Origin of the sequence: Pseudomyxococcus flavus, assembly GCF_050038885.1 — a bacterium.
GTDB classification, from domain to species: domain Bacteria; phylum Myxococcota; class Myxococcia; order Myxococcales; family Myxococcaceae; genus Myxococcus; species Myxococcus flavus.
In genome coordinates, this window is sequence record NZ_CP143624.1 from 5,761,411 (window position 1) to 5,817,973 (window position 56,563).

A 56,563-nucleotide genomic window follows, 5' to 3' on the forward strand; every position below is an offset into this window, starting at 1 on the left:
TGGCGGGGATCGGGAAGGGGGCTCCGCCCTCACTGGATCCGGCGTCACCCCCCACGCTCGCGCTCCGAGCCTCCCTGCCGGACTGGCTCGCCGAGCACTTCGGCCGGGAGCTCGGCTCCGAGGCCGATGACTTCTGCGCTCACCTCAACGTCCCGGGCCCCATCACCCTCCGGGCCAACACCCTGCGCATCTCCCGGGAGGCCCTCGCCGAGCGGCTCCGCTCCGAGGGCGTCGAGACGCGCCCCGGCCCCTGGAGCCCGCTGGCGCTCCATATCGAGGGGCCTCGGCCGAACCTCTATGGCCTCCGTTCCCTCCAGGAGGGCCTGTTCGAGGTCCAGGACGAGGGCAGCCAGCTCCTGGGGCTCCTCGTGGGGGCCCAGCCTGGGGAGACGGTGCTGGACCTCTGTGCCGGGGCGGGCGGGAAGACGCTCCAACTGGGCGCGGACATGAAGGACTCGGGGCGGCTCCTGGCCTATGACCCGGACGCCGAGCGGCTCGACCGGCTCCTCCAGCGCTCCGCCCGGGCGCACCTCACCCGGGTCCAGGTGCTCCGGAGCCTCCCCGAGGGACCCGACGCGGACCGGGTGCTCGTGGATGCGCCGTGCTCGGAGCTGGGCTCCCTGCGGCGGGGCCCCGACCAGCGCTTCCGCATCCACCCGGAGGTGCTCGCCCGGTTCCCGGCGCTCCAGCAGGACATCCTCCAGCGCGGGGCCCGCCTGGTGCGTCCTGGCGGGCGGCTCGTCTACGCCACCTGCACCGTCAACCGCGCGGAGAACGAGGACGTCGTCGCCGCGTTCCTGGCTTCGTGCCCGGACTTCCACCTCGTGCGTCCTGGGGCCGGGTGGCTCCCCGACGCGTGTCTCCGTGACCGGTTCCTCTTCGTCGCACCCCACCGGCATGGCACGGACGCCTTCTTCGCGGCAGTCCTGGAGCGGTCGGCAGGGTAGGGGCGGGGGCGACAGGCGGTCGCAGTGTCCGTGTGCCGACGGACGGGGGAACTCAACGCTTCGCCCGCCCGGGGCTCGAATCACCGTGACCCTCGGGCCCCGGGTGCTATGAAGCGCAGCGTGCGCTGGCTCAAGCCCCTTCCGCTCCGTCCTCGCGACGCCGTGCATGTCGTCGCCCCTGCCGGACCCTTCGACCGTCCGACCTTCGAAGCCGGCCTGGCCGTCATCGCCGAGCGCTACCGCCCCATCCACGGCCCCGACATCTTCGCCGCCCACCGCTACCTCGCCGGTGACGACGCGCGCCGGGGCGGGGAGCTGTCTCGCGCCCTGCTGGACCGGGAGGCCCGCGCCATCTTCAGCGCCCGGGGCGGCTACGGCAGCGCCCGGCTCCTTCCGGACCTCCCCTTCGCGGACGCCTCGCACGCGGCCTTCGTCGGCTTCTCCGACCTGACGTCCGTGCACGGGGCGCTCCAGGCCCTGGGGCGCGTCTCCTTCCACGGGCCCGTCCTCACGCAGCTCGGCCGGCAGCCTCCCGAGGTGCGCGAGTACCTGTTCCGTCTCCTCGAGTCCCCGGAGGCGCCGCCCCCCCTGACGGGCTCGGCCACCTACGTGCCCGGCATGGCGGAGGGGCACCTCGTGGGGGGCAACCTGTCCGTGCTCTCGCGCCTCATCGGCACCTCGTACATGCCGCCGCTCGACGGCGCGGTGCTGCTGCTGGAGGACGTCACCGAGCGCCCGTACCGCATCGACCGCATGTGGACCCACCTGCGCCTGGCGGGCGTCTTCTCGCGCGTGCGCGGCATCGTCCTGGGCGACTTCACGGGCTGCGAGGAGAAGGGCGCGGACTACTCCAGCGCCGACGTGCTCCGTGAGCTCGCGCGCGAGGCGGGCCTCCCGTGCGCGGCGGGCTTCCCCATTGGCCACGGTGACATCAACTACCCCGTGGCGCTCGGCACGCAGGTCCGCCTGGACGCGGACGCCGCGCGCCTCACCTTCCTCGAAGGAGCCGTGCGGGCATGAGTGGCGGTACCCACCCCATCGCGATTCTGCAGAAGGTCCTCGATGACGCCTGTGGCATCGGCGTCTTCCCCGCGGCCCAGGCCGTCGTGCTGCACCGGGGCGTCCAGGTGTTCGGCGGCGTGGCGGGCAACGTCTCCGGCGACACGCGCTTCGACCTCGCCTCGCTCACCAAGGTCATCAGCACCACCTCGCTCTTCCTCCGCCTGTGGACGGAAGGGAAGGTGGGCCCGGAGACGCTGGTCTCCCGCTACTTCCCGGGCACGCCCGTGGGCGACGCCGGCGTCACCGTGGCGGACCTGCTCTACCACCGCTCCGGCCTGCCGCCCTTCGTGCCCTTCTTCGCGCAGGCGCTCACCGCGCACCCGGAGTTGCTGAACGCGGATTGCCCCTCCGCGCTGCGCGCCCGCGTCCGCGACGAGGTCATCCAGGCCGCCGCCGCCACGCCGCTCGCCGCCGAGCCCCGGACGCGCGCCGCCTACAGCGACGTGGGCTTCATCCTCCTGGGCGAAATCCTCTCGCGGGCCGCGGGCGCTCCGCTGGACACGCTCTTCTCCAGCCACGTCGCCGAGCCCCTGGGGCTCAGCGCCCGCTTCCACCGCCTCACCGACTTCCCCGCGGACGCCGTGCCCGCGCCCACCGGCGCCACCCGCCCGCGCGAGCCCGCTCCGGGGCAGGAGGGGATGTGGAAGGACGTGCCCACCCAGCCCACGCGCCCGGGCGAGGTCGATGACGACAACGCCTGGGTGATGGACGGCGTCGCGGGACACGCAGGCCTCTTCGGCACCGCCGTGGACGTGGCCCGCTTCGGCCAGGCCGTGCTGGAAGGCTGCGCGGGCGGGGCCATCCTCGCGCCGGGGCCGCTGTGGCACCGCGCGCTGGCCACGGACCCGCTGGTGGAGGGCAGCACCCGCTCCATGGGCTTCGATTCGCCCTCCGAGGGCGTGTCCAGCGCCGGGCACTACCTGGGCGACACGCCGCCGGGCGCGGTGGGGCACCTGGGCTTCACCGGCACCAGCCTCTGGGTGGACCTGCGCCGCTCGCTGGTGGTGGCGCTGGTGACGAACCGCGTGGCCAACGGCCGCCAGGAAACGCGCATCCGGGATTTCCGCCCGCTCTTCCATGACTTCGTCGTGGAGGCGCTCGGGCTCACCGACCTCAAGCAGGGACACCATGGCTGACGACAACGGAAACGTCCTCGACACCCTCGAACCCGGCAGCGTGCGGCGCATCCACCTGGTGGGCGTGGCCGGCACGGGCATGGGCTCCTTCGCCGGCATGCTCAAGGCCGCCGGCTACGAGGTCACCGGCAGCGACGAGAATGTCTACCCGCCCATGAGCGACATGCTCCGGACGTGGGGCATCCCCGCCTCCACGCCGTACCGTCCGGAGAACCTGGACGTGGCGGAGCCGGACCTCGTCATCATCGGCAACGTCATCCGCCGCGTGAATCCCGAGGCCACCGCCGTGCGCGAGCGTGGGCTGAAGCAGATGAGCTTCCCCGCCGCGCTGGGCTCGCTCTTCCTGGACCGCTCGCACTCCGTCGTCGTGGCCGGCACGCACGGGAAGACGACGACGTCCTCGCTCATGGCCCACGTGCTGGTGGCCGCGGGCAAGGACCCGTCGTTCCTCGTGGGCGGCGTCACGCAGAACTACGCGGGCAACTACCGCGTGGGGAAGGGCCCGCACTTCGTCGTCGAGGGCGACGAGTACGACACCGCGTACTGGGACAAGGGCTCCAAGTTCCTCCACTACCGGCCGCGCACCGCCATCCTCACCAGCGTGGAGTTCGACCACGCGGACATCTTCAAGGACCTGCCGCACTACGAGGCGACGTTCGAGAAGTTCGTCCGGCTCATCCCCCAGGACGGACAGCTCGTCGTCTGCGCCGCCTACCCCAACGCGGTGAAGCTGGCGCGCGAGGGCTGCCCGGGGCGCGTGGTGACATACGTGGCGAAGGAGGGCGCCGACGCGGACTTCACGCCGCGAAACCTGTCCTTCGGCCCCGACGGCGCGCGCTTCGAGGTGGTGGCGCGCGGCGAGGTGCTGGGCACGGCGCAGCTCCCCATGGGGGGCGCGCACAACGTGGAGAACGCGCTGGCCGTCATCGCCGCGGCGCAGGGGCTGGGGCTCACCTTCGACGAAATCGCCCGGGGGCTGGCCTCCTTCAGCGGCGTGAAGCGCCGGCAGGAGATTCGCGGCGAGCCGGACGGCGTCATGGTGATTGACGACTTCGCGCACCACCCGACGGCGGTGCGGGAGACCATCGCCGCCATCCACCACCGCTACCCGCAGCGGCGCCTGTGGGCTGTCTTCGAGCCGCGCTCGAACACCAGCCGCCGCAACATCCACCAGGAGGACTACGCCCACGCCTTCACCGGCGCGGCCCGCGCCAGCCTCAAGGTGCCCGAGCGCCACGACAAGGTGCCCGTGGGCGAGGAGCTGGACGTGCGCAAGCTCGTCGCGGACCTCCAGGCCCAGGGCATCCCCGCCGAGGGCGCCACGGACGTGCAGGCGCTGGTGGATCTGGTCGCCCAGGAGGCGCGCCCGGGGGACGTGCTGCTGGTGATGAGCAACGGAGCCTTCGGTGGCTTCATCGACAAGGTGCTCGCGGCCCTGGCGGCTCGGGCACGGAAGGGAGCCTGAGATGCCTCGCTTGCCACTCGCCGTCCTCGCTGGAGCGCTCGCGCTGTCCGGCTGCGCCAGTGCCCCCGCCATGCCGCCGCTCGACCCGCAGGCCGCCGTGAAGGCGGGCGGCGCGGCCAAGGCGTCGCAGCCGCTGGAGTTCCAGGTGAAGCGGTATCCCGGCGGCGAGCCCTACGACATCGCCTCGGATCGGGGGAGCGTGGTGGTGCTCGACGTGTGGGCCACCTGGTGCGAGCCCTGCCGGGACGCGCTGCCCTACTACCAGGACCTGGCGACCGAGTACGCGGCCCAGGGGCTGAAGGTGTACGCGCTCAACATCGACGAGGACCCGCGCGCCATCCCTACCTTCCTGGAGGAGACGAAGGTGACGCTGCCCGTCCTCCTGGACCAGAACGCCCAGGTGGCCGAGCGCACCCTCAAGGTGCGGGGCATGCCGACGACGTACTTCATCGACCGCCAGGGCGTGGTGCGCCACGTCCACGAGGGCTTCGCGGAGGAGTTCCTCGCGAAGTACCAGACGGAGCTCGAGGCGTTGCTCGCCGAGCCCACCCCCTAGAGGAGCGCGACATGTCCCAGGACTCACCCGACAGCCTGCGCCGCACCGCCGAGGAGGGCGCCCGGCTCGCTGGCCGCATCCTCGCGGAGCGCTTCCTGGGCGAGCGCACCATCGAGTTCAAGGGCGGCATCGACCTGGTGACGGACGCGGACAAGGCCTCGGAGGAGGCCCTGCTGGCCTTCATCCGCGAGCGCCACCCGGACCACGCCATCCTCGCGGAGGAGAGCGGCGCCACGCAGGGCTCGGACAGCCTGCGCTGGCTGGTAGACCCGCTGGACGGCACCACCAACTACTCGCACCGCGTGCCGCACTTCTGCGTCAGCGTCGCGGTGGAGGGCCCCGGCGGCATGCTGGCCGGCGCCGTCTACGACCCGATGCTGGATGAGCTGTTCTCCGCCGCGCGCGGGCAGGGGGCCACCCTCAATGGCCGTCCGCTGCGCGCCAGCGCCGTGTCCACACTGGACCGGGCGCTCCTGTGTACGGGCTTCCCCTACGACGTGCGCGAGCGGCCCGACGGCCCGGTGGGCCTCTTCACCCGCCTCATCCTCCACGCGCAGGGCATGCGCCGCACGGGCAGCGCCGCCATGGACCTGGCCTACGTGGCGGCGGGGCGCTTCGACGGCTTCTTCGAGTTCGGCCTCAAGCCCTGGGACATCGCCGCGGGCTCGCTGCTGGTGGAGGAGGCGGGCGGCGTCATCCGCCATATCTCCGGCGAGCCCTTCGACGTGCTGCGCGGCGACGTGATTGCGTCCGCGCCCGCGCTGGCCCCGGCGCTGCTGGCGGAGGCGAAGCGCTTCGTGGACGGGCTGCGCGAGCAGCCACCGCGGGGCTGAGGCTAGAAGAAGCTCTCCGGCACGAAGACGATGTCGCCGGGCTGGAGCATGAAGTTCTTCTCCCGCCCCACGCCGATATCCTCGACGGGCACGCGAATCTTGCGCTCCTGCCCGTCCACCACGCGCGTCACCAGCGTGTTGTTCTTCGCCGCCAGCTTGGTGAAGCCGCCCGCCAGCGTAATCGCCTGGACGATGGACATCTCGTTGTCCACGGGGAAGGTGCCCGGCTTCTGCACCTCGCCGAAGACGAACACCTTCTGCGAGTTGTACTCGCGGATGAGCACCGACACCTGTGGCCGGCGCAGGTAGCGCGCCAGGCAGTCGCGCAGCACATCCGCCGCCGAGCTGGGCGTGGTCCCCGACAGCGGCACCTTGCCGCACAGCGGGTAGTCGATGGTGCCCTCGCCGGACAGGCGCCAGGTGCCGGAGTGCTCGGGCTCCTGGAAGACGCGCACCTCCACCACGTCCCCGGGCCCCAGCGTGCCGCCGCTGGGACGGGCCGCGACGCTGGCCTCCGTGGCGGGCGTGGGGGCGGGCGGCGGCGGGCGCTGCGATGTGCCGAAGCAGGCGGGCAGCGCCGCGAGGGAGAAGACGGTGAAGAAGCGCTTCAGCTCCACGAGGATGGGGGCCTCAGTACGTCACGGAGAGGCGGGCGTACCCCTCGTGCCGCGTGTAGTTGAGGCCGCCGCCGTCCACCGAGGACGAGCGGAGGCCCAGCATGTAGCCGGCCGCGCCCGTCAGCCACGGCGTGAACTGATACTCCGGGCCGATATTCGCGCCGACGACGGTGTCACTGCGGCCGCCGTCGAAGCTCAGGAAGTCCAGCGCCAGTCCGACGCGCGCCGTCAGCTTCCCGCCGAAGAGGGCGCGCGCCTCGCCGTAGGCGCGGTTGTCGGTGAAGAAGCCGTAGGCGGCCACGGGCTCCAGCATGCGCAGGTAGCCGGCCTTGAAGCTCAGCGTGGGGCTGTAGAGGTAGGTGCCTTCCAACTGGCCGAGGAAGGTGCCGCCGCCCGTGGAGCCGAAGTTCTGCCCCCAGCCCGCCTTGCCGGTGACGGCCACCTTGGGCGAGACGAGGCCCGCCACGCCCACCAGGGCGCGCAGCAGCGAGGCGCTGGGCGTGCTGTCGTTGAAGTAGCTGCGGACGTCCAGGTGGGTGTCGAGCACCACCGCCGTCTTCGGCAGGAAGCGCCAGCGCCCTTCCGCGCCCACGCGCAGGTTGCCGTAGTCGAAGCGCTCCACGGCGGTCGGGTCGCACACGCTCTCCGCGCAGCCAATGGGGCTCACCGAGCTGAGCGGCTGGAAGAACTCCACCGCGTAGGCCACGCTGGGAACCAGCTCCACGGCGCCGCCGCCCGGACGCCAGAGGGCCCGCGCCCGCGCCTCGTTGAAGAGGCTGAGCACGCCCACGCCCACGGCCGCGGTGCGCGTGCGGTCCGAGCGCGCGAACTGGTCCGACACCTCCAGCGACAGCGGGGCGTCCGGGTTGATGCGCGCGATCAGGTCCGCGGCGCCCTCCATGCGCGAGGCCGCGCTGGAGTTCTTCGTCACCAGACCCGTGTACATCACGTAGTCCAAGTTGGCGTTCAGGTTGAAGGCCAGCTTGGGGGACGGGATGTCCAGCCGGAAGCCCGGCCGGAAGCGCAGCGCCACGTCGCTCGACAGTTTCGCGGACACTGGCGTGCTGTCGGGCTCCGGAATACCGGCAGGCGTGAAGTAGCCCACGCCGCTGTCCAGCCGCGTCTCCAGGTCGAAGTAGGGGTGCAGCCGTCCGCTGCCCACCTTGATGCCGTTGCCCCCCGTCTCCGGCGCCGCGATGGCCTGGGCCGAGGCGGTGCCGCCCAGGGCGAGCAGCGCCAGCGCTCCCAATCCCCCCCAGAATGTCGCGGGCTGCTTCATGGCTCAGAAGGGCTTCCCAGGCGTGAGGCGCATGTCCTCCCACCTTTCGTGCTTGCGGCCGGCGGCGTCATAACATGCGTGTCGAGCCGGACCGAGCGTTTCGTTATTGGACGGGACTGGCGGGAGGTGGGCGCACCAGGACGATGTCTGGGGCGAGGGGACGGGTGGGGTCTCCTCCGGGGAGGTTGTTGGGCTCCTCCACTTCCACGAAGAGGTTCTCATCGGTGCGGAACGCCAGCTGGCCGATGCACTCCTCGGCCTCGGCGCGCAGCTGCGCCACCTTCTGCTGGGCGATCATCACCTTGGTGAATTCATGCTCGCTGGACGAGGACTCCTGGCGGGACACGGCCTCCTGGAGGGACACGTCCGCCTGCTCGGAGATGCGCAGCAGGCCCTTGATTTGCGTGAGCTTCTCGTTGGCGCAGTTGAGCTTCACCACGTCCCTGGTGCGCCGGGCCTCCTCCACCTTCCCCAGCACCGCGCGGAGCACGTCACGCATGCCTCCCAGGGCCTGCGTGCTGCGCACCAGCTTCAGCGAGTCCGGTACGTCGCTGGCCTTCTCCAGCGCCGCGGTGGCGGCGGGAGGGGCGGGCGGCGCGGCGGGGGACGGGCTTTGTGCCGTCGCCATGCCGGCGGCCAGGACAGCAAGCATTCCGACGTTGCGCATTCGGCTCACGATGGCGCAGAGCGTAGAGGCAGGGGTGGGGGGTGTCAAACCGACACAAGGGCAATGAAAGTAGTCATGGCTGACTAATCAGGCCTTCGTCGCGAGACGGACATTGGCCTCGCGCAGCCGGGCAGACAGGCTCCTGGCGATATTCACCACGATGAAGGTGAAGCCGTCTCCGTGCGTCCTGCGGAACTCTCGCAGGTCCAACGCGCTGAGCTGGAGCAGGTCCACCTCCGTCCGCGCGAGGACGGTGGCGGAGCGGAAGTCCTTGTCGATGAGTCCCATCTCCCCGAAGAACTCCGGCGGGGAGAGCACGGCGAGCGGGTGCAGGCCGCCTTCGGGCAGACGGCGCGCGACCTCCACCTGGCCGCGGACGATGACGAAGAGGCTGTCGCCCAGGTCACCCTCCTCGAAGATGACCTCGCCGGTCGCGAAGTGCCGCGCCCGCGCGAGCTCCGCGAGGCGTTGGTGCTCCGCGGCGGAGAGCATCTCGAAGAGCGGCGACGAGGCGATGACGGACAGCTTCTCCATGGTCCCCCCGGGGCCCGGGATGGGTGCACCCCAGCCGGAGCCTAGCCCGCCGGCGCGAAGACGAAGGGGTAGGAAACGGCCGTCTCGTCGTCGGGTTTGAAGGGGAACACCCAGCTGCGGATGGTGGTGCGGATGCAACTACCCACCGCCTCGCTGCCCAGGGTGTTCTCCTCGATTTCGATGTCCCCGGCCCGGCCGGACGTCTTGATGGTGAAGCGCACCACCACCTTGCCCTTGAGGTTGGGGTTTCGCTTGAGCTCCTTCTCGTAGCAGCTCTGGATGGCGGCCTTGCGCGCGCGGACGTAGCGGGCGAGCGCGTCGCGGTCCACGTCGGCGCTCTCGATTTCGGGCGCGGCGTCCTGCACGCGGCCCTTCACCACCGTCTCCTTCTTGTCCCCCAGGTCCACCTTGCCGCCGCCCTGGGTGCCGATGGCGCCGATGTCCGTCACCGTGCCGGTGCCGCCTCCGCGAGGACCTCCCGAGGCGCCCACGGACGCCTCGCGGGCCACGCCCACGCCGCCGGCACCCGCCAGCGCCTCGGCGATGTCACCGCCGCCGCTGGCCCCACCCAGCACGTCCGCGAAGGCGCCCTGGCCACCGCCGCTGTTGGAGCCCAGAATCTTGAGCAGGCCCTTGCCGGAGACCTTCTTCACCACCTCCGCGCGGCGCTGCTGGGCGGCGTCACCCGCGGGCTTGGGCTCGGCGGGAGCGGCCTCCTTGGGCGCGGCCTCCGGCGTGTCGGGTCGGGGGGCCTCGGCGGGCCCTGCGTCCACCGGCTTGGGGGCCTCCGCCGGGCGCTGGGGGATGATGGCGCGCACGAAGCGGTCATCCAGCTCGTCCAGCTCCAGCTCGGCCACCTGCGGCGTCTCCGCGGAGATGATGAAGGCGGCGCCGGAGAAGTGGACCAGCAATGAGGCCGCGAGGATGCCGAAGAAGACGCGGTCCATCGTCTTCCACCGGCTGACATTGACGTCCGCCGGCAGCACGGGCTTCGCCTCTTCGGGCGGCGGCGTGACGAACTGGAAGAAGAGGGTGGCGTCACCCAATTCCACCTTGCCGCGGGCCGTCTCCTGCAGGGGCAGCACGTGCAGGTCGCCGCGGCGGGTGGCCAGGCCCTGCGCGCGCAGGGCTTCGAAGTCCACGTCGGACGAGCCGAGGTTGACGCGGCCCTGCATGTCCGGGGCGATGACGAGCTGGAACTGCTGGTTCTGGTTCTCCAGCAGCGCGAAGCGCGCGGGCCGGCCCTCGGAGGCTGGCAGGACGATGGTGTTCTTCGCGTCGTGGCCGATGGTGACCGTTTCGCGGCGGACGTGGTGCTCTTCGACGATGCGGCCGTTCTGGATGACGCCGACGCGGAGCAGCTTGTTCTGCGAGGTGGCGGCCATGGGGCTAGAAGGGGTCCTGTTCCACGCTCTTCTCGACCTTGGGCACGAAGCTCTCGGTGCGGTTGAGGTCGTCGAAGCTCAGGTTGGAGCGCTGGAGGATGTACATGGCCTGGGGCTTCTGGATGCGGCCCTCGACGGTGATGGCCTCCAGGCGGATGACCTTGCGCGGGGCCTTCTTCGGCGGCGCCGCGTCGCTGCTGGCCGTGGAGGCGCGGCTGTTGTTCTGGGCGAGCGCGGGCGCGGCGGTGAGCAGCACGATGAGGGCGAGGGTGGGGCGCATGACGGGTCTACTGGGCGTCGGTGGTGAGTCTATCCGAGCCGGCGGGAACCGGGGCAGCCGGCTCGCCGGGGGGAGCCGGGGCCGGGCTGGCCGGGGCGGAGGTGGTGGAAGGTGAGGCGTCCGGCGCCGCGATGTGCGTACCGGGCTCCTGCTTGGACACCTCGGGGGCGGGGGGTGTTCCCTCGGGAGGCGGTGCTTCGGCGGCCTTCTGCGCCTCCGCGGCCTTGCGGAGCTGGTCCTTCTGCTCGCGCTCCAACCGCCGCTCCTCGCGGTCGATGAGCTTGCGCGTGTCCTTCACGTACTGGGGGATGCGCTCGTCGCGCCCGCCGCGCGCCAGGTAGTTGTCGAAGTGGGTGAGGGCCGTCTTGTAGCGCTTCAGCGGCTCCACCCCCGGCGGCTCCACGTCGAGGTAGAGGATGGCCAGGTTGAAGTACGCGTCCGCGGCGCCCGGCGCCAGCAGCAGGACCTGCTCGTACTCGGCGCGGGCGCGCGCGAAGTTCCCCTGGCCCCGGTAGGCGTTGCCCAGGTTGAGGCGGGCCGAGGCGAAGTCCGGCGCGGCGCGCACCGCGGCCTCCAGCTCGGTGACGGCGGCGTCGTAGTCCTGCGCCTCGTTGAGCAGGGCGCCGAAGTTGTTGCGCGCCTCCGCGAAGTCCGGCCGCAGCTGGGCGGCCTCCTTGAAGGACTCCAGGGCCTGGGGCCGCGACTCCAGCGCGAGGTAGACCAGCCCCAGCGCGTTGTGCGTGGCGGCGTCCTTCGGGTCGATGGCGCGGGCGTTCTCCAGCACCATCCGCGCCAGCTCGTGCTTGCCCTCGCGGTAGTAGACCTGTGCCAGCACCTGCATGGCGCGCACGTGGCGCTCGTCGCCCTTCAGCGCCTGCTTGGCCTCGGCAGCCGCGGCGGCGGGGTTCTTCGCCTGGAGCAGGGTGATGGCCAGCGCGGTGCGCAGCGGCACCGAGTCCGGCTTGGACGCGAGCAGCCCGCGCAGCTCCGCCTCCAGCTTCGCCGTGCGGCCGGTGCGGCCATACAGGCGCGCCAGGCAGTCCCAGGCGGACTGCTGCTCGGGAGCGACCTCCAGCGCCTTGCGGTAGGAACGCTCGGCCTCCGCCGCCTTGCCCATCCGTTCCTGGACGATGCCCAGGTTCGTCCACGCGTAGTCGAGCTTCGGGTCCAGCTCGACCAGCGTGCGCAGCGCCGCCTCGGCCGCGGTCAGCTCTCCGCGGCGCGCAATCTCCACCGCCTCGGCGAAGTCCTGCTCGGCGCCGCGCGGCTCTGCCGGACGGGACAGCGGCGCGGACGCGGGGGCCTGGGCGGCCTCCGGGGCCTGCTGGGGCGCCGTGCCCTCCGCGGGCGGAGGGGCGTCAGCGGTGTCCGGGCGCGTGGCCGCGGGCCCGGTGGCGCACGCGGACAGCCAGAGGCCGGAGGTCAGCACCACGGCGCTCAGCGCGCGGGCGCACGAAAGACGCGGGTCAGGATTCACTTCACTCCCTCCCCGGACAGGCGCGGGGCCTCTTGCGGCGTCACCCGGACGGGGCCGGTGAGGCTGCCCACCAGTCCGTCGGGGTAGGCGGCGTCCGCGGCGAGCGCCTGCTTGGGCTCCTTGAGCACCGGGTACTCCTTGGGCCGGAAGCGGTTGAGGGCCTCCAGCGTGCGCCGCGTCCACTCGTTGGTGAGGCGATTCTTGCGCGCCTCGGCCAGCGTCGCGGCGTAGCTCTCCACGGCGGCCTCTTCCAGCGTGGTGGTCTGCTGCACCAGCGTGTCCTGGTAGACGACCACCGCCTCCTCGCCCATGCGCTTCACCTCGGGGGGGACGGGCGTCTCGATGATGGTGTTGGCGAAGCGCTCCAGCGCGTAGCCCCGGCGGTACAACGCCGCCAGCGTCCACTCCAGCTGCTTGTAGGGGAAGACGCGCGCGTACGCCGCGTTGACGGTCTTCACGCCGTTGCGCTTGGCCGTGAAGCTGCGCTCCAGCGCCTTGCCCCGGCCGCCAATCTTCAGCTTGTCGAACTTCTGGAACTCCAGCTCCGCCAGCTGGAAGCGGCTGTAGGCGGCGGCGTCGGCGGCCAGCGGGTGCGTGTCCGGCTGCAGCTTGCGCCGGTCGAACTCCGCGGCGGCGCGCTCCCAGGCGCGCTGGGCCTCGCGCGCGCTGCCCAGCTTCTGGTGGGCGTCGCCCATGCGTCGGTGCGCGTCCACCACCAGCTCCACCTGCCCGGGCTTGGAGGCGAACTTGCGCACGAACTCCTGGAGCGCGCGCACCTCCCCGCGCGGGTTGCCCTGCTTCTCGTAGATGATGGCGGCGCGGTACTGGTTCTTCGGCGCGTCCTCTGCCTTGGGGAACAGCTCCGCGTAGCGCATGAAGGCCGCGGCGGCCTCGGGGTAGCGCTGCTGGCCCTCCAGCAGGCGCGCGGCGTTGAAGAGCGCCGCCTCCCGGTCCTTGGACGCCGGGTAGTCCTTCACCAATTGCTGGTAGCTGGTGACGGCCTTGTCGAAGTCATAGGAGTTCTCCGCGTTCACCGCCACGCGGAACAGGGCCCCGCCCGCCAGCGGCGAGGACGGGTACTCGCGGTAGATGCGCTCGTACAGCTTCAGCGCGGAGTCGAAGCGGCGGGTGTTCTCGTGCGCCACCGCGGCGTTGTTGAGGGCCTTGTCGGCGAACTCGTGGCGGGGGGCCTCGTCCACCAGCTCGATGTACTTGGCCGCCGCTTCCTCGTACTTCGACTCGGCCATGAGCTGGTCGGCCAGCTTGAAGCGGCCGGCGAGCTTGAACTGCACCAGCTGCTGGTGCAGTTCGCTCTTCGGGTCGATGACCTTGTCGTTGCTGGCCAGCCGCGCGCTGACCGACTCCACGCTCCGCCAGTCCTCGTCGATGAGGTACGTCTCGATGGTGAGGTTGGTGGCGTAGCGGGCCACCTCGTGGCTCGGGTAGGCCTGGATGATGGCCTCGAAGCGCCGACGGGCCTCGGGGAAGTCGTCGTGCGTGTAGTACAGCTCCGCGGCCTGGTACGCGATGCCAGGGGCCTTCTCTCCGTCGGGGAGCAGCTTCACGTACGCGTCCGCCGCGGCCACCAGGTGCTGCTCGGTGGGCGCGAAGGGACGGGGCGTCACCGCCTGGCCCTGCGGGCGCTCGGCGGAGCGCAGCGGCTTCGACGGCGGCACCGTGCCGGCCTGGACATCCAGGGCCAGCTGCTTCTGCCACGCGAGCACCGCGTTGAGCGTCGCGTCCGAGTGGTGCTTGTTGGCCGGGTCGGTGTCGCGGACGTTCTCGTAGGCACGCGCGGCGGCGGCGAACTGGAAGGCGTTGTAGAGGCACTCCGCGTAGTAGAAGCGCATGTCGCCCGCGCTCTTCGTGCGCGGGAAGCGCTCCAGGTAGGTGCCATAGGCGCGGGCGGCGACGTCGAAGGCGGCCTTGGCCTGCTCGAACTTGCCCTCCTGCTTGAATACCAGGGCCTGCTGGTGGTGGTAGGTGGCGCTACCGTACAGGCTGCGCTCGGCCAGCAGGTTGGCGCGGTTGAGGGCCTCCGTGTCGTCCTTGTTCTTCTCGTACCAGGCGGTGCCGGGCCGGTAGAGGTTGGCCAGGGCCTCGGACTCGGCGAAGGACAGGCCCAGCAGCCGGTCCCGCTCGTAGGCCTGGACGATGCGCTGCTGAATCAGCGGGGCGTCCCGCGCGTCCGGGGCCTTCTCCAGCACGCGCCGGTAGGCCTGGATGGCCGCCGGGTGCTTCGTCTGGTCGAAGTAGACGTTGCCCAGCCGCTGGTACACCTCGGCCTCGTAGGGGCGGGGGCCGCGCTCGGCGAAGAGGGCATCCGCCCGGGCCAGGCCGCCCCAGCTCTCGTCCGCCAGGGAGATGGCCACGTACTGGAGGGCCTCCTCGCGCAGGTCGCCGCCGGCCGCCTCGTCGCCCTTCGCGGCACGCTGGGCATCGTAGAAGTCCACCAGCGTCAGGAAGGACGCCACCGCCGGCTCGAAGCGGTCCATGCGGTAGTACGTCCAGCCGAGCTTGTAGAGCGCCTTGTCGTAGAGCGGGTGCGAGGTGTCGCGCGTGGCGGCCTCGTAGGCCTGCGCCGCCTTGGGCAGGGCCTGCGGGTCCTCGTAGTTGTCGAACCAGTACTCGCCGATGCGCACCCACGACTCGGTGGCGAAGCGGCTCCGCGGGTAGCTGGCGATGAGCTGCTCGTAGGCGTGGAGGCTGTCCTCGTACTGGTCCTGCTTCTCCAGGCAGTAGGCCAGCAGGTACCAGGCGCCGTCGTTGTCCCGGAAGTCTGGGAAGGTGGCCAGCAGCTTGCGGTAGAGCGCGATGGAGGGGCCGTAGTCCACGCGCGGCTCGGTGGGGAACTCCGCGTCCGGGTTCTGGTCGTGCGCCTCCAACCGCTGCGCGTAGTCCTTCATCGCGAGCAGGTGGTCGTCCGACGAGCGCTCGTAATACAGCTCCGCCAGGCGGAACATGACGTCCGGCGTGTAGCGCGGCTCGGAGGGGTACTGGCGGAGGAACGCCTCGAAGCGGGCGATGGCGTCCAGGCGCTTGCGGCGCTCCTGGGCCTCCAGGTCCTTGATGCGGCTCTCGTAGGAGGACGCCAGCGCGCCGCGCTTCTGCTCGTAGCGCCGCTCCACCAGCTCCTGGACCTCACGGTCGAACTCGCGCGACTCCGCCTCGTACAGCTCCAGCGCGCGGCTCACGTCCTGGAACAGGGCCTCTTCCTCGGGCGTGCGCCCCAGGCCCTGGAGGTAGGGCGAAGGCGGCGGCGCGGCCGGGGCCTCCGCGGCGGAGGCGGAGCCGCCCAGCAGGAGCAGCGCGGCGAGCAGGCGGGAGCGCATCACTCCTTCACCTCGGACAGGACGTCCCGGAACTCGGCGTCCAGCTCGCGCAGCGCCTCGTCCTTCTGCGTGGACAGCGTCTGGATGTCGGTCGTCTTGTCCTGCTTCTCGTTGAAGGCCACGTCCACCACGCCCACGTCCGCCTTGAGCACCAGGTCATAGAACTGCTGCCGCACGCGGCGGATGCTGTCATAGGCGATGCGGCCCACCAGGAAGCGCGCGTCACCGGACACGGCCGCGACCTCCGCCTCGTAGCGCTCCAGGAGCTGCTGCTCGGCGACGACCTTCTCGCGGATGACGCGGCCCCGTTGCTCCAGCCGCTCGCGCAGCACCGTCCGCGCCGTCGTCACGCGCTCGCGCAGGCCGTCCAGCCGGCGCCGCACGGCCTGGGTGCGCCGCAGCGTGGCCTGGGCCTCCGAGTCCGCGCGGGGCTCGGCCTCGCGCAGCAGGGCGTGCTCGCGGCGCAGGGACTCCGCATAGCTGACGCGGATGGCCCGCTCTCCGGCCAGCGACGTGTCCACGGCGTTGCGCTCGTCCGCCAGGCGCGCCCGCGTGGCGGCCAGCTCCGTCTGGAGGTCGGTGAGCGTCTGGACCTCGGCCTGGAGCTGGAGGAGGAACTCGCGCTCCTCGTCCGGAGGCGTCGTTCGCTGCGGGCGCGAGTCGTCCACCCACTTGCGCACGGACGCGGCGATGGCATGGAGCGACTGCAGCTCAAAGGTGAGCTTGTGGGCCTCGCGGTCCACCTCGTCCACGCGACGCTGCATGCGCTCGCGGCGCGCCTCCAGCTCCTGCAGCGTGGTGGGCAGGGTGGCGAAGCGGCGCTCCAGTGCCTCGCGCGCGTGCCGGGCCTCCGTCAGCCGCGCCAGCTCGTCGGGGGTGAGCACGCCCTCCAGCGCGAGCGTCTCCACCCGCACCAGCTCCGCCTCGGCGTGGGTGAGGGCCGTGTCGACGGCGTCCGCGCGCGTGTTGGCCTCCTGCAGCTCCGGGAAGGTCTCCAGGGCTCGCGTGTCCAGGGCCTGGAGGATGCGCCGGGCAATGGCCGCGGCCTCGTTCCGGCCCCGGCGGCCGCTGTCGAGGTCGTCCACCAGCCGCACCGCGTCCGCCACCTCGCGCTGGGTGGTGGCGTACTTCAGCACCAGCGACGGCAGCAGCGCGCTCACGTCCAGCGAGCCGTCCGCGCGGCCCAGCAGCCGATCGAAGTACGTCACCGGGTCGCGGTGCGAGCCCAGCAGCGCGTCCACCTGGTCTCTCGCCGGACGGAAGGTGTCGATGACGTGGGTATAGGCGTCGGTCGCCTCGTCGTAGCGGCGCAGCTTCTGGAGCAGGTTGCCCTGGAGGATGCGCCCTTCGGCCGCGAGCTGCGAATCCGGCGCCACCAGCAGCAGGATGTCGAGCGCGTTCTTGGCCTGCTGGTAGTGGCCCTGGCGCACGTGGACCCACGCCGATTCGTAGAGCGAGTCCGGGAAGGACTCACTGTCGCGCGGCACCTGGCCGTAGCGGTCCAGCGCATCGTCGAAGCGGCCCGTCTCGTACAGCAGCCGCCCCAGTGACAGGAGCGCCACCTCGCGCACGCGCCGGGCCTCCTCCTCGGGCGTCGGCGCGGGACGGCGGGGGCCCGTCCTCCCCGGGGCGGCCTGCGCGGCCTGCGCCGACGGCGGCGTGGCGAGCTGCTGGAAGCGGGCAATGGCCGCGGGCAGGTCGCCTTCCTGCACGGACAGGACGCCCAGGTGGTAGGCGGCCTGGAGGCGCCAGGGGCCGCTCGGCGCCTGCGCCAGCGGCGTGAAGGCGGCGCGAGCCCGGGCGATGCGCTCGGCGGGGGCGAGGTCCGTGCGGCGGAACAGCCACTTCGCATGGACGTAGGCAATCTCCGGCGGAAGCTGGCCGCCGGACAGCGCCCGGGCCTGCTCCACGTAGGCCTCGACGCCCTCGTAGTAGTTGAGGCGCCCCGCCACCGTCAGGTAGCGCGACAGCGCCTCGCGGTAGTGGCGGGTGGTGGGGGGCAGCGCCAGCAGCTCGCGCAGGTACAGGCGCGCGCCAATGAAGTTGCGCTGCTCGAGCAGCGAGTCCGCCAGGTAGAAGAGGGCGTCCGGGTAGCGCGGATTCGCGCGGAAGCGCGGGTCGCTCACCAGGTCGTAGAAGAGGACGGAGGCCGCCGGCCAGTCGCCCAGCAGGTACTGGATTTCGCCGTCGGAGAAGCGCCGGGCGCGCGCCTCCTCGTCGTTGGGCTCGGCGCGCTGGGTGAATTGCGTCTCCACGAAGTGGAGGCCCTCCTCCGTGCCGACCAGGCCCTTCTCCACCGCGTCGAGCCGCGGCGCCAGCTCGCGCGCGGACGGGCGGGGAGCGGGCGCCAGCGAGGGCTCGGCGGCGTGGACGGCCGCCGGCCCCAGCAGGGCCGCCGCGAGGGCGAGGGCACGGAGTGAGGCGTTCACCGTGTGGCCCTCTACTCGGGAGTGGAGCGGGTGACCGGCGGCGGAGCGGCGGGCGGAGCCTTGCGGCCCGTCTCACGCGCCATGGAGACGTCGTAGCGCACCGCGGGACGGTCCTTCAGGTCGGTGGTGATGCCGCCCTGCTCGAAGCCCACCACGTGCACGGTGGACGTCTTCCCGGGCTCCGCGTTGAACGTGTAGCTGGACTGCACCTTGAACTTGTAGCCCTCCAGGTAGCTGAACACGCCGTAGCCGTTGCCGCGGTACACGAGCCGCACGGCGAGCTGGTGCTGCCCGGGGACGATGCGTCCGTTGAAGACCTCGAACAGCTCGCGCTTGCCCAGGTCCGTCTGGCCCTCTTCGTCCACCTGCGTGTAGATGGGCGCGCCGTCGAGCGCGTACGTCACCGACTCCAGCTCGAAGGAGCCGCCCATCTCGTTCTTGTGGATGATGACGGCGCGGGCGCCGGTGGAGACGTCGCCGCCGAGCACCGTCTCCTGGAGCAGCAGCAGCCGCGCCTTGGAGCGGTAGATCTTCTCCTTCAGGTCGACGACGTTCTCCTCCAGCGTCTTCACGCGGGTGTCGAACGCCTCGTCCGCGGTCGCGGCGGTGGCGGGTGCGGAGGGAGCAGCGGAGGCTGCGGGCTCCTGCGCGAGCGCCGGCCCCCAGAGGGTGGCGCCCAGCAGGGCGAGGAGCTTGAAGGAGGCGGCGACACGCACGGTACGACCTCAGTGGGCAGACGGTCCGACCTGACGGCAAGGGAGGACATAGCACCCTTGCCTGTGGGACGTCTTGCCACGCCGTGGGCGGGACACGCAGTCGCCCGCCAGGGCGCTTGCTTCAACCACCCTTCTTGAGCTCGGTGAGGACGAGCTTGGCCACGGCCTTGAGCGTGTCGAAGACGCCCACGCCCGTGGGAGCCACGGCCTGGTACTCCGGGATGTTGCGGGGGTTGAGCGCCTTGCGCATCTCCTCCACCGTCACGGCGTTGGGCAGGTCCCGCTTGTTGTACTGGATGACGTACGGAATCTTGTTCAGGTCGTAGCCCTGCTCCGCAAGGTTGATGCGGAGGTTCTCGAGCGACTCCATGTTCGCTTCCATGCGTTCGATCTGGCTGTCTGCCACGAACACGACACCATCCACGCCCTTGAGGATGAGCTTGCGGCTGGCGTCGTAGAAGACCTGGCCGGGGACCGTGTACAGGTGGAAGCGCGTCTTGAAGCCGCGAATCTCACCGAGCGACAGCGGGAGGAAGTCGAAGAAGAGCGTGCGGTCCGTCTCGGTGGAGAGCGAGATGAGCTTGCCCTTCGTCTCCGCGGCGGTCTTGTTGTAGATGTACTGGAGGTTGGTCGTCTTCCCGCAGAGCCCGGGCCCGTAATAGACAATCTTGCAGTTGATTTCGCGGGATGAGTAGTTGATGAAGGACATGGCTTCCCGGGTTACTCGCTGAAGAGGTTGTCGATATCGTCGTCGGAGATCTCGGCGAAGGGCGACCCGGCTCCAGGACTCTCCGTCTTCTTCACCAGGCTCTCGAAGATCTTCGTGAGCTCGTCACTGGCCTTCTTGATGCGAAGGCGGACGAGGCCGAGGCTGGTGCGGTTGTCGAAGATGACGACCAGCACGACCCGGCTGCCGACGATGGTCATGTACAGCGAGTCCTTGGCCCCCTCGTGGAACTGGTTGGGGAACTCGTTCTCCCCAATCAGCTTGGCCAGGCCACCCATCGCGGCCACGTTGCCGGCCGTCAGCGAGGCCAGTGACGTGGTGTCGATGTTCTGCGTCTGACCAGCCGAGGAGATGAGCTGCCCGTTCTTGTCGACGAGGAAGACCACCTTCGCGTTCGCGTCCTTGGTAAGCCGGTCGCAAACGGCGTTGATCTTGGTGTACTCCTCTTCGTACATCACCAGTTGCGTGCCCATGGGCGTATGCGCTCCTCAGCGTTCGCTCGCCCCGCCTCGCGGCAACGCTCCGATGTTTCTGGAGTGAATCCACGAGGTTAGACGAGGCGCTACCGACCGTGAGGATGCTTAGCAAAGCGTATCCACTCCAGCAAGAAGCCATCCGCTTCCTGGAGGGACTTCCGTGCCCGTTCCCATGCCCTCCGGTCGCCCTGTGGGGTAGAGGCCACGGATCCGCGCTCCCGCGCCAGCGCCCCTGAATGTGGAGGGTCGCGGGGTTGGGGGCCTTCCCGGCTTTCTCTATACTCCGCCGCGTCTTGCCGCCCCCGCTTCCCCTGCGTTCCCTCTCGGCGCGCCTGGTGCTGGTGCTCCTCACGCTGCTTGCCGCGCCCACCGTCCAGGCGGAGGCGGGGGCCGAGCGCGCCTCGTTGCGCCTGCGTTACGGGATGGCGCTGCGCGATGGGCGGCAGGCCGATGTAGGGCCGGGGCTCACCTATGAGGGCTTCACGCCGAACGATCTGGCGGCGGTGGGGACGGGGTGGCTGGGCACGTCCTGGTTCGGCGCGTGGGCCGGCGTGCAGCGAGAGGCCTTCGACCTGCGGGAAGGGACGCTGCGGATCACCGGTGGCAGCCTGCTGAGGGCCTCGGTGGGGCCCCGGGCGCGGGCCTTCCTGGGGCCGGTGCGCGCGGAGCTCGGCGCGGGCTATGGCTTCGCGCAGCTGCCTCACTTCCACGACTCCTCGGCGCCGGTCTTCCTGCGCGGCGTGCGGCACGCGGCCGTGGTGAATGGGGTCCTGCGGGTGTCCCTGCCGCTGGGGCTGGGGCTGGAGGCGCGCGGCGAGCTGCCGGTGTCGCTGGCGGTGCGGGATGCCTCGGGCGCTCGCGCGGAGGCCAAGGGGTTCTCCGCGGGCGGCGCGCTGCTGGTGCCGCTGCGGCGCGCGGAGCGCTGGACGGGCACGCTGGTGCTGGACTTCCAGCACGTGCAGGACACGGTGACGCTGGCGGATGGGACGGAGTCCCGGCAGCGGCTGCGGCGGGTGGGCGCGGCGCTGGAGCTGGCGTGGCATGACGGGGCGCGTCCCTCCCTGCCGGTGGTGGCGCCACCCGAGGCGCCGCCCGTGGTGGCGCCGGGCAGCGTGACGTTCCGGGTGCTGGATGCGCGCACGGGCCTTCCGCTTCCAGGAGCGCGCGTCGTGGTGGGCGAGGTGGAGCACGTGGCGGACGCGCTGGGGGAGGTGGACGTGGCGCCCCTGCCGCCCGGGCCGGTGGCCGCGCGGGTCAGCGCGGAGGGGTACGCCGCCGCGGAAGCGGAGACCACGGTGGAGGCCGGGACGCGCTCGGAGCTGGAGGTGAGGGCCAGCCCGCTGCCTCCAGCGACGGGCTCGCTGCGCGTGACGGTGGTGAATGCGCAGACGCGGGTGCCGCTGCCGGGGGTTCCGGTATCGGTGGGCACGGTGGAGGCGCGCACGAACCTGACGGGCGAGGCGTTGGTGGAGGCGCTGACGCCCGGGCCCGTGTCCGTCGCGGTGAAGTCCGCGGGTTTCCGGCCGGCGGAGGAGGCGGCGTTCATCGTCGCGGGGCAGGAGACAGCGCTGGCGGTCCCCCTGGAAGTGGAGCGCAAGGAGACCCGGGCGACGCTGACGGGTCAGGTCCGCAGCGCGCGGGGTGGCCAGCCCCTGGTGGCGACGCTCCTCATCACGAAGGCCAAGGTGCGTGCACGCACGGACAAGAAGGGCGCGTTCAACGTCCAGGTGCGAGGCGGCACCTATCGCATCACCATCTCCGCGCGAGGGCACCGGTCCCAGACGAAGGTCGTCACGCTGCGGAATGGTGAGCGGACCATCTTCAATGTCGACCTCTTCCCGAGGGGGAAACGGTGAGTCGTTGGTTCCTGGTGCTCCTGCTCCTCGTCTCGGCGTGTGACAAGGAGGCCGAGGCTCCGCCTCCCGCGGCCGTGGCGGCGGTGGACGCGGGCCCGGGCGAGGCGTTGGGGCGGCTGGAGGGGCTGTCCGGCGACGTGCGCCTGGAGCGCGGCGGCAAGCTGCAGCCCGCCTCGGAAGGGCCGCTGTACGGAGGCGACGCGGTGGAGACGGCCTCGGGCGGCGCGGCGACGGTGCGCTTCCCGGATGGCCGCTCCGTGGAGGTGGGGCCGGACGCGCGCTTCGCGCTGGGCGAGGACTCGGGAGGCATCGTGCTCCAGGTGGAGCGCGGCATCCTGCTGTCGCGTGTCCCGGCGGGCGTGAAGCGGACGGGGCCACGCTCCAAGGTGGCGCTGAGCATCCGCACGCCCTTCGGCCTCACGCGCGTGGGGCCCGAGGAGCCCAGCGAGGTGCGCGTGCAGGTGGCGGAGGACTCGGGCCGGGTCGAGGTGCGGCTGGGGGCCATCGAGTTCATCGGCCGCGACGGCAGGACGGTGCAAGCCGCCGAGGGCGACGCGGTGGAGGCGACGCCGGAGCGGACGGTGCTGGTGGCGCGAGGCGCGCGGGTGATGGAGCTGGCGCCGATGGCGGTGACGGTGCGGCTGGGGACGGGGCGCGCGGAGGTGCGGGCCCAGGGCAGCGCACGCTGGCGCGCGGTGGCGAAGCAGGGCGAGGTGCTGTCGCCGGGCGGCAGCGTGCGCACGGGGCGCGGGGGCTCGGCGGTGCTGGGACTGGAGGGCTCGGCGTCGGTGCTGTCGCTGGGCTCGGACTCGGAGCTGGCGTTGACGTCCGCGGGGCAGGGGGGCACCACCGACGAGGCGCGGCTGGACTTGTTGAAGGGGTGGCTGGGGCTGCAGCTGGCGCGCGGCCGCAACAGCCGCCTGGTGCTGCCGGGCTTGCGGCTGGAGGGTGACGGGGAGGCGCGGCTCGCGGTGCGGCGCACGGCCGCGGGCTATCTCGTGGATGCGCTCACCGGGCAGGTGACGCTGGTGCGCGGCGAGGCCCGGCAGGCGCTGCGCGCGGGCGAGCGCGCCACGGTGGACGCGGCGGCGGCGCAGGCTCCACGCGTCGAGCCGCTGGCTCCGGCACCGCTGGCCCTGGGCATCGCCGATGGCGCGGAGGTGTTCCACTCCGGGCTGCGGGAGGTGGCCATCACCTGGGAAGGCGAGGGCGAGGCGCAGGTGGAGGTGGCCGAGGACGCCGCCTTCACGCGCCCGGTGCTGTCGGGCACCGTGTTCCGCGCCTTCGTCAACGTGCCGGCACCGGCGCGGGGCCGCCTCCACTGGCGGGTGCGCCGCAAGGACGGTACGCAGGTGACGGGGAGCGCGTCGTTCGCGCCGGAGCGCGTGGTCCGCTCGCTGGCGCGCGTGCGCAACGTGGTGCCCGAGGGGCCGGACAAGACGACCATCATCTACCAGGACAAGCCGCCCGCGGTGACCTTCACCTACGGCGCGGACGCCTCCGCGGCGCGCTACCGCGTGGCGGTGTACCGCACGGGCGCGCTGGACACGCCGGTGGCCGAGCGCACCGTGACGGAGACGCGGGCCGCGCTGGACGCGGGAGCGCTGGGCGAGGGCAGCTACGTCTGGTCCGTGACGCCGCTTTCCGCCACGGGTGCACAGCTCAAGGGAGGGCGGATGAACAAGCTGGAGCTGGTCTACGACAACTCCGTGCCGGAGCTCGTGGTGTCCGCGCCGCGCAATGGCCAGCCCGCGGGAGCGAGGGTGCGCGCGGTCGGCGTCGCCCCGGTGGACGCTCGCCTGTCCATCAATGGACGTCCGGTGGCCCTGGATGGCAAACACCGCTTCAGCACGTGGGTGGAGCCGGTGGGCTCGCCTCCCGTGTTGGTGTTTAAGATGACGCGTCCCGGTGCCCCGGCGGTCCATACGGTGCGCACCCTGAAACAGCGAGGGCCGTGAGGATGTCACCCCCCCAGACGACCCGGCCTCCCGTGCCTGAAGTGGCGCCCGTGCCCCTGCTGCAGCCCTATGGCCCGTACGTGCTCGTGCGGAAGCTGGCCGAAGGCGGCATGGCGGAGATCTTCCTCGCCAAGCTGCTGGGCGCGGATGGCTTCGAGCGCAACGTCGTCATCAAGCGGATGCTGCCGCACCTGACGAACAACCCCGACTTCGTGGAGATGTTCCGGGACGAGGCGCGCCTGGCGGCGAAGCTGGCCCACCCGAACATCGTCCAGATTCAGGAGCTGGGCTTCGCGGAGGGCTGCTACTACATCTGCATGGAGTACCTCGCGGGCGAGGACTTCTCCACGACGCTGCGCCTTGCGGGACGCAAGCGCCACTACCTGCCGCTGCCCGTGGTGCTGCGGGTGCTCATCGACGCGGCGCGCGGGCTGCATTTCGCGCACGAGTTCACCAACGAGGCCGGGCAGCCGCTGAACGTCGTGCACCGCGACATCTCCCCGTCGAACCTGTACCTGACATACCAGGGGCAGGTGAAGGTGCTGGACTTCGGCATCGCCAAGGCCGAGTCGCGGCTCGTCAACACGCGCACCGGCGTGGTGAAGGGCAAGTACATGTACATGGCGCCGGAGCAGGCGCGCGGCAAGGAGGTGGACCGCCGCGCGGACGTCTTCGCGCTGGGCGTGAGCCTGTACGAGGCGCTCACGCACGTGCGGCCCTTCTCGCGGGAGAATGACCTCGCGGTGCTCAACGCCCTGCTACAGGGCGAGCTCAAGCCGCCGCGCGAGCTGCGGCCGGACCTTCCGGAGGAGCTGGAGGCCATCATCCTCAAGGCCATGGCCTTCAAGCCGGAGGACCGCTACCCGACGGCGGAGGCCTTCGCGAATGCGCTGGAGACATTCCTCAGTGAGCACCTGAGCGGCTCGGGCCCGGTGCAGCTCGGCGTCTTCCTGAAGGGGCACTTCGGGGAGGAGCGCTTCACCGAGCGCACCCGCATCCCCACGCTGGCCACGCTCACCGCGACGTACGGCGCGGGAGCGGAGGGAGGCCAGGCGCCCGGGGCTGGCGCGGAGGCGCAGGGAACGAACCTGTATGGCGTGCTCGCCCGGGACGGCGATGCCACGTCCGCGCAGCGGCCTGGGATGTCCGTGCGGCCGTCCTCCTCGGGCATGGTGCCCGCGCACGTTTCGGCGCCAGCGCCTCGCGTGCCCGGGACGCCGGAGCCGGCCACGGCCACCGCGGCTCCACGCTGGCGCACGCTGGCGGTGGGGCTCGCGGGCGGCATGCTGCTGACGGCCATGGGCATCGTCGGCTACCGGCAGTGGGAGACGACGCCCGCATCGGTGTCCCTGGCTCCCGCGTCCGCGACGGCCACGAACGTGGTGGAGCCGGCGGGAGCTGCTGTCCCGGCGCGCGTGGGTGCGGGGGCGCAGGCCTTGCCTGCCGCGGATGGGGCCGCAGCCACCGGTCAGGTGCCAGTGGGCGATGGCGCCCTGGCCGCGGCCGACGAAGATGGGGCCGGGAGCGCCCCGGTGGCGGTGGGCGCTGAGCAACCCACCGGGGCGGCTTCCGCGGAGTCGGCGGACCTCGCAGGTGCGCCGGTCCCCGCCTCGGACGTGGATGCGGAGGAGGCGGTGGCGGACGCGGCGCCCGTGCCGTCGAAGAAGACGGCCACGCAGAAGCGGGTGACGCTGGGCATCGACGACGTCCAGCGCGTGGTGTCGCGTGGGCGGTCCCGCATCTCCTCCTGCTTCGAGCGCTACAAGGCGGACCTGCCTTCGAGTCAGGGCGAGGTGCAGGTGCAGCTCACCATCGTCTCGTCGGGCAAGGTGCGGGCGGGGACGCGCGGGCCGCTGGCCACGTCGAACGTGGGGCGCTGCCTGGAAGCCCAGGCGGAGCGGCTTCGCTTCCCGGCGCACCGGGACCAGGAAGTCACCGTGGTGATGCCCTTCACGTGGTTGGTGACGCAGTAACGGCGCGAGCTGCCTCGCGCCGCCTGCATTCCAGGGCTACAGGTCGCGGCGGGCGGAGAGCGCCTTGGCGAGCGTGGCCTGGTCGGCGAACTCGAGGTCGCCGCCCATGGGCAGGCCCTGGGCGATGCGGGTGACGCGTAGCCCCATGGGCTTCAGCAGGCGCGTCAGGTACAGCGCGGTGGCCTCACCCTCGACGTCCGGGTTGGTGGCGAGGATGAGCTCCTCCACCCGGCCGTCGTTGAGCCGCTCCAGCAGCTCGCGGATGCGGAGCTGGTCGGGGCCCACGCCCTCGAGCGGCGACAGCACACCGTGGAGGACGTGGTAGCGGCCCTTGAACTCGCGGGTGCGCTCCAGCGCCATCAGGTCCGCGAACGTCTCCACGACGCACAGCACCCGTTCGTCACGCCGTTCGTCCCGGCAGAAGTTGCAGGTCTCCGCGTCGGTGAGGGAGAAGCAGCGCACGCACAGGTGCACCTTCTCCTTCACCTCGCGGATGGCTTGCGACAGCTCCGCCGCGTACTCACCCTGCGCGCGCAGGATGAAGAACGCGAGGCGCTGCGCGGTCTTCTCGCCGATGCCCGGCAGTTTCGCCAGCTGGGCGACGAGTCGATTCAGCGGATCGGGGGTCATCCGTTATCAGGTAATGCCGGGGATCTTGACGCCGCCGGAGATTTTCGCGAGCTCGCGCTGCATGTGCTGCCGGCTGCTCGCCAGGGCGGCATTCACGGCGGCGGTGATGAGGTCCTCGAGCATCGACGTGTCGTTGGGGTCGATGGCTTCCTTGTCGATCTTGATGCTGCGGATCTCCTGGATGCCGTTGGCGACGACGGTGACACGGCCGTCACCGGCCTTGGCCTCGACGCTCTCGTCCGCCAGCTGCTGCTTCCGCTCTTCAATCTTCTCCGTCAGCTTGTTCGCCTGCCGGATGAAGTAGTTCAGGTCGACGCCAGGCATATGCTTCCTCGGTGCTCGTGGGAGCGGGTGCCATGGTGGCCCCGCCCGGGCGTGGAATGGGGCGCCACCCTACCGTTGCGCGCGACGGTTGTCAGGCGCTGTCGTCGGGAGTGTCGGCCGCCGGGACGGCCCCGGGGCGCTCGGGCTCATAGACCTGGATGTGTTCGATTTCGCCGCCCAGGAACTTGAGCACCGCCCGGACGGCCGGATGGTTGCGGACCTTGTTGTCGGTGTTCTTCTCGTGGGCCTGGCGGCTCTGGGCGTCCTGCTCCGCCAGGCTGGGGCCCAGGCGAGGGTCATCCGGGGACGCATCCTGGAGGGTGAGCTTCACCGGGCGGCCGAAGTGCTCCGCCAGGGCCCGGTCCACGGCGGCCTTGCCCGCGGTCGAGTTGACGGCCATGCGGTGGAAGCCGGCCACGGGCAGGAAGCCGAGGACGATTTCACCGTTGCGCATGGACATCAGGCGCCCGTTGGCGAGCGCGGCGCCCTGCCGGGGATGGGAGGCCTTCACCGTGTCCACCGCGGCCCGCCACCGCTCGATGAGGGGCAGGTTGGGATTGTCCCGGGAGCGGATGACGGGGGCGGCCGGCTCGGGTTCGGGCTCGCTGTGGAGGGTCGGCTCGGGCGCGGGGGGCGGCACGGGCGCCGGCGTGGGGGGAGGCGCGGCCACGTCGGGGAGGCACTCTCCGGACGCACAGCCTTCAGGGGAGTGCTCCTCGGGGTAGTAGCGCGCGTCCTCTTCCTCCGCGTAGGGCGGAGGCTCGGCGGGCGCGATGGGCTCCGGCCTGCGGATGTTGGTGATGCGGACCTGCGGCGCGGGCTCGGTGGTGCGAGACAGCGGCGTGGCGCCGGCGGGCGGGGCCGACGGCGACGTGGGGGCGACGGGGGCCTGTGCCGAGCCCCCATTGCGGAGGAAGGAGAGCGGGCGCGCGGCCGACGGCGGCAGCCCCTCCATCACCGGCCCGGAGGGAACCATCGGTGTGGCCTGATAGCCCTGCGTGGCGGGCGCGGGGCCGCCGTTGGCGCTGCCACCATTGCGGAGGAGGGACAGCGGCCGGGCCGCCGACGGGGACAGGTCATCCATGCGCGGCCCGGGGGGCACCGCGCTGCGCGGGGGCTCGTCGTGGCGCATGGCTCCGGCGCCAGCACTGAAGCGGGGCGGCTCCTCGGGACGGACTGGCGGCTGAAACGCGCCGGCGTGAGGCGGCACGTCCTGGCGCATGCCTGCCGCGGGGGCGGGCGGGGGCTCCATGGAGCGAGGCGCCTGTCCCATGGGCGCACCTCGAGCCTCCCATGGCCGTGGGGCCGGGGCAGCCGCCTGCATCGATGTGTCGGGGCGCGGCTCAGGCGCGAAAGTTGGCGGGGCTGGAGCGACCTCCCGGCGCTCCAGCGTTCGACTTCGCGGAACCGTCTCCCATCCCCGCTGCGAGCTTGTCCACGCGGGCGAGCAGCTCGGGAATCGAACCACCCGGGGACAGCTGGATGGCCTTGAGCAGCGCCATCTCCAGCGCCAGACGCGGCTGGGCCGCGCGCGACACGTCCCAGATGCAGCCATGCACCACGTCGAACAGCCGGGTGAGCTGCGCGGGCTCCGCGTCCTGGGCGAGCGCCATCAGCGCCTTCTGCTCGGACTCGGCCAGCTCGTCCGGGGCCTTGCCCAGCGTCTTGGTGACGAAGAGATGCCGCAGCTGGAAGGCCAGCTCCTCCGCCAGGCGCTTCAGGTCGAGCCCGCGGTTGAAGACCTCCTCCACGCGCTCCAGCACGCGCTTCGCGTCCTTGTGGACGAGCGCGTCGGCGAAGTCCTGCACCAGCGTGCGGTCGATGGCGCCCAGCGCCTCGGCGACTTCTTCATCGGAGGGGTTGGCCCCGCACGAGGCGAGCACCTGGTCCAGCAGGCTCAGCGCGTCGCGCATGCCGCCTTCGGACTGGCGCACCACCAGCGACAGCGAGCGGTCGGAGATGCCGGCCCCCTCCGCCTTGCAGATTTCCTGGAGCCGCTGGAGCATCCGCGCCGCCGGAATCCGGCGGAAGTTGTGGCGCTGGCAGCGCGACAGGATGGTGTCCGGGAGCTTGTGCGCCTCGGTGGTCGCGAAGATGAACTTCACGTGCCCGGGCGGCTCCTCCAGCGTCTTGAGCAGCGCGTTGAACGCCGCTCCCGACAACATGTGGACCTCGTCGATGATGTAGATTTTGTGCCGGTCCCGCTGCGGCAGGTACTTCGCGTTCTCGCGAATCTCGCGGACGTTCTCGACGCCGTTGTTGGAGGCACCGTCGATCTCCGCGACGTCCACGCTCGTACCCGCGGCAATCTCCGTGCACGCACGGCATTCACCGCAGGGCTGGGCGGTGGGGCCCTTCTCACAGTTGAGCGCCTTGGCGAGCAGGCGGGCGGCCGTCGTCTTGCCCACGCCGCGAGGTCCGCAGAACAGGTACGCGTGCGCGACCCGGTCCATCTTGATGGCGTTCGCGACGGTCCGGACGACGTGCTCCTGCCCGGTCATGTCATCGAACTTCTGTGGGCGCCATTTGCGGGCGAGAACGAGGTAGCTCATGGGGGGCGTCATCTAAACACGGTGGCGTGAATGATCCATGTCGTTGCCCTCCCACGAGGTGGGATTCCACTCTCCGTCCCGCCCCGCGTCGGGGCCGGGAGGAGGGCGGGCGGACAAACGTCTCGTGCCTTGCGTCCGGCTTCCCGGGCAGGAAGATTCGGCCGCGCCCGTGTCCGCGCCACGCCTCTCCACTCCTACCGATTCCGCCCCGCTGCCCGAGCTGACGCTCATGCCCGAGGCCGCGCCTCGGCGCGCCCCGGCCCGGCACTGGACCCGCTGGGCGCTGCCCGTCGTGGCCGTTCTTCCAGGGCTCATCGCGGTGGTGCAGCTGGGCCGCATCCACCCGGACGAGGTGTACCAGGCGCTGGAGCCGGCCTGGTGGCGCGCGCACGGCTACGGCGTCCTGGCCTGGGAGTGGCGTGAGGGCCTCCGCAACTGGGCCGTGCCCAGCGTGCTGGCCGGCTTCCTCGGGCTGGCGGACCTGCTCGGCATCACCCATCCGAGAGCCTACCGCGCCGTGGTGGCGATTCCCCAGGTGGCGCTGCACGCCTGGAGCCTCTGGGCCGCATACCGCTTCGCCGAGCGCCGTGCCGGCCCCTCCGGGGGAGGGCTGGCCGCGCTGCTCGTGGGCCTCTACGGGCCCGTGCTCGTCTTCGCGGGCCGCACCCTGTCCGAGTCGATCTCCGCCTCACTGCTCGTCATCGCCATGGAGGCGCTGGACCGGCGCGAGCGGGTGACACGGGCGGGGCTCGTGGGCGGCCTGGCCCTGGGGTTGGCGGTGGTGGCGCGCTATCCGTCCGCCGTCTTCGTCATCGCGGCGCTGGTGTGGCTGGCGGCGGTGCGGCGCTGGCGGCTGCTCGTCTTCACCTGCGTGAGTGGCCTCGGCGTGGCGGCGGCGCTCGGCGCGCTGGACTGGGCGACATGGGGCACGCCCTTCCATTCCTTCCTCGCCTACGTCCGCTTCAACGTCCTCTCCGGCGCGGCGGCGGCCCAATTCGGCGCGGCCGCCCCCAGCTTCTACGCGCAGCCGCTGCTCTCCGCTGTGCCGCTCTGGGCCTGGGCCGCCGTGCCGCTGGGCTTCATCGCGCTCCGGCGGCAGCGCTCGCTCTCGCTCCCGCTGTGGTGCGCCGCCGTCTACACCGGCGCGCTGCTGGCCACCGAGCACAAGGAGGAGCGCTTCCTCTATCCCGCCCTGGTGCTGCTCGTGCTGGCCGCGGCGCCGCAGGTGGCGGCCTTCCTCGCCAGCCACCTGGGGCCGCGCGCGAGGGGGGGCCTCGCCGGTCTCGCCCTCATCAGCAGCCTGGCGGTGGCCGCTGTCTTCCCATCCGTGGACCTGCGCGCGGACCAGTTTCGCGCGATTGTGGCAGCCACCCGGGGCGACGCGCGGGGCTTGCTCATCGTCAACGAGGGGCTGTGGGGCTCGGGCGGCTTCTTCTACGTGGGGAAACGGATTCCCTGGCGCACCTGCGACTGGCCGCACGACGCAGCCTTCCAGCGGGCCCTGCACGACCGGACCTTCAACCGCGCCGTCACCTTCGAGGACCGCGCCCTCGAGGAGCTCCAGGCGGGCGGCTTCCGCATCGTCCGGAAGATTGGGCGCGAGACGATTCTGTCGCGCGAGTAGGGCAGGGGCGCGGCGCGGAGGCGAGCCCGCAAAGGCGAAGAGCCGGTGCCCTGAACAGGACACCGGCTCTTCATGAAGGACGGCCGGGACACACGCGGAAGTACGCTACCGTTGCTTCCTTCCGGACCTGGCGGGGTTCACGCCCCCACGTTGTCCCGACCATAAAAGATGTAACGACGTGCTGCAGAAACGACAACGGAGAGGGTGGGATTCGAACCCACGATACCCTTTCAGATATACACGCGTTCCAGGCGTGCGCCTTCAACCGCTCGGCCACCTCTCCAAAAAAGCTGGAGCGGAGAGCGTAGGATTCGAACCTACGATACCGTTGCCGGTATGCCTGATTTCGAGTCAGGTGCCTTCGACCACTCGGCCAGCTCTCCAGTATTCAGTTTTCACGTTTCTTCGCACGCAAGCGTCCGAAAAACGTCTTCAGCAGCAGGCGGCTCTCGTCCGCCAGGATACCACTCGTGACCTGGAGCCGGTGGTTGTGTCGAGGCTCTTCGACCAGGTTGTAGAGCGAGCCCACCGCGCCTGCCTTCGGATCGAAAGCCCCGAAAACGAGCCGTGTCACGCGAGACTGCACCAGACCTCCGGCGCACATGGCACAAGGTTCAAGCGTCACATACAGGGTGACACCCGAGAGCCGCCAGGCGCCGATTCTCCGGGCCGCGGCATCCATTGCCAACATCTCAGCGTGAGCGAGTGGGTTTCGGTCCACCTCCCGGCGATTGAAGCCGGTGCCAACGACTTCTCCGTCAAGCACCGCCACTGCACCAACGGGGACCTCTCCGAGTTCCGCTGCTTCCCGCGCGAGCGATAGCGCCTGCTGCATGAAAGCTTCGTCACTCATGGAGAACTGCTCGAAAGAAGTGGCGCTCCCTGGAGGATTCGAACCTCCGGCCTTCGGATTCGTAGTCCGACGCTCTATCCAGCTGAGCTAAGGGAGCAATTTCTTCCGGCGCTGCTACAACAACAAGTGGCGGAGAGAGAGGGATTCGAACCCTCGATACCCTTTCGAGTATGCAGGTTTAGCAAACCTGTGCCTTCAGCCTCTCGGCCATCTCTCCATCTCTTCTCTGTCAAAGAGCCGCTAAACTCAAGAACAAAAACTCGGAGGCGGTAGGATTCGAACCTACGGAGAGCTTGCACCCTCTGCGGTTTTCAAGACCGCTGCCTTCAACCGCTCGGCCACGCCTCCATACCACCGGGGCCGACAAGGCACCCCGCGCACCGACGTCCGCGGGGCCGCCCTTCTACCTGATTCTTCGCGCGTTGCAAGCCGGATTCAGACTCAAATCGGCTTCAGCTCCTTCAAACCGCCCATGTAGGGCACCAACGCCTCGGGAATGGCCACGCTTCCGTCCTCGCGCTGGTAGTTCTCCAGGATGGCGATGGTCGTCCGGCCCACCGCCAGGCCACTGCCGTTGAGCGTGTGGGCGAGCTGAGGCTTGTCCCCCTTCTGGGCCCGGTAGCGAATCCTGGCCCGGCGGGCCTGGAAGTCGCCGCAGTCGGAGCAGGACGAAATCTCGCGGTAGGCGTTCTGCCCAGGCAGCCAGACCTCGATGTCGTACGTCTTGCGGGCGCTGAAGCCCATGTCTCCGGTGCAAAGGAGCATGACGCGGTGGTGGAGCCCCAGGCGGCGGAGGATGTCGCAGGCGTCGTCCGTCATCGCCTCGAGCTCGTCCAGGCTCTTGTCCTGGTGGGCGAACTTCACCAGCTCCACCTTGTGGAACTGGTGCTGGCGGATGAGGCCGCGGGTGTCCTTGCCGGCGGCGCCGGCCTCGGCCCGGAAGCTGGGGCTGAAGGCGCAGTAGCGGAGGGGGAGCGACTCGCCCTCCAGGATTTCGTCCGCGTGGTAGTTGGTGACGGGCACTTCCGCGGTGGGGATGAGGAAGCGCTCCGGGTCGCCCACCGTCTTGAAGACGTCGTCCTCGAACTTGGGCAGCTGCCCGGTGCCCATCATCGTCTCGCGCAGCACCAGGTAGGGCGGGAGCAGCTCCGTGTAGCCCTTGCTGGTGTGCACGTCGATCATGAAGGTGACGAGCGCCCGCTCCAGCCGGGCCAGCGCGCCCTTGTAGAAGGCGAAGCGGCTGCCGGACACCTTGGCGGCGCGCTCGAAGTCGAGCATGCCCAGCTTCTCGCCCAGCTCGAAGTGCTGCTTGGGGGCGAAGAGGAGGTTGGGCTTCTCGCCCCAGATGCTCACCTGGACGTTGTCCTCGGCGCCGCCGCCCACGGGGACGGACTCGTGGGGCACGTTGGGGATGAGCAGGAGGATGCGGTTGAGCTCTTCCTCCACCTCCTTGAGGCGCGCCTCCTTCTCCTTGATTTCCTGGGAGACGGCGCGGAGGTCGCCACGCAGCGCGTCCAGCGCCTTCGGGTCCTCCTTCGCCTTGCGCTTCATCTCCTCGTTGGCGGCGTTGCGGCGCGCGGCCAGCGACTCCACGGAGACGTACAGCTCGCGGCGCTCGGCGAAGAGCCGCTGGAAAGGGCCCAAATCCAGGTTGCCGCCCCGCGTCTTGAGCCGGGCGACCACCGCATCGAAGTTCTGCGCAACGTTCCGGAGGTCCAGCATGGAGCACGCCTTGTAGTCACCCCCGGTGAGGCCAGCAAGGTTCCTCGCAACCGGGGTGCTCAAGGCCGGACGCCGCGCCGTCCCGCCCTCTGCCGCCGCCCGGAGCGGGTGGCGCCGGGCGGGTCGGGGCAGGGGGGGGCGACCTCAGTTCTGCAGGTCGTAGATTTCGTCCTCGATGTCCTTCTTGTCCGTCGCGTCTGGCTTGCGGGAGAGGTAGTCCTTGAAGGCCTGCACCGCCTCCCGGCGCTTGTTGCGCTCCTTATAGGCGAAGCCCAGGTAGTAGTAGGCCATGGGATTCTCCGGCTCGAGGTTGGTGGCCTTGCGGTACCACTCGATGGCCTTGGCGTGCTGGGCCTGCTCGGTGAAGGCGCGGGCGACCTTGTAATAGACGTAGGTGAGCTTGGGGTCCGCCTTCAGGGCCGCCTGGTAGCGCTTGATGGCGTCGTTCCAGCGGGCGGCGGCGAAGTAGGCGTCACCAATGGAGCCCAGCACCCGCGTGCGGCGGGGGTCGGCCTTCAGGCTGGCCTCGAACGAGGTGATGGCCTCGTCGAACTGGCCGCTCTCCAGCAGCGCGTGACCGAGCGCCTCGTGGGCGTCCGCGTGGCCGCCGTCCAGCTCCACGGCCTTGCGCCAGGAGTCCATGGCGTCCGGCAGGTTCTTCGCGTCCCGCAGGATGACGCCATAGGCGTAGTGGTAGTCCGGGCGGTTGGGCGCGCGGTCCACGGCCTTGCGCATGTTGTCCATCGCCTGGGTGAACTCCATCCGCTTCGCCTTGACGAGCGCCAGGTAGTAGAGCGCCTCGTGGTTGGAGGGCTCGTTGCTCAGGGCGAGGCCCAGGTTGCTCTCCGCGCCCGGCAGGTCCCCCCGCTCGAGCAGCACGGCGCCGAGCGTAATCGGGATGGTGGTGGAGCGAGGGTCCTCCGTCTTCGCCTTCTCCAGCTCGGCCACGGCCTCCTCGAGCTGACCCAGCCGCCACAGCACGAGGCCGCGCTGCAGCCGGCCGTCCTTGAGCAGGTGCGGGTCCAGCTCCAGGGCGCGGTTGGCCTCGGTCTTCGCCGTCTCCAGGTCGTCGGTCAGCAGGGCCACGCGAGACAGCCCCAGGTGGGCGTCGGCGAGGATGGGGTCGAGCTTCACGGACCGCTCGAACTCCTGCTGGGCCAGCAGCGCGTTGTTCTCCGCCAGGGCCAGCTCGCCCAGGCCCGCACGCACGCCGGCGTGCTCCGGGGCCCGCTTCACGGCCTCCTCCAGCTGAGCGCGCGCCTCCGCGTTGCGGCGCTGCGCCAGGTAGAAGCGGCCCAGGTAGAGGCGGGCCTCCACCAGGTTCTCGTCCGCGGCGATGGCGCGCTTGTAGTGGCCCTCCGCGTCGGAGAGCTTGTCGAGCGCGTCCTCGATGCGGCCGTACAGGTAGGCGATGCGCGCCTCGTTGGGGAACACGCCGTTCGCCTTCTTCACGGCCTCCAGCGCGTCCTGCATCTTCCCGGTCATCACCAGCGCGGTGATGTGGCCGTCCGCGAATTCGAGGTTGCCGGGCTCCTCCGTCGCCAGCGCCGCGTAGATGGGCAGCGCCGCGTCGAAGTTGCGCTGGGCGCGCAGCACGCGGGCGAGCTGGCCGCGGAGGAAGGGCGACCTGGCGTCCATCTCCAGGGCGGCCTTCAGCTCGGCCTCGGCCTCCTTCGGCTGGTGCTTCTGGAACATCGCCACGCCCTTGAGGCCGCGGGCCCGGGCGATCTCCGCGGGGCCCAGCGCGGACTGCACGTCGGCCGCCAGGGCGCGCTCGACGGCCTCGGAGCCCTTCTCCACGTCCTTGCGGACCAGCAGCTCCACCGCGGCCAGCTCCACGGCGGAGGCCACGTGCTTCGGGTCCGCCTCCAGGGCCGCGGCATAGGCGGCCGCGGCCTCGTCGGCGCGGTCCGCCGCCTGGTGCAGGTTGCCCACGGCGTGGTGGGCCTTGGCGGACTTGGGGTTCTTCTCGAGCACCTTCTTCAGCGTGTCCAGGGCGCGCTTCTCGTCGCGCTTCTGGGCGTAGGCCTCGGCCAGCAGGAAGGCCAGCTCCAGGTCGCCCTGGGTGTCCTCGCGGCTGTAGGCGCTGCTCAGCGAGGGGATGACGGAGTCCGCCTGACGGCCGGTGAGCGCGATGGCCGCCGTCAGCTTGATGACGTCCATGTCCTTCTCGCCCAGCAGCTCGATGTCCGGCAGGTCCTGCCGGCAGCGGGCCATCTCATTGGGGTTGCCCGCGGCATAGCGGCGCTGGAGGTAGTGGACGGACTGGCACCACAGCGAGCGCACCTCCGGGTACTCCTTCTGCTGGAGCACCTTGGCGCTGAGCTCGCGAGCCTGCTTGTAGCTCTCGAAGGTGTCCCGGAGCAGCGCCTGCTTCGCCTCGTCCACCTGCTTCGCCTCGGCGGAGCCGTCGGAGACACGCGCGGGGAAGAGGGCCCGGCGGCCGAAGGCGCCATAGCGCGTGCCGAACTCCATGCCCGCGCCGATGCCTGCCACCACGACCACGACACCCGCGGCAATCATGGCCGGGATGCGCTTCTTCCACTTCTCCGTGTTGCCGCTGCGGTCCACCACGGAGACCGCGGCCATGCGGCCTTCATAGAGCTGCTCCAGCCGCCTCATGTTGGCCTGCGGGCTGGCGCCTTCCGTGCTGGGCGCGTCGACGGTGGCCGCCGCCGGCGCCGCCGCGGGCGTCACCAGCTTGGCGGGCCCCTCCATCAGCCGCTGGATGGCGGCGGCGAAGGTCGGCACGGTGCCGATGGCGGACCAGGTCTCCGAGTCGAGCGAGACGTCCTCGTTGCCCAGGAGCTGCCCGTCCTCGAGCATCTTGACGATGACGCCCTCGTCGAACGGGCCGAACACCTTGCCCGAGCGGCGGCGCACGTGGAAGCGGCGCACCTTGGCGCCGGCCTGGGCACCGCCTTCCTTGCCGGCCGCGTCGTCGATGAAGGACAGCATCTCCAGGCCGTCCGCGGGGCCCGCGTTGGGCGGGGGCGGCAGCGGGTCGGAGAGGTCCGCCTCCAGGTCGTCATCCGGCCTGGCGGTGGGGTCGAACTCGAGCGAGTCCGGGATGGAGGGCGACGGGACGGCCGCGGACGGCGGCGCGCCGAAGTCCACGTCGCCGAAGTCCACCGCCGGATTGACGGCGACGGCGGGCGCCGGCGCAGGGGGCTCGGCGAAGTCGATGGCGAAGGGGTCCGCCGGTGGAGGCGCGGCCGGCGGTGGGGCACCGAAGTCGGCGGCGAACGGGTCCGCGGCTGGCGGCGGTGCGCTGAAGTCGACGGCGAACGGGTCCGCGGCCGGGGCGGGCGCGCCGGGCGGCTCGTTGAAGTCGAACGACAGGTCCGGTGCCGGCGCGGCCGGAGCGGGCAGGTCCGCGAACTCCAGGGCCTGCGGCGCCGCGGGGGCGGGCAGATCGGAGAAGTCCGCGGACGGAGGCGGCGGCAGGGCGAACGGGTCGGCGCTCGCGGGAACCGGCAGCTCACCGAAGTCAAAGGATGGCGCTCCCGCCGCGGGCGGCGGCATGACGTACGGCGAGGCCGCGGGGGCCTCTGGCATGGCGTACGCGTCCGGCGCGGGGGGCATCGCGAAGGGGTCCGCCTGGGGCGGCGGCAGGGCGAACGGGTCGTCCACGGGCGCGCTGGCCGCGGGCGGTGGGAGCGCGAAGGGGTCCGCCTCCGGAACCTGGGCCTGGACGCCGCCGCTGGGGGCCTCGATGTCGAAGGCGAACGGGTCCTCCGCGGGCGGCGACTCCACGGGGACCGGCAGGGCGTCGTCCGAGAAGTCGAAGTCCCGGGCCGTTCCCGCGGGCGCGTTCACGCCGTAGCCCTGGGCGATGTCGGCGGCGGGGGCCTCGGTGGTGTCGAAGTCGAAGTCACGCGCGGTGCCCGAGGGGGCGTTGACGCCATAGTCCGCCGCCGGAGCAGGGGGCTCGCGGAAGGCGTCGTTCGGCAGGGGGATGGAGACGACGCGGGTCACATCCCGGGTGTCCTGGACCGGCTCGCCGTCGTATCCGCCGAACGCGTCCGGGGAAGCATCCGCCCCCGAGTGCGGCATGGCCGCCGCGGCTTCGGCAGGCGAGCTCATGTCGAAGGCGAACGCGTCCTCTTCGGGCGCGGACGGCGGGGCCGCGTCGAAGCCGAAGGCGCCGGCCTCGGGGGCGGCCTGGGCCGGCTCGCTCATGTCGAAGGCGAACGGGTCGGCCTCGGGTGCGCCCGGCAGTGGAATGGCGGCGCCCGCCGCGGCGCCGAACGCCTCGGAGGCACCCGGCAGCGGGACGGCAGCACCTGGCGCGGCGGCGGCCTGGGGCGCGCCCGGCAGGGGGATGGCACCGGAGCCCGCGGCCCCGGCCGGCGCGGGAGCCCCGGGAAGGGGGATGGCCCCGGCGGTGGGGGCAGCCGGCAGCGGGATGGCTCCGGCTGGCGCGGGCGCTCCGGGCAGGGGGATGGCCCCGGCGGCCGTGGAGGCACCCGGCGGCGTGGCTCCGGCAGCAGCGCCCGGCAGCGGAATGGCGGCGCCGAATGTCTGGGGGGCACCTGGGAGCGGAATGGCGGCGCCCGGGGCGGCGCCGGCTGCCTGGGGCGCGCCCGGCAGCGGGATGGCCGCGGAGCCCGCATGCGGGGTGGCCCCAGCGGCGGGCGCGCCCGGCAGGGGGACGGCGGCCTGGGGCGCGGCACCCGGCAGGGGAACGGCGGCGGCCGGCGCCGCGGGCGCGGTCGTCCCCGGCAGGGGAACGGCTGCCTCGGCGGCGGGGGGAGGCGCCGCGGGCGCGCTCACCGCCTCGAGCTTGATGGGGAAGGTGGTCTGGCACCGAGCACACTTGAGCTTCGCGCCGCCCGGGGGGATCCGCTTGTCATCGATGTTGTAGTTCGTCTGGCAAGACGGGCAGGAGACTTTCATGGGGTTCCTTCGACGGGACCAGCTGGCGCGTACGCTCGCGAGAGGGGGACCGAGCGCCTTCGCGGTGCGCGCAGGCTACCAGAGGCGTTTCCAGCCCGGAAAGAACGCGCACGAAGAGGTTGAAGCGCACCCTCCCGGACAAGCAGGCAAGGGCCGACCCCTCCCTCCGGTCAGCACCCCGCGTTCGTTTCGCCGCTCCTGGAGTGGAAGGTGGTAGACCCGCCCCTTCATGGAACCCATCGTCATCCTGGGCGCGGGCCTCGCGGGCCTGTCCACTGCCCACTTCCTGAACAAGCCCTGGCGGCTCATCGAGAAGTCCGACCGGGTCGGCGGCCTCATCAAGACCGAGGTCATCCAGGGGTGTTATTTCGACCCCACCGGGCACTGGCTCCACTTGAGGGACCCGGAGATTCAGGCCCTGGTCAACACGCTGTGGCTGCCGGAGCAGATGGTCCGCATCCAGCGCAAGGCGGGCATCTTCACGCGCGGGGTGTTCACCCGCTTCCCGTACCAGGTGAACACGCACGGCCTGCCGCCGGAGGTGGTGGCGGAGAACCTCACCGGCTACGTGGAAGCCGTCTACGGTGAGAAGGGCCGCGAGCTGCGCGAGCGCGAGCCGCGCAACTTCGAGGAGTTCATCCTCCGCTACATGGGAGAGGGCTTCGCGAAGAACTTCATGGTGCCCTACAACCAGAAGCTGTGGACGGTGCACCCGCGTGAGATGTCCGCCGCCTGGGTGGGCCGCTTCGTGCCGCGCCCCAGCCTCAAGGAAGTGGTGGATGGCGCGCTGGGCGTGGGCAGCGACGCGGTGGGCTACAACGCGTCGTTCCTGTACCCGCGCGAGGGCGGCATCGAGAGCCTCGCCCGCGCCATGCTGAGCCACCTGAAGGGCGGCCAGCTCAGCACGCACACCGAGCCCACCGCCATCGACTGGAAGGCCCGGAAGGTGACGCTGTCGGACGGGAGCGTGCAGCCGTATGCGGGGCTGGTGTCCAGCATCTCGCTGCCGGGGCTGGTGAAGCTGCTCGCGAAGGGCGAGGCCGGCGTGCCTGACACCGTGCAGGACGCGGCGAAGCGGCTGCGCGCCACCACCGTCACCTACGTGGCCGTGGGCGCCAAGGGGCCCAACCGCCAACCCTGGCATTGGATCTACACGCCGGAGCCGGAGTTCCACACGTACCGCATCGGCTCGCCCTCGGCCGTGTACGCGCCGCTGGCCCCGCCGGACACGTCCACCTTCTACGTGGAGTACAGCCACCACGGCGAGCTGTCCCCCGCGGCCGCGGAGAAGTACGCCGTGGAGGACCTGGTCCGCTCGCAGATGATTCACGCCGCGGACGATGTCTTCTTCGCCCACGCGCGCGAGATTCCCCACGCCTACGTGCTCTATGACGAGGCCTATGGGCCGGCGAAGTCGGAGATCCTCCGCTTCCTGGAGCACGCCGGAATCTTGATCGCCGGCCGCTATGGCCAGTGGGAGTACTCCTCGATGGAGGACGCCATCCTCGCGGGGCGGGCCTGCGCGCGAGCTCTCAACGGTTGACATCCCGGGTGCCCATTCGTCGCATTGTGTCGACGGGTGGGCTAGGGCGTGTTAGCCATCCCAATTCGAGTCCATGGCCCCGCACCTCACCGTCGTCATTCCGGTCTACAACGAGGAGTCCATCATCGCCTCGGCGGCGGAGGAGCTGCGCCAGGGGCTGGATGCGCGTGGGCTCGACTACGAAATCATCTTCGCGGAGAACGGCTCGCGCGACGCCACGCCGGCCATCCTCGAGGAGCTGTGCGCGAACAACCCGCGCCTGCGCTGGTTCCACTCGGAGACGCCCAACTACGGCGTGGCGCTCAAGGCCGGCATCCTCAAGGCCCGGGGCACCTACGTCATCTGCGATGAAATCGACCTGTGCGACCTGACCTTCTACGACGCGGCGCTGCCGCGGCTGGAGCGGGGCGAGGCGGACATGGTGGTGGGCTCCAAGGCGGCCAAGGGCGCCAGTGACCAGCGGCCGTTGATTCGCCGGGCGGCCACGCGCGTGCACAACAAGCTGCTGAAGGTGGCGCTGGGCTTCCAGGGCACGGACACGCACGGGCTGAAGGCGTTCCGCCGCGAGGCGCTGCTGCCCGTCATCCAGAAGTGCGTGGTGGACATGGACGTGTTCGCCAGCGAGTTCGTCATCCGCGCCTGGCGCGAGGGGCTCCGCGTGGTGGAGATTCCCATCCAGCTCCACGAGAAGCGCCAGCCGTCCATCCACCTCTTCAAGCGCGTGCCCAACGTGCTCAAGAACGTGGGCAAGCTGTTCTACGTCATCCGCGTTCGTGGGACCTGAGCGGGGAGGGGCGCACCGTGCGGCTGGCGTCCATCTCCGTCGACCTCGACTCGCTGCCCCACTACTGCCGCATCCACGGCCTGCCGGAGTCGCTGCTCGACGCACGCGCCCGCTCGCTGGTGCACGCGGTGGCGGTGCCCCGCTTCCGGGAGCTGTTCGACGCGCTGGGCGTGTCGGGGACCTTCTTCGTCATCGGCGAGGACCTGGAGGCGGACCCGGCCGCCGCCACGGGCATGCGTGCCTCGCACGCGGCGGGCATCGAGGTGGCCAGCCACAGCCATGCGCATGACTACGCGCTGACGCGCCGGGGCGCCGCGGCCATCCAGGAGGACCTGGCGCGCGCGGACGCCGCCATCCTCGCGGCCACGGGCGCGCGGCCCGTGGGCTTCCGCGCCCCGGGCTACACGCTGAACGCGGACCTGTACGCGGCCTGCGAGGGGCTGGGCTACCGCTATGGCTCGTCGGCCTTTCCCGCCGCGCCGTACTACGCGGCGAAGGCGGCGGTGATGGGGGCGCTGTCGGTGCTGGGGCGGCCGTCCCGCTCGGTGCTGGACACGCCCCGCGTGCTGCTGGCGCCCCGGGTGCCGTACCGGCCCGACCCGGCGCAGCCCTACCGGCGGGGCGCGGGCAGCGTGCTGGAGCTGCCCATGACGGTGACGCCAGCGCTGCGCTTCCCCCTCATCGGCACCTTCGCCACCACGCTGCCCAGGGCCTCCCTGCGTCAGCTCTGGCGCACCTGCCGCCGGGACACCTTCTTCAACTTCGAGCTCCACGGCGTGGACGTGCTGGACGCCTCGGACGGGATTCCCCCGGAGCTGGTGCGGCAGCAGCGGGACCTGCGCGTCAGCGCCTCGCGGAAGATGGCGCGCCTGCGCGAGGTGTTCGGCTGGCTGAAGTCGGAGCGCGAGGTCCTCACGCTGCGCGCCGCCGCCGAGCGCCTGTCCGCGTCGGTGTAAGGCCTTCCCACGACGGGCGGCTGTTGTCCGACAGCGCACGTCCCTGGGGCTCCAGGGGGCCCGGTGGCCCCGCCATGGCGGGCTCTGCGGCCTCGGGCCACTCCCGGCGGCGGGGCCGCTGGTGTAAAGAGCCCCCATGCTGGAGAACGTCACCGACCGAGTGAAGAAGGGCCTGCGCGAGTGGACGGACCGGCTCGCCAACGACGAGCAGAAGCAGCGGCTCCAGGCCCTGGCGCGCCCGGGGAACGAGTACGGGGTGGACCCGTTCGGCTTCGACCTGGACTACAGCCTGTCCGCGGTGGCCCCGCTCCTGTGGCTCTACCGGAACTATTTCCGCGTGGAGACCTACGGCATCGAGCAGGTGCCCGCCGGCCGGGTGCTGCTGGTGTCCAACCACTCCGGGCAGCTGCCCCTGGACGGGGCCATGATTGGCGTGGCGATGATGCTGGAGGCCAGCCCGCCCCGCGCCATCCGCAGCATGGTGGAGAAGTGGGTGCCGTCGCTGCCGTACGTGTCCACCTTCATGGCGCGCGTGGGGCAGATTGTCGGCACGCCGGAGAACTGCCGGCGGCTCCTGGAGTCGGAGGAGGCCATCCTCGTCTTCCCGGAAGGCACGCGCGGCATCAACAAGCTGTGGCCCCAGCGCTATCAGCTCCAGGAGTTCGGCCTGGGCTTCATGCGCCTGGCGCTGGAGACGAAGACGCCCATCGTCCCCGTGGCCGTCATTGGCGCCGAGGAGCAGGCGCCCGCGCTGATGGACCTCAAGCCGGTGGCGAAGCTGCTGGGCTTCCCGTCCTTCCCCATCACCCCCACAGGCCTGCCCATCCCCCTGCCGACCAAGTACCGCATCTACTTCGGGGAGCCGCTGCGCTTCTCCGGGCGCCCGGACGACGAGGACAGCGAGCTGGACAAGAAGGTCCGCACCGTGAAGGCGTCCATCCAGTCCATGCTGCACCAGGGCCTCAAGGAGCGCCGGGGCGTGTTCTGGTGAGCGCCGCGTCCGGCGGTGCTAAGAGGTGGGCCCCATGAGACCGGCCGTCGTCGTCACGGGCATCAGCGGCAACCTCGGCCGCACCCTCGCGAAGCTGCTGCACAAGCACGAGCGCATCATCGGCATCGACCGGCGGCCCTTCGTGGGCCGGCCGAAGGACGTCGAGATGTACGAGCTGGACCTCCGCAAGAAGAAGGCGGAGGACGTCTTCCGGAAGAACGAGATCCGCGCCGTCATCCACATGGGCATCATGCATGACCCGCGGATGAGCGAGGAGGAGCACCACTCCTTCAACGTCGTGGGCACCACGCGCCTGCTGGAGTACTGCGCGAAGTACGGCGTGAAGAAGGTCGTCGTCCTGTCCTCGGCCAACGTCTACGGCCCCAGCCCGGACAACTCCAACTTCCTCACGGAGGACGCGCCGCTGATGGCCGCCAGCCGCTTCTCCGGCGTGCGCGACCTCATCGAAGTGGACATGCTGGCGCACAGCTTCTTCTGGAAGCACCCCCACATCGAGACGGTCATCCTGCGGCCCGTCCACATCGTGGGCCCCACCATCAAGAACGCGCCGTCCAACTACCTGCGCCTGAAGCGGCCCTGGGTGATGGCGGGCTTCGACCCGATGGTGCAGCTCATCCACGTGGAGGACGTGGCGCGCGCCATGGTGGAGGCGCTCCGCCCCGAGCCCAAGGGCGTCTACAACGTGGTGGGCCCCGGCGAGGTGCCCCTGTCCACGGTGATGCGGGAGCTGGGCAACTCGCCCATCCCCGTGCCGCACCCCGTGGCCCGCCCGCTGCTGGGCATGCTCTTCAAGTACCGGCTGGCCAACTTCCCGCCCCCCGAGCTGGACCACATCCAGTTCCTCTGCGCCGTGGACGGCAGCCGCTGGGTGAAGGACGTGGCCTGGAAGCCGCGCCACTCCATGCGCGACACCATCCGCTCCGTCCAGGGCGACTAGCCGCGGGAAAGTCCGAGGCTCCCTGACACGCGTGTCGCGCCCGGCGCGACGCCTGGCCCGAGGGCCCCTGACAGCGATGTCACGGGTCCGACCCGGGGGCAGGGACGCGTTGGGTGCCCCCTTCGTTCAAGTCCTTGAATCTCCAGCGCCCGCCCACGGCCGCGCTTTCGCCGGAGGGCTTGGCACCGCCATTGCTCTAGGAGCTGCCGTCACGGCGCAGCGACGCGGGCCTGGGTGACAGCGTCGCTTTCGTCAAACTGTAGGGCACTCCATGGGGGAGTTCCCGACGCCCTCCGTCTCGGCCGGCCCCGAGACGGTGGGCGGTTTCTTGTAGGGCGCTCCATGGGGGAGCTCCCGACGCCCACCGCCTCGGCCGGCCCCGAGACGGTGGGCGGTTTCTTTTCGGGGGATGGGGTCGTTCAGGGAGGCGGGAGCTCGCCCTCGAACGGACCGTCATCCTGGCTTTCCAGGAGCCACGCGCCGTCCCGGAAGACGAACTCCGAGGTGACGATGGCGGTGCGCTCGGAGGCCGAGGGCAGGCGCATCCACTGGATGCGGCTCTGAATCGTGGCGCGCTTGCCGTCCTCGGACAGCTTCACGTCCTCGATTTCGTAGTCGGTGATGGACAGGTCCTTGTCGTCGTTGAGCTCCAGGCGCGCCTTCTGGAAGTCCTTGCGCCGCTCGGGGACGATGAGGCGGCCGGCGCTGCGGAAGTCCTTCCACCGGATGGCTTGATGGAAGTGCTCGACGGTGGGCTTGAGTGCTTCCAGGTTGGATTTCTTGACCGTGGTTGCGCACGCCCCGAGGACGAGCGCGAGGAGCAGGGCAGGCAGGCGATTCACGCCCCCAAGGGTAGCACCCGCCAGCCGCCCCGGACGAGAGAGGGGTGCTATGGTCCGGCTTCTCGCTCGAGCACCGGAGTCGCGCGCGCAATGGCCAAGTCGATGGTGGAGCGTTACGAACAGCTCCTCCGGCAGGACCCCACTTCTTCCGTTTTCGTCGAGCTCGCCAAGGCCCTGCTGGAAAAAGGGGACGCGGCGCGCGCCATCGAGGTCTGCGGGCAAGGTATCTCCCACCACCCCACGTCCATCGTGGGGCGCGTGCTGTGGGGCAAGGCCCTCATCCAGCAGGGCCGTCCGGCCGAGGCGATGGAGCAGTTCGACCAGGCCATCTCCATCGAGAAGGACAACCCCTACGCCTACAACCTGATTGGCGAGGTGCTGCTGCAGCGCGGGTTGTACCGGTCGGCGCTCCCCATCCTCCGCAAGGCGGTGGCGCTGCAGCCCAACGACGGGCGCGTGAAGACGTGGCTGGACCAGGCCCAGCAGGCGTTGGCGGGCGGGCCGGCCCCCGTGTTCGCGGACCTGATGGGCCTGGAGAAGCCCGCGGCGGAGGAGGGCGCGGCCGAACAGGCGCCCAGGACGGAGGCGGAGGCCTCGACGTCCACCGTGGCGCCCATGGCCGCCGCGAGGTTGCGTGCCGCGGCGCTCGGTGATGCCGCGAAGGTGAAGCCGGCGGGAGCGCGTGGCGAGGACACGCCGGACGGTGAGGCCTCGGTGGGCACGGGGCCGGCCGCGGTGCGCGAGGGTGCCGCGACGGGTGGGACCGCAGGGGAGGGCAATGGTTCGCGGTCCGACGCCGCGGAGGCGGCCGGGCGCGACGGTGAGGCGACCCCGTCGGGGGATGCGTCGGCGCACCATGGCGAGGCCGCACGCTCGGGCGCGCGGCCGGTCCGCGACGCGGGCGCGGCGCTGGGCCTGCTGGACCGACAGTTGCCGGGGGCGCAGGCCGCACTGGGCTCGGAAGTGCCCAGCCTCGACCTGGGCCTGGGCGACGACGAGGACGCCTCGCGGCCGGGCGATGTGCGGCGAGCTGCCGAGGCGGCTGATGCGTCAGGCGTGGGGGCGACGGAGGAGGCGACTTCCGGTGGGCAGGAGGATGCCGCCTCCGAGGAGCCCGGTGGCGCCGAGCAGGCTGCCGCCTCCGCGCAGGACGCGGCCCCGGATGACGCCGCCACGCAGCAGGTGCCCATCATCGAGGACCCGTCCGCCGCGGATTCGCGGCCCGTGGCCGATGAAGAGCCGGCTTCGGTGGCGGAGGCCATGGCGGCCGATGCCGCCGCGTCGTCCGGAGCGGGCGGCCTCCTGGGGGACCTCCCTCCGCCCGAGGCCATCCCTTCGAGCGCGCGTCCCGCGGCGGTGTCCTCCACGTCGGCGGTGCGGGCCCCGGGGGGCAAGCGCTCCCTGCTCGACGACATCCCGGACGCGGCGCCAGTCTCGGCCGCCGCCAGCGCGAAGTCGAATGCGCGCAAGCCGGACACGGAAACGCTCACCGCGGAGTACGAGAAGGAGCTCCGGGCGAAGCTGGCGCGCGAGGCCGCCAAGACGTCGTTCATCGCCCGGCACGGGGTGAAGGTCGCGGGTGTCGTGGTGGGCGTGGTGGTGCTGGCCATCGTCGTCATCAGCTTCATCAACATCCGCGCGCGCCAGGGCGGCCAGACGCTGAGCGAGACGCTGGCCCGGGCCGAGGAGCTCATCCTCCAGGACACGGGCGCCTCGCTCGATGCGGCGCTGGAGCACCTCGGCAGGGCGCGGGAGATGGACGACAGCAGCACCCGGGCGTGGGCGTTGACGGCCTGGGCGCACGCGCTCCGGTTCGCCGACCATGGCCAGTCCCCGGACGACCGGCGCCAGGCCCTGGAGGCCCTGGAGCGGCCGGGCGTGAAGGACGCGGCGCCCGGGCTGGTGCTCGTCACCAACGTGCTGGTGGCGGATGACCGGGGACGCGCGCTGGCCCGCAGTGCGCTGCTGGGTTCGCAGCAGGACAGCACCGAGGTGCATGCGCTCGCCGGCCGCTTGCTGCTGGAGGCGAAGGACGAGAAGCAGGCGCTCGAGCGCTTCGACCGCGCGCTCCGTGCGTCCGGCGCCAACGTCCGCGCGCTGGTGGCCCTCGGTGATTACTACAAGGCGTCCGAGGACTTTCCTCAGGCCATCGAGATGTACGAGCGCGCGCGCAAGAAATCCCCAGCGCATCCCTCTGCCCGCATCGGCCAGGCGGAGGCGCGGCTGGCGCTCTATCAGGATCTGGACGCCGCGTTGGCGGACATGGCGCCGCTCGGCGAGGACCCGAAGCTTCCCGAGCAGCTCAAGGCACGCCAGCAGCTGGTGCACGGCGAGCTGTTGTCCGCGCTGGGCAAGCATGCGGAGGCCCGCGCGCTGCTCTCGAAGGGCACCCAGGGGCCGCTGGCCTACGAGTTCCACCTGGCGCTCGGGGCCGCCAGCCGGGCGGCGGGGACGCTGGACGCCGCGCAGGCCGCCTATGAGGCCGCGCTCAAGCTGCGCCCGAAGAGCGAAGAGGCCCGCGAGGGCCTGGGCCGGGTGCTGCTGGACCGCGACCGCGAGCGCGAGGTGCTGTCCCGGCTGGACGCGGAAGGGGGCCGCAAGGTGTCCCTGGTGCGTGGCGCCGCCTACGCGCGGCTCGGGGACTGGAAGCGGGCGCGCGCCGAGCTGGCGCGGACCCGCGTGAATGACCGCTATCCGCCCGAGGCCGTCTCCTGGCTGGCCCTGGCGGACGCCGCCGAGGGCAACGGCGCCCAGGCGCGCGAGGTGCTGGAGAAGGCGCTGCAGGCGGCGAAGCGTCCACGCAACGACATGCGGCTGGCGCTGGGGCAGCTCTACTGGCGCGAGCGGGCCTACGACAAGGCGCAGGCCCAGTTCGAGGAGGCCCAGAAGGACCCGCATGACTACGAGGGGGCATGCTCGCTGGGGCGCCTGATGCTGGCGCGGGGGCTACCGGACATGGCCCTCAAGCCGCTGACGCAGGCGGTGGAGCGCAATGGCTCGCATGGCGAGGCCCGGGATGCGCTGGGACGGACGCTGCTGTCACTGGGGCGGACGCAGGAGGCGCTCAAGCAGTTCGAGGCGTGGCAGCTGGAGAACCCCGGCAACGCGGCGGCGCACAAGGGCTTCGCGCTGGCGCTGTTCCACGCGGGCCGCCGCAAGGACGCGGAGGCCGCGGTGGCCCGCTCGGTGAAGCTGGCGTCGGACGACGCCGAGGCGCACAAGCTGCGCGCGGCCATCTTGTTCACCACGGGCGACGCCCGGGGCGGCTTCTCCGCGCTGGAGCGGGCCAACAAGCTGGACCCGAAGGACGCGGAGACCTTCTGCGAGATTGCACTGGCCTTCATGCGCCAGGGCAACAGCGCCAACGCGGAAGCGGCCTTCGCCGCGGCCCGCCGGGAGGGCCCGGATGCCACCTGCGGCCGCGTGGGCGAGCTGTACGCGCAGCTGCCTGGCGGCGGGCGCGGTGCCGCGCGGACGCTGGAGGACCTGGCGGCGCGGGCGCCCACTGTCTGGGACAAGGCCTTCGCCCGGGCCACCATGGCGCGGGCGCTGCTGGGCGCGGGCGCGTTGAAGGATGCCCGCACCGCGGCGGACGAGGCGGTGCGCCTTGCGCCCTTCGACGGGCGTGCGCAACTCGCGCTGGGCATGGTGGCGCTCAAGCAGAGGCAGGAGGACGTGGCCAAGGTCGCGCTGGAGAAGGCCGTGGCGCTGGAGCCCGCGGACGGCGTGGCGCACCTGGCGCTCGCGGACCTGCTGGTGCGCGAGCCCGGCGAGCTGCCGCGGGCCGTGGCATCCTACGAGACGTTCCTGAAGCTGGCGGGTGGCTCGAACGAGGCGGCGCGCGTGAAGAAGGCACTGCCCAGCCTCAAGAAGAAGGCGGCGAGGTAGCGTGCGGTATTTCTCCTCCCGGACGGATTCCCCACTGCTCCACATCATGTGGGGGAACGCGTTCCTGCTGTCGCTCATCTATCTGCTGCTGGGCCTCGGGGTGGAGATTGCCCTGCGCTACTTCCCCTTGCCCTTCCTCCAGCGGCTGTCCCTGTCGCTGGACTCGCTCCCCGCGCGGGCGCTGGAGCTGACGGGCGCCATGGAGCCGCTGCGCGCGGCCTACTTCTCCGGCCGCATCTCCGAGGCCGGCGTGCGCGTCGTCTTCGGCCTCACCACCATGGTGGTCATCTTCCTGCTCGCCATGGTGGTGGGCACGTTGATGGGGGGCGTCCGGATGCTGCTGGCGCGGCGTGCCCTCCGCGAGGGCCGTCGCCGGTCCTGAAGCTGCGGGCGGCCCCCCGTCCCGCGTCTTCAGCCCCGCCGCCGGACGGTGGGCTTGCGCGCGCGGGCCGAGGCCTCCGGGACGGCCTGGGGCTCGTGCCCCGCGGCGCGCGCCATGAGGCAGATTTCCACCACCTTGGGGCCGAAGCGCTCCCAGCGGCTCTCCCCGGTGCCCTTCACCGCGAGGAAGCCTTCCCGGTCCACGGGCAGTGCCGCGGACAGGCCCAGCAGCGTGGCGTCATTGAAGATGATGAAGGGAGCCACGCCCAAATCCTTCGCCAGCTCCTTGCGCCAGCGCCGCAGCTCCGTGGCGGCCAGCTCGCTGTAGTTCGTCACCACAAGCGCCGCCGCCGAGGACGGGCCGCGGGAGCGCGAGGCGGACGGCCCGTGGGCCAGCAGCGTGGGCATCTTCTCCGGCGCGCACACGTCGCAGTTGCCACATGACGTGCCCGCGTCGCGCTGGCCGAAGTAGCGGAGGAGGGTGGCCCGCCGGCATTTCTTGTCCCGGTCCGTGTAGGCGTACTCCGTCATGCGGCGGAGGAGGGCCAGGTTCTGTCGCTCCTGCTCTCGCACGCGGCTCAGGTCGAGTGCCAGCTCGCGGAAGGGCACCCGCTCCAGCGCGCGGATGGAGCGCCCGGCGAAGGGCCGCCGCACCTTGGCCACATGGGCCTTCTCCAGCAGGCCCAGCGCGTGGCGCACCTCGTCCACGGACAGGCCGATGCGGCGCGCGAGGATGGGCAGCTCCGTCGTCACCTGCCGGCCCACGGGGAACGTCTCCAGCAGCGACTTGAGCAGCCGCTGGGCGTCCGGTGAGTGCGGCTGCGCCGAGGCGGCCTTCTCTAGCAGGGTGATGCCGTGCTCGCCCTCGCCGCGGCCCCCGCGCTCCACCTTGCCCTCGCGTTCGAGGATGCGCAGGGCCGCGGACACCTCGAACTCGCTGGCGTTCACCGTGCCCGCGAGCGCGTGCACGCCCCGGTCGAACTCCTCCACGGACTGGAGGACGTTCCACACGTCGCCGAACACGGCCTCGGACGGGTGGCTGCTCTGGATGAGCCGCTCCTGGGTGAAGACGTCCGCGTGGTTGAAGAGCAGCACCGCGCGCGCGGCCTGGCCGTCGCGGCCCGCGCGGCCAATCTCCTGGTAGTACGCCTCCACGGCCCGGGGGATGTTGGCGTGGGCGACGAAGCGGATGTCCGGCTTGTCGATGCCCATGCCGAAGGCGTTGGTGGCCACCGCCACCGCTTCCTTCGCGGACATGAAGGTGTCCTGGGCGCGGCGCCGGGCGTCGTCGTCCATGCCCGCGTGGTACAGCACCGCCTTCACGCCGCGCCCGTGCAGCTCCGAGAAGACGCCTTCGGCCGCCCGGCGCGTGGAGCAGTAGACGATGCCGCTGCCTCCGGTGCCCGCCAGCCGCGCGCAGGCCTCGTGCCGGTCCGCGTCGCCCCCCACCTCCTGCTTGCCCAGGAAGAGGTTGGGGCGGTCGAAGCCCATGGCGAACTCCTGCGGATCCTTCATCAGCAGGACGCGCACGATGTCCGCGCGGACTTCCGGTGTGGCGGTGGCGGTGAGCGCCACCGTGCGCGGCGGGCGCAGGCGCTTGCGCACCTGACCGAGCAGCGCGTAGTCCGGCCGGAAGTCGTGGCCCCACTGGGAGATGCAGTGCGCCTCGTCCACGGCGAACAGGTCCACTCCGAGGGAAGACACCGTCTCCAGGAAGCTCATGCTGCGGAAGCGCTCGGGCGCGACGTAGAGGAGCTTGTACTCCCGCGCGCGCAGCCGACGCATCCGCTCCGCGCGCTCCAGGTCCGACAGCGACGAGTTGATGAAGGTGGCCGGAATTCCGCGCGCGGCGAGCTGCTCCACCTGGTCCTTCATCAGTGCGATCAGCGGCGACACCACCAGCGTCAGCCCCGGCAGCAGCGTGGCGGGCAGCTGGTAGCACAGGCTCTTGCCCGCGCCAGTGGGCATCACGACGAGCGTGTTGCGGCCGCTCAACACCGAGGAGATGACCTGGTCCTGCCCCGGCCGGAATTGGGACAGGCCGAAGTGGCGCTCCAGCCCCTGCTGTGCTTCGTCGAGGTAGGGCAGGTCCACCGGCATCGCGCGCATGTTCATCATCCTGGTCCAGCCGTCAACGGAAACGAGGCCGGCACGCGGCCTCCCTTCACAGCTCGAGTCCCGGTTGAAGTGGAACAGCCAGCCGCGCCCGAAGCCGTGCGACGTCCTGGCGACGTGCCTCCGTCTGCCCTGGCTCCAGCCGGCCATCCACCACCACGTCGCCCTCTCGCACGCGCGAGGGGAGCGCCGCGCGCTCCACCGTGCAGGCCTGCCCGGTGTCCAGTCGCACCACCTGTGCCCGCGTGTCCTCCAGCAGCTCCACCTGCACCGCGCCCCACAGCCCCACCATGCCCACCATCATCCGCCGCCTCCATTCGCGCTCCATGCGCGCTGCTTCTCCTTCGCTTCGTCGGGGAGCAGCCCCCGCTCCAGCATCGACACGTAGCCGCCGTCCCCCATCACCACGTGGTCCAGCACCTTGAGGTTGAGCAGCTGCGCGCCCTCCACGAGGTGTCGCGTCAGGGCCACGTCCTGGACGCTGGGCTCGGGATCCCCCGAGGGATGGTTGTGCGCCAGCACGATGGCCGTGGCGCGCGCGGTGAGCGCCGCGGCGAACACCTCGCGCGGGTCCACCGGGCACGCGTTCATGGAGCCCTCCGCCACGCGCGCGTCGTGCAGCAGCACGTTGCGTGCGTTGAAGCACAGGACGTGGAACACCTCGCGCCGCAGCGCCCCCAGCACCGGCCCCAGGTACGCGGCAATCTCCCGGGGCGTGCGCAGCTTGGGGCGCCGCTCACCTGCCCGCTGGGAACGCCGACCCAGCTCCAGCGCCGCCAGCACCTGCGCGGCCCGGACACGCCCCAGGCCGGGCCGCAGGCTCAACGCCAGCGGCTCTTCCTGCGCCAGCGCCTTGAGGCCTCCGCCATGCGTCAGCAGCGTCCCCGCCAGCGCCCAGGCCCCGGGCGAGCGCGGCCCGGGATTCCACACCACACACAACAGCTCCGGGTCGGTGAGGGCCGCCGCCCCCAACCGGAAGAGGCGCTCCCGGGACGCCTCCACGCCACCCACCTCACGCGCCCTCACCGACCTTTCGCCCGCCCACGCCGCTCCCGCCGCCTGCTCCATCCCGCCGCCCTCCACGAGGCGGGGACAAAGCAACACGTGTGCCTGCCTGTGCTACCTGGGGAGTCGAGTGCCCACCCGTCCCGACACGCAAGAAGGGGCTCGGGCGGCGGACGGACAGCCTTGCTCCAGCGCGGCTCTCAGGCAGTGAGAGGGGCGTCAGAAGCGGGAGATGGCGAAGAAGGCCTTTATCTTGTCGTTCGTCTCCCGGAGCCGCTCGCTCAGGGTCCGCACGAAGGTCCACAGCAGCACGTACGCCAGGTCCTTGTCGGTGAACATGAGCTGGTCCAGGCGGGAGCGCTCGATGACCCAGACGGAGCAGCCCACGTGGGCGATGGCGTCCGCCGAGCGGGGGGAGTCTTCGATTACCGCCATCTCGCCGAAATACTGGCCGGGCTCCAGGATGGCGAGCGCCTCCTCGCCGATGCCGGGCACCGACTTGGAGATGCGGACCTTGCCCTCGGCGATTACGAACATCTCCTGGCCGGCCTCCCCCTCACGGAAGAGGAAGGCGCCCGCCGGGTAGGACCGGAAGTGGCCAACCTGGGCGACCTTGGCGAGCTGTCCCTGGGTCAAACCCTCGAACAGCGCAACCTTCTTGAGGACGGCGGCATCCATGAGGCCAGCTTCGTATCACGTGCCCGAGGGGCTCTGGTACCTTGGGGCCATCAACGAGATTTGGGAGGAGTCGTGGCGGAGGAGAAGATCAACAAGGTGACCATCATCGGCTCGGGGCCCGCGGGCTACACCGCGGCCATCTACGCCGCGCGCGCCAACCTGCAGCCGGTGGTGTTCGCCGGAGGGCCCACGCTGGAGCACCCGCAGCGCGTTCCGGGCGGGCAGCTCATGGTGACGACCGACGTGGAGAACTACCCGGGCTTCCCGGAGGCCATCACCGGCCCGGAGCTGATGGAGCGCTTCCAGAAGCAGGCGGAGCGGTTCGGCACCACCATCCACATGGAGAACGTGGTGAAGGTGGATTTCTCCCAGCGCCCCTTCCTCATCCAGGGGGAGAGCGTCAGCTACCGCTCGGAGACGGTCATCATCTCCACCGGCGCTACCGCGAAGTGGCTGGGCGTGAAGGGCGAGGACACCTACAAGAACCGCGGCGTCTCCGCGTGCGCCACCTGCGACGGTGCCTTCTTCAAGAAGCAGGACGTGCTGGTGGTAGGCGGCGGTGACACGGCCATGGAGGAGGCGACGTACCTGGCGAAGATCGTCAACCACGTCACCCTCATCCACCGCCGCGACACGCTGCGCGCCTCCAAGGTGATGCAGGAGCGCGCGCTGCAGAACCCGAAGATTTCCTTCATGTGGGACTCCGCGGTGGAGGAGGTCGTCGGCGACGCGAAGGGCATGAATGGCGCGGTGGTGCGCAACCTGAAGACGGGCGACAGCCAGCTGGTGAAGGCGACGGGCCTGTTCGTGGCCATTGGCCACACGCCCAACACGGAGCTGTTCCAGGGCGTGCTGGAGACGCACCAGGGCGGCTACCTGAAGACGGTGCCAGGCTCCACGCGCACCAACATCGAGGGCGTCTTCGCCTGCGGTGACGTGCAGGACCACTACTACCGCCAGGCCATCACCGCGGCGGGCACGGGCTGCATGGCCGCCATCGACGCGGAGCGCTGGCTCATCGAGCACGGCGAGTAGCCTTCAGGCTCGCGCGAGGAGCCGCGAGCATCCCCAGGCCGGCCCTCCACCAGGGCCGGCCTTTCCATATCCCGAGAAGGACGCAGCAAGGCCATGAGCTCGAAGCAGAAGACGGTGGCGGTGCACGCCGGGTCGCGCCTGTCCGGCAGCAAGGCGGTGCCGGTGTCGCCGCCCATCTACCCGGCGGCGGTGAACTGGTTCGACAGCAGTGACGACCTGGACGCCGCCCTGGACGGGAAGGACTACGCCTATGCCCGCATCAGCGCGCCCAACACGACGCTGCTGGAAGAGGCGGTGGCGGCGCTGGAGGGCGCCGAGGAGTGCGTGGCGTATGCCAGCGGCATGGCGGCGCTGCGCTCCGTCTTCGAAGCCCAGGGGTTCCGGGCCGGCGACAGGCTGGTGATGCCGGCGGATGGCTATGGCGTCACGCGCGCGCTGTACAAGAATCTGTGCGCCACGCTGGGCGTGGAGCTGCACGCGCTCCTGATGACGGACCCCGCCGTGCCCGGGCGCATCCGCGAGCTGAAGCCGCGCATGGTGCTGGCGGAGAGCATCTCCAACCCGCTGCTGCGCGTGCCCGACCTGCGCGTGCTGGCAAAGGCGTGCCGGGACGTGGGCGCGACGTTCGTGGTGGACGGCACCTTCCCGTCGCCCGTGGGCCAGTGCGCACTGGCGCTGGGGGCGGACTACGCGGTGCAGTCCACCAGCAAGTGGCTCAACGGGCACAGCGACGCGCTGGGCGGCACGGTGAGCGCCTCGCGTGAGCGGATGGCGCCGCTGCGCGCCGCGCGTGTCCTCGCGGGGGATGTGCTGGGCCCCTTCGAGGCGTGGTTGACCTTGCGCGGGCTGCGCACGCTGCCGGTGCGCATGAAGGCGCATGTGGAGCACGCGGCGCACGTGGCGCGGCGGCTGGCGGAGTCCCCATTGCTGGAGCGGGTCATCTACCCGGGGCTGCCGTCCCACCCGGACCACGCCACCGCCCATGCGTTGCTGCTGGGCGGCGGCCCCATGGTGGCGTTCGAAATCAAGGGCGCGGGGCGGCCGGAGAGCATGCGCTTCCTGGAGGCGCTGAAGGTGGGCCGGCCCGGCCCTTCACTGGGGGACGTGTGCACGCTGGTGATGCACGCGGCCAGCGCCAGCGCGCGCCGCTTCACCCCGGAGGAGCGCGCGGCGGCCGGCATCCAGGAGAACCTCATCCGCGTGTCCGTGGGCCTGGAAGACCCCGACGACATCGCCGACGACCTGCTCGCCGCGGTGGCGGAAGGGGTGCGCCGATGAAGATGGTGGACGTGGGCGAGAAGCCGAAGACGGAGCGCGTGGCCGTGGCCACGGCGCTGCTGCGGATGCTCCCCGCCACGCGCGAGCGAATCCTCGCGGGGAAGGTGGAGAAGGGGGATGTGCTCGCCGCCGCGAGGCTCGCGGGCATCATGGCCGCCAAGCGCACGCCGGACTTCATTCCCCTGTGTCACCCCATCGCGCTCGCGGGCGTGGAGGTGTCGCTGGTGCCGGAGGAGGCGGGGCTCCGTGTGCGCGTGCAGGTGAAGACGGTGGACCGCACGGGCGTGGAGATGGAGGCGCTCACGGCGGCCTGCGCCGCGGCGCTGACCGTCTATGACATGTGCAAGAGCGTGGACCGCGGCATGGTGCTGGACGCGGTGCAGCTCGAGCACAAGTCGGGTGGGCGCTCCGGCACGTGGCAACGGGAGGCGGAAGCGCCGGCTGCGAAGGCCGCGCCGCGGCGCCGACCGCGCGCGAAGAAGGCCCGGTGACCTCCGTCCTGTAAGCCCGCAGGCGAGGGGACGTGGCGCCCGTTCGTGGGGCGTCGCCCGGAGGCCGCTTCGCGGCGCCATCCGCGAGCATCTCGTTTCGGCCGCCCGCTGCGCCAGGGCACGTGAGCTCGATGGAGGTCCGCCGCTCCAAGCCGCCGCTGCGCCGGGGCGTGTGCGAAGCCGTCCCGGCGACACACTGCGAGCCCCATTGTCGTCGAGGGCAGGGGCTCCCCGCGGGCCGATGTCCGCGTGCGCCGTCCGACACCGGCAGCGGGCCGCGGCGGCGGATGTCCGTCCGCGCACGCTCGGAATGTGGCGCCGTCCACTCGCGGCGGGCATTCCTCTCCGCGGGGGCTCCCGGTCCGAGGGGACGGTCCCCACGTTGCATCCCTGCACAGGCGAACGCGAAGGGCGCTCGCCAGTCCGAGGAGCGACGGGTGTTCGACCTGAAGGGCGTCCTGGCGCTGTATACGGCCCTGTTCGCCGCGGGCTGCGGTGCGCTCTCCGGGGAAGGGGATGCGGCCGAGGCGTCGCAGCCCATGGAGGACCGCACGGCGTGCGATGCCCAGGCCGCGCGCCGCCGGTACGTGTCGAAGGACCGGAGTGAGTGCCAGGCCGTCTTCTTCGTCTGCGCGCGGGGCGAGTCCCCCTTCTTCGACGCCTGTGGCTGCGGCTGCTCGGGCCACTGAAGCGAGCGGCTACGGCGCCCCCGGGCCTTCCGCGCGCAGCCGTTCCAGGAAGAAGGCCGTCACCACCAGCGAGTGGGTGATGTGGCCCTCCAGGATGAGCCGGGGAAGGTCCGCGCGCGGATGCAGCTCCACCACGATGTCCTCGCCCTCGTCCTGCCGGCCCTCGTGCCGCTTCACGCAGTCGAGTGCGACGAAGCTGAAGCACAGGTTGCCCTGGAACGCGGGGTTGGGGTGCACCTGGCCCAGCGGCACCAGCCGGCCCGGCACGTAGCCGGTCTCCTCCTCCAGCTCGCGCGCCGCGGCGACCTCGGGGGCTTCGCCCGGGTCGACAATCCCGCCGGGGACCTCCAGCGTGCTGGCGCCGATGCCGAAGCGGAACTGCCGCACCAGCACGAGCTGGTCGTCCGGCGTCACCGCGATGACCGTCACCCAGTCCGCGCAGTCGACGCGCACGCGCGGGTGCTCGAGGGCCGTGCGCGGGTCTGCCCACCAGTCCTGGCGCACCCGGGCCACGGTGTAGTCCTGCTCCAGCCCGCGGCGCAGCCTGCGCCAGGGCTTCACCCCTTGGGACACGTGAAAGTCCTCCCCGGGCCCACGCGGGCCCCGGTGGTCGTCAGTTC

47 protein-coding genes, 5 tRNA genes and 1 other RNA gene (2 of these 53 running past the window's edge) are annotated in these 56,563 nt (G+C 71.3%); 21 read left to right on the top strand and 32 right to left on the bottom strand.

Going from position 1 to position 56,563, the window contains the following annotated elements; all coding sequences use genetic code 11:
• The 6 genes from VZL07_RS24110 to VZL07_RS24135 form a co-directional block, all read left to right on the top strand.
• Window positions 1–947 carry the 3' portion of an RsmB/NOP family class I SAM-dependent RNA methyltransferase gene (locus VZL07_RS24110; protein ID WP_426749974.1) on the top strand. Its footprint begins 250 nt before the window's first position, so the window shows 947 of its 1,197 coding nt (coding positions 251–1,197); its start codon lies off the left edge, out of view; its stop codon occupies window positions 945–947.
• Window positions 948–1,055: 108 nt separating this feature from the next.
• Window positions 1,056–1,967 carry a S66 peptidase family protein gene (locus VZL07_RS24115; protein ID WP_426749975.1) on the top strand — a complete coding sequence of 304 codons (912 nt, stop codon included), beginning with the start codon at window positions 1,056–1,058 and terminating at the stop codon, window positions 1,965–1,967.
• Complete coding sequence (locus tag VZL07_RS24120) at window positions 1,964–3,145, top strand: serine hydrolase domain-containing protein (protein WP_426749977.1); 1,182 nt, start codon at window positions 1,964–1,966, stop codon at window positions 3,143–3,145. The genes VZL07_RS24115 and VZL07_RS24120 overlap by 4 nt, the downstream gene beginning before the upstream one ends.
• A complete protein-coding gene (gene mpl, locus VZL07_RS24125) occupies window positions 3,138–4,610 on the top strand; it encodes a UDP-N-acetylmuramate:L-alanyl-gamma-D-glutamyl-meso-diaminopimelate ligase (RefSeq protein ID WP_426749978.1) in 1,473 nt (490 codons plus the stop codon). Before VZL07_RS24120 ends, mpl begins: the two co-directional genes overlap by 8 nt.
• 1 nt (window position 4,611) lies before the next feature.
• Complete coding sequence (locus VZL07_RS24130; RefSeq protein ID WP_426749979.1) at window positions 4,612–5,166, top strand: TlpA family protein disulfide reductase; 555 nt, start codon at window positions 4,612–4,614, stop codon at window positions 5,164–5,166.
• 11 nt (window positions 5,167–5,177) lie between these two features.
• Window positions 5,178–5,999 (top strand): inositol monophosphatase family protein, encoded by an 822-nt coding sequence (locus tag VZL07_RS24135; RefSeq protein ID WP_426749980.1) that lies wholly within the window; start codon window positions 5,178–5,180, stop codon window positions 5,997–5,999.
• A gap of 2 nt (window positions 6,000–6,001) precedes the next feature.
• Here the strand turns inward: VZL07_RS24135 and VZL07_RS24140 are convergent, their stop codons facing one another.
• From VZL07_RS24140 to mglB, 12 genes are all read right to left on the bottom strand, one after another.
• Window positions 6,002–6,616, bottom strand: coding sequence for a polysaccharide biosynthesis/export family protein (locus VZL07_RS24140; RefSeq protein ID WP_426749981.1), 615 nt, complete (start codon window positions 6,614–6,616; stop codon window positions 6,002–6,004).
• Between the two features lie 13 nt (window positions 6,617–6,629).
• The gene (locus tag VZL07_RS24145) at window positions 6,630–7,895 is read right to left on the bottom strand and encodes a hypothetical protein (protein WP_426749982.1); all 1,266 of its coding nucleotides are present in this window, start codon (window positions 7,893–7,895) and stop codon (window positions 6,630–6,632) included.
• A gap of 103 nt (window positions 7,896–7,998) precedes the next feature.
• Window positions 7,999–8,523, bottom strand: coding sequence for a hypothetical protein (locus tag VZL07_RS24150; protein ID WP_426749984.1), 525 nt, complete (start codon window positions 8,521–8,523; stop codon window positions 7,999–8,001).
• A gap of 126 nt (window positions 8,524–8,649) precedes the next feature.
• Complete coding sequence (locus tag VZL07_RS24155) at window positions 8,650–9,096, bottom strand: cyclic nucleotide-binding domain-containing protein (RefSeq protein WP_426749985.1); 447 nt, start codon at window positions 9,094–9,096, stop codon at window positions 8,650–8,652.
• A gap of 41 nt (window positions 9,097–9,137) precedes the next feature.
• A complete protein-coding gene (locus VZL07_RS24160; RefSeq protein ID WP_426749986.1) occupies window positions 9,138–10,481 on the bottom strand; it encodes an AgmX/PglI C-terminal domain-containing protein in 1,344 nt (447 codons plus the stop codon).
• A gap of 4 nt (window positions 10,482–10,485) precedes the next feature.
• Entirely contained in the window at window positions 10,486–10,761 is a 276-nt protein-coding gene (locus tag VZL07_RS24165; RefSeq protein ID WP_426749987.1) for a hypothetical protein, read from the bottom strand.
• 7 nt (window positions 10,762–10,768) lie between these two features.
• Window positions 10,769–12,238, bottom strand: coding sequence for a tetratricopeptide repeat protein (locus tag VZL07_RS24170; RefSeq protein ID WP_426749988.1), 1,470 nt, complete (start codon window positions 12,236–12,238; stop codon window positions 10,769–10,771).
• The gene (locus tag VZL07_RS24175) at window positions 12,235–15,570 is read right to left on the bottom strand and encodes a tetratricopeptide repeat protein (protein ID WP_426749990.1); all 3,336 of its coding nucleotides are present in this window, start codon (window positions 15,568–15,570) and stop codon (window positions 12,235–12,237) included. The genes VZL07_RS24170 and VZL07_RS24175 overlap by 4 nt, the downstream gene beginning before the upstream one ends.
• Window positions 15,570–17,999, bottom strand: a complete 2,430-nt coding sequence (locus VZL07_RS24180; RefSeq protein ID WP_426749992.1) for a tetratricopeptide repeat protein — start codon at window positions 17,997–17,999, stop codon at window positions 15,570–15,572. Before VZL07_RS24180 ends, VZL07_RS24175 begins: the two co-directional genes overlap by 1 nt.
• An 11-nt stretch (window positions 18,000–18,010) precedes the next feature.
• Window positions 18,011–18,715 (bottom strand): dihydrolipoamide acetyltransferase, encoded by a 705-nt coding sequence (locus VZL07_RS24185; protein WP_426749993.1) that lies wholly within the window; start codon window positions 18,713–18,715, stop codon window positions 18,011–18,013.
• A 121-nt stretch (window positions 18,716–18,836) separates the two neighbouring features.
• Window positions 18,837–19,424 carry a gliding-motility regulator Ras-like GTPase MglA gene (gene mglA / locus VZL07_RS24190; RefSeq protein ID WP_002637269.1) on the bottom strand — a complete coding sequence of 196 codons (588 nt, stop codon included), beginning with the start codon at window positions 19,422–19,424 and terminating at the stop codon, window positions 18,837–18,839.
• 11 nt (window positions 19,425–19,435) lie between these two features.
• Window positions 19,436–19,915 (bottom strand): gliding-motility regulator GTPase-activating protein MglB, encoded by a 480-nt coding sequence (gene mglB / locus VZL07_RS24195; protein WP_426749994.1) that lies wholly within the window; start codon window positions 19,913–19,915, stop codon window positions 19,436–19,438.
• A 338-nt stretch (window positions 19,916–20,253) separates the two neighbouring features.
• Between mglB and VZL07_RS24200 the strand changes: the two genes are divergently transcribed.
• The 3 genes from VZL07_RS24200 to VZL07_RS24210 are packed head-to-tail and all read left to right on the top strand — an operon-like array spanning window position 20,254 to window position 25,705.
• On the top strand, window positions 20,254–21,774 hold the full coding sequence (locus VZL07_RS24200) for a carboxypeptidase regulatory-like domain-containing protein (protein ID WP_426749995.1): 1,521 nt from the start codon (window positions 20,254–20,256) through the stop codon (window positions 21,772–21,774).
• Complete coding sequence (locus VZL07_RS24205; RefSeq protein WP_426749996.1) at window positions 21,771–23,732, top strand: hypothetical protein; 1,962 nt, start codon at window positions 21,771–21,773, stop codon at window positions 23,730–23,732. The genes VZL07_RS24200 and VZL07_RS24205 overlap by 4 nt, the downstream gene beginning before the upstream one ends.
• Window positions 23,733–23,734: 2 nt before the next feature.
• A complete protein-coding gene (locus tag VZL07_RS24210; RefSeq protein ID WP_426749997.1) occupies window positions 23,735–25,705 on the top strand; it encodes a protein kinase domain-containing protein in 1,971 nt (656 codons plus the stop codon).
• 36 nt (window positions 25,706–25,741) lie between these two features.
• On the opposite strand, the gene recR is transcribed toward VZL07_RS24210, so the two are convergent.
• The 4 genes from recR to dnaX all read right to left on the bottom strand — a co-directional run bounded on the left by recR (window position 25,742) and on the right by dnaX (window position 29,211).
• Complete coding sequence (gene recR / locus VZL07_RS24215; protein WP_426749998.1) at window positions 25,742–26,335, bottom strand: recombination mediator RecR; 594 nt, start codon at window positions 26,333–26,335, stop codon at window positions 25,742–25,744.
• A gap of 6 nt (window positions 26,336–26,341) precedes the next feature.
• Window positions 26,342–26,659 carry a YbaB/EbfC family nucleoid-associated protein gene (locus VZL07_RS24220; protein WP_426750000.1) on the bottom strand — a complete coding sequence of 106 codons (318 nt, stop codon included), beginning with the start codon at window positions 26,657–26,659 and terminating at the stop codon, window positions 26,342–26,344.
• A gap of 91 nt (window positions 26,660–26,750) precedes the next feature.
• On the bottom strand, window positions 26,751–27,932 hold the full coding sequence (locus tag VZL07_RS24225) for a DNA polymerase III subunit gamma/tau (RefSeq protein WP_426750001.1): 1,182 nt from the start codon (window positions 27,930–27,932) through the stop codon (window positions 26,751–26,753).
• A gap of 70 nt (window positions 27,933–28,002) precedes the next feature.
• On the bottom strand, window positions 28,003–29,211 hold the full coding sequence (gene dnaX / locus VZL07_RS24230) for a DNA polymerase III subunit gamma/tau (protein WP_426750002.1): 1,209 nt from the start codon (window positions 29,209–29,211) through the stop codon (window positions 28,003–28,005).
• Window positions 29,212–29,440: 229 nt separating this feature from the next.
• Between dnaX and VZL07_RS24235 the strand changes: the two genes are divergently transcribed.
• A complete protein-coding gene (locus VZL07_RS24235) occupies window positions 29,441–30,835 on the top strand; it encodes a glycosyltransferase family 39 protein (RefSeq protein ID WP_426757365.1) in 1,395 nt (464 codons plus the stop codon).
• 73 nt (window positions 30,836–30,908) lie between these two features.
• Here the strand turns inward: VZL07_RS24235 and ffs are convergent.
• The 9 genes from ffs to VZL07_RS24280 form a co-directional block, all read right to left on the bottom strand.
• An RNA gene (gene ffs / locus VZL07_RS24240) (signal recognition particle sRNA small type) lies at window positions 30,909–31,001 on the bottom strand.
• 30 nt (window positions 31,002–31,031) lie between these two features.
• Window positions 31,032–31,118: transfer RNA gene (locus VZL07_RS24245), tRNA-Ser, on the bottom strand.
• A gap of 13 nt (window positions 31,119–31,131) precedes the next feature.
• Window positions 31,132–31,218, bottom strand: a tRNA-Ser gene (locus VZL07_RS24250).
• Between the two features lie 5 nt (window positions 31,219–31,223).
• The gene (gene tadA / locus VZL07_RS24255; RefSeq protein ID WP_426750003.1) at window positions 31,224–31,688 is read right to left on the bottom strand and encodes a tRNA adenosine(34) deaminase TadA; all 465 of its coding nucleotides are present in this window, start codon (window positions 31,686–31,688) and stop codon (window positions 31,224–31,226) included.
• 20 nt (window positions 31,689–31,708) lie between these two features.
• Window positions 31,709–31,785 (bottom strand) — tRNA-Arg (locus tag VZL07_RS24260).
• Window positions 31,786–31,815: 30 nt separating this feature from the next.
• A tRNA-Ser gene (locus VZL07_RS24265) sits at window positions 31,816–31,905 on the bottom strand.
• A gap of 44 nt (window positions 31,906–31,949) precedes the next feature.
• Window positions 31,950–32,036 (bottom strand) — tRNA-Ser (locus VZL07_RS24270).
• A 93-nt stretch (window positions 32,037–32,129) separates the two neighbouring features.
• Window positions 32,130–33,410, bottom strand: coding sequence for a serine--tRNA ligase (gene serS / locus VZL07_RS24275; RefSeq protein WP_426750004.1), 1,281 nt, complete (start codon window positions 33,408–33,410; stop codon window positions 32,130–32,132).
• A 144-nt stretch (window positions 33,411–33,554) separates the two neighbouring features.
• The gene (locus VZL07_RS24280; RefSeq protein ID WP_426750005.1) at window positions 33,555–38,309 is read right to left on the bottom strand and encodes a tetratricopeptide repeat protein; all 4,755 of its coding nucleotides are present in this window, start codon (window positions 38,307–38,309) and stop codon (window positions 33,555–33,557) included.
• Between the two features lie 229 nt (window positions 38,310–38,538).
• On the opposite strand from VZL07_RS24280, the gene VZL07_RS24285 reads away from it, so the two are divergent.
• The 5 genes from VZL07_RS24285 (at window position 38,539) to VZL07_RS24305 (ending at window position 43,541) form a co-directional block, all read left to right on the top strand.
• Window positions 38,539–39,852 (top strand): protoporphyrinogen/coproporphyrinogen oxidase, encoded by a 1,314-nt coding sequence (locus VZL07_RS24285; protein ID WP_426750006.1) that lies wholly within the window; start codon window positions 38,539–38,541, stop codon window positions 39,850–39,852.
• Window positions 39,853–39,925: 73 nt separating this feature from the next.
• A complete protein-coding gene (locus VZL07_RS24290) occupies window positions 39,926–40,636 on the top strand; it encodes a glycosyltransferase family 2 protein (RefSeq protein ID WP_426750007.1) in 711 nt (236 codons plus the stop codon).
• 17 nt (window positions 40,637–40,653) lie between these two features.
• The gene (locus VZL07_RS24295) at window positions 40,654–41,592 is read left to right on the top strand and encodes a polysaccharide deacetylase family protein (protein WP_426750009.1); all 939 of its coding nucleotides are present in this window, start codon (window positions 40,654–40,656) and stop codon (window positions 41,590–41,592) included.
• Between the two features lie 136 nt (window positions 41,593–41,728).
• Window positions 41,729–42,583, top strand: coding sequence for a lysophospholipid acyltransferase family protein (locus tag VZL07_RS24300; RefSeq protein ID WP_426750011.1), 855 nt, complete (start codon window positions 41,729–41,731; stop codon window positions 42,581–42,583).
• Between the two features lie 34 nt (window positions 42,584–42,617).
• Window positions 42,618–43,541: an SDR family oxidoreductase gene (locus tag VZL07_RS24305; protein WP_426750012.1), complete on the top strand. Its 924-nt coding sequence runs from the start codon at window positions 42,618–42,620 to the stop codon at window positions 43,539–43,541.
• A gap of 419 nt (window positions 43,542–43,960) precedes the next feature.
• Here VZL07_RS24305 and VZL07_RS24310 read toward each other — a convergent pair whose 3' ends face one another.
• A complete protein-coding gene (locus tag VZL07_RS24310) occupies window positions 43,961–44,383 on the bottom strand; it encodes a hypothetical protein (protein WP_426750013.1) in 423 nt (140 codons plus the stop codon).
• 90 nt (window positions 44,384–44,473) lie between these two features.
• On the opposite strand from VZL07_RS24310, the gene VZL07_RS24315 reads away from it, so the two are divergent.
• Window positions 44,474–48,271, top strand: a complete 3,798-nt coding sequence (locus tag VZL07_RS24315; RefSeq protein WP_426750014.1) for a tetratricopeptide repeat protein — start codon at window positions 44,474–44,476, stop codon at window positions 48,269–48,271.
• A gap of 1 nt (window position 48,272) precedes the next feature.
• Complete coding sequence (locus VZL07_RS24320) at window positions 48,273–48,653, top strand: hypothetical protein (RefSeq protein WP_426750015.1); 381 nt, start codon at window positions 48,273–48,275, stop codon at window positions 48,651–48,653.
• Window positions 48,654–48,682: 29 nt separating this feature from the next.
• On the opposite strand, the gene VZL07_RS24325 is transcribed toward VZL07_RS24320, so the two are convergent.
• The 4 genes from VZL07_RS24325 to VZL07_RS24340 form a co-directional block, all read right to left on the bottom strand.
• The gene (locus VZL07_RS24325) at window positions 48,683–50,770 is read right to left on the bottom strand and encodes a RecQ family ATP-dependent DNA helicase (RefSeq protein WP_426750016.1); all 2,088 of its coding nucleotides are present in this window, start codon (window positions 50,768–50,770) and stop codon (window positions 48,683–48,685) included.
• Between the two features lie 46 nt (window positions 50,771–50,816).
• Window positions 50,817–51,068, bottom strand: a complete 252-nt coding sequence (locus VZL07_RS24330; RefSeq protein ID WP_426757367.1) for a DUF3006 domain-containing protein — start codon at window positions 51,066–51,068, stop codon at window positions 50,817–50,819.
• The gene (gene radC / locus VZL07_RS24335) at window positions 51,068–51,835 is read right to left on the bottom strand and encodes a RadC family protein (protein ID WP_426750017.1); all 768 of its coding nucleotides are present in this window, start codon (window positions 51,833–51,835) and stop codon (window positions 51,068–51,070) included. Before radC ends, VZL07_RS24330 begins: the two co-directional genes overlap by 1 nt.
• Window positions 51,836–51,991: 156 nt before the next feature.
• Window positions 51,992–52,450, bottom strand: a complete 459-nt coding sequence (locus VZL07_RS24340) for a cyclic nucleotide-binding domain-containing protein (RefSeq protein ID WP_426750019.1) — start codon at window positions 52,448–52,450, stop codon at window positions 51,992–51,994.
• Between the two features lie 72 nt (window positions 52,451–52,522).
• Between VZL07_RS24340 and trxB the strand changes: the two genes are divergently transcribed.
• The 4 genes from trxB (at window position 52,523) to VZL07_RS24360 (ending at window position 55,943) form a co-directional block, all read left to right on the top strand.
• Window positions 52,523–53,485, top strand: a complete 963-nt coding sequence (trxB, locus tag VZL07_RS24345) for a thioredoxin-disulfide reductase (RefSeq protein ID WP_426750020.1) — start codon at window positions 52,523–52,525, stop codon at window positions 53,483–53,485.
• A gap of 93 nt (window positions 53,486–53,578) precedes the next feature.
• On the top strand, window positions 53,579–54,763 hold the full coding sequence (locus tag VZL07_RS24350) for a trans-sulfuration enzyme family protein (RefSeq protein ID WP_426750022.1): 1,185 nt from the start codon (window positions 53,579–53,581) through the stop codon (window positions 54,761–54,763).
• Window positions 54,760–55,254 (top strand): cyclic pyranopterin monophosphate synthase MoaC, encoded by a 495-nt coding sequence (gene moaC, locus VZL07_RS24355; RefSeq protein ID WP_426750024.1) that lies wholly within the window; start codon window positions 54,760–54,762, stop codon window positions 55,252–55,254. Before VZL07_RS24350 ends, moaC begins: the two co-directional genes overlap by 4 nt.
• A 437-nt stretch (window positions 55,255–55,691) precedes the next feature.
• A complete protein-coding gene (locus tag VZL07_RS24360; RefSeq protein ID WP_426750025.1) occupies window positions 55,692–55,943 on the top strand; it encodes a hypothetical protein in 252 nt (83 codons plus the stop codon).
• A 9-nt stretch (window positions 55,944–55,952) separates the two neighbouring features.
• Here VZL07_RS24360 and VZL07_RS24365 read toward each other — a convergent pair whose 3' ends face one another.
• Complete coding sequence (locus tag VZL07_RS24365) at window positions 55,953–56,516, bottom strand: NUDIX hydrolase (protein ID WP_426750026.1); 564 nt, start codon at window positions 56,514–56,516, stop codon at window positions 55,953–55,955.
• A gap of 40 nt (window positions 56,517–56,556) precedes the next feature.
• Window positions 56,557–56,563, bottom strand: partial view of a SirB1 family protein gene (locus VZL07_RS24370; protein ID WP_426757369.1) — the end only. 818 nt of this gene lie beyond the right edge of the window; 7 of the gene's 825 nt are visible here — the last part of the coding sequence; its start codon lies off the right edge, out of view; the stop codon is at window positions 56,557–56,559.

Excerpts from the sequence above, each read along its gene's own strand:
- tadA (WP_426750003.1), bottom strand. The coding sequence starts at position 31,688 with ATGAGTGACGAAGCTTTCATGCAGCAGGCGCTATCGCTCGCGCGGGAA.
- dnaX (WP_426750002.1), bottom strand. The coding sequence starts at position 29,211 with ATGAGCTACCTCGTTCTCGCCCGCAAATGGCGCCCACAGAAGTTCGAT.
- radC (WP_426750017.1), bottom strand. The coding sequence starts at position 51,835 with ATGGAGCAGGCGGCGGGAGCGGCGTGGGCGGGCGAAAGGTCGGTGAGG.
- VZL07_RS24155 (WP_426749985.1), bottom strand. The coding sequence starts at position 9,096 with ATGGAGAAGCTGTCCGTCATCGCCTCGTCGCCGCTCTTCGAGATGCTC.
- mpl (WP_426749978.1), top strand. The coding sequence starts at position 3,138 with ATGGCTGACGACAACGGAAACGTCCTCGACACCCTCGAACCCGGCAGC.
- mglA (WP_002637269.1), bottom strand. The coding sequence starts at position 19,424 with ATGTCCTTCATCAACTACTCATCCCGCGAAATCAACTGCAAGATTGTC.
- VZL07_RS24325 (WP_426750016.1), bottom strand. The coding sequence starts at position 50,770 with ATGATGAACATGCGCGCGATGCCGGTGGACCTGCCCTACCTCGACGAA.
- VZL07_RS24220 (WP_426750000.1), bottom strand. The coding sequence starts at position 26,659 with ATGCCTGGCGTCGACCTGAACTACTTCATCCGGCAGGCGAACAAGCTG.
- VZL07_RS24135 (WP_426749980.1), top strand. The coding sequence starts at position 5,178 with ATGTCCCAGGACTCACCCGACAGCCTGCGCCGCACCGCCGAGGAGGGC.
- VZL07_RS24280 (WP_426750005.1), bottom strand. The coding sequence starts at position 38,309 with ATGAAAGTCTCCTGCCCGTCTTGCCAGACGAACTACAACATCGATGAC.
- VZL07_RS24120 (WP_426749977.1), top strand. The coding sequence starts at position 1,964 with ATGAGTGGCGGTACCCACCCCATCGCGATTCTGCAGAAGGTCCTCGAT.
- VZL07_RS24115 (WP_426749975.1), top strand. The coding sequence starts at position 1,056 with ATGAAGCGCAGCGTGCGCTGGCTCAAGCCCCTTCCGCTCCGTCCTCGC.
- VZL07_RS24305 (WP_426750012.1), top strand. The coding sequence starts at position 42,618 with ATGAGACCGGCCGTCGTCGTCACGGGCATCAGCGGCAACCTCGGCCGC.
- serS (WP_426750004.1), bottom strand. The coding sequence starts at position 33,410 with ATGCTGGACCTCCGGAACGTTGCGCAGAACTTCGATGCGGTGGTCGCC.
- VZL07_RS24315 (WP_426750014.1), top strand. The coding sequence starts at position 44,474 with ATGGCCAAGTCGATGGTGGAGCGTTACGAACAGCTCCTCCGGCAGGAC.
- VZL07_RS24145 (WP_426749982.1), bottom strand. The coding sequence starts at position 7,895 with ATGAAGCAGCCCGCGACATTCTGGGGGGGATTGGGAGCGCTGGCGCTG.
- VZL07_RS24330 (WP_426757367.1), bottom strand. The coding sequence starts at position 51,068 with ATGGTGGGCATGGTGGGGCTGTGGGGCGCGGTGCAGGTGGAGCTGCTG.
- mglB (WP_426749994.1), bottom strand. The coding sequence starts at position 19,915 with ATGGGCACGCAACTGGTGATGTACGAAGAGGAGTACACCAAGATCAAC.
- VZL07_RS24130 (WP_426749979.1), top strand. The coding sequence starts at position 4,612 with ATGCCTCGCTTGCCACTCGCCGTCCTCGCTGGAGCGCTCGCGCTGTCC.
- VZL07_RS24165 (WP_426749987.1), bottom strand. The coding sequence starts at position 10,761 with ATGCGCCCCACCCTCGCCCTCATCGTGCTGCTCACCGCCGCGCCCGCG.
- moaC (WP_426750024.1), top strand. The coding sequence starts at position 54,760 with ATGAAGATGGTGGACGTGGGCGAGAAGCCGAAGACGGAGCGCGTGGCC.
- VZL07_RS24160 (WP_426749986.1), bottom strand. The coding sequence starts at position 10,481 with ATGGCCGCCACCTCGCAGAACAAGCTGCTCCGCGTCGGCGTCATCCAG.
- VZL07_RS24290 (WP_426750007.1), top strand. The coding sequence starts at position 39,926 with ATGGCCCCGCACCTCACCGTCGTCATTCCGGTCTACAACGAGGAGTCC.
- VZL07_RS24175 (WP_426749990.1), bottom strand. The coding sequence starts at position 15,570 with ATGCGCTCCCGCCTGCTCGCCGCGCTGCTCCTGCTGGGCGGCTCCGCC.
- VZL07_RS24285 (WP_426750006.1), top strand. The coding sequence starts at position 38,539 with ATGGAACCCATCGTCATCCTGGGCGCGGGCCTCGCGGGCCTGTCCACT.
- VZL07_RS24150 (WP_426749984.1), bottom strand. The coding sequence starts at position 8,523 with ATGGCGACGGCACAAAGCCCGTCCCCCGCCGCGCCGCCCGCCCCTCCC.
- VZL07_RS24210 (WP_426749997.1), top strand. The coding sequence starts at position 23,735 with ATGTCACCCCCCCAGACGACCCGGCCTCCCGTGCCTGAAGTGGCGCCC.
- recR (WP_426749998.1), bottom strand. The coding sequence starts at position 26,335 with ATGACCCCCGATCCGCTGAATCGACTCGTCGCCCAGCTGGCGAAACTG.
- VZL07_RS24225 (WP_426750001.1), bottom strand. The coding sequence starts at position 27,932 with ATGGGACAGGCGCCTCGCTCCATGGAGCCCCCGCCCGCCCCCGCGGCA.
- VZL07_RS24350 (WP_426750022.1), top strand. The coding sequence starts at position 53,579 with ATGAGCTCGAAGCAGAAGACGGTGGCGGTGCACGCCGGGTCGCGCCTG.
- VZL07_RS24340 (WP_426750019.1), bottom strand. The coding sequence starts at position 52,450 with ATGGATGCCGCCGTCCTCAAGAAGGTTGCGCTGTTCGAGGGTTTGACC.
- VZL07_RS24300 (WP_426750011.1), top strand. The coding sequence starts at position 41,729 with ATGCTGGAGAACGTCACCGACCGAGTGAAGAAGGGCCTGCGCGAGTGG.
- VZL07_RS24235 (WP_426757365.1), top strand. The coding sequence starts at position 29,441 with ATGCCCGAGGCCGCGCCTCGGCGCGCCCCGGCCCGGCACTGGACCCGC.